This window comes from Arthrobacter antioxidans (genome assembly GCF_023100725.1).
Classification (GTDB): domain Bacteria; phylum Actinomycetota; class Actinomycetes; order Actinomycetales; family Micrococcaceae; genus Arthrobacter_D; species Arthrobacter_D antioxidans.
Genome location: NZ_CP095501.1, coordinates 1303277 through 1359480 on the forward strand (window position 1 = coordinate 1303277; position 56204 = coordinate 1359480).

General features: G+C 71.2%; 56 protein-coding genes and 1 pseudogene (2 of these 57 running past the window's edge). 46 read left to right on the forward strand and 11 right to left on the reverse strand.

Features of this window, described 5'->3' with window-relative positions; all coding sequences use genetic code 11:
- Together dapB and MWM45_RS06005 are read left to right on the forward strand one after the other, a co-directional pair.
- Window positions 1–396 carry the 3' portion of a 4-hydroxy-tetrahydrodipicolinate reductase gene (dapB, locus tag MWM45_RS06000; RefSeq protein WP_247828664.1) on the forward strand. 378 nt of this gene lie to the left of the window's left edge, so only the last 396 of its 774 coding nucleotides appear in the window; the start codon falls outside the window, past its left edge; the stop codon is at window positions 394–396.
- Window positions 393–890: a hypothetical protein gene (locus tag MWM45_RS06005; protein WP_247828665.1), complete on the forward strand. Its 498-nt coding sequence runs from the start codon at window positions 393–395 to the stop codon at window positions 888–890. Before dapB ends, MWM45_RS06005 begins: the two co-directional genes overlap by 4 nt.
- Window positions 891–914: 24 nt before the next feature.
- Here MWM45_RS06005 and MWM45_RS06010 read toward each other — a convergent pair whose 3' ends face one another.
- Window positions 915–2096, reverse strand: coding sequence for a heparan-alpha-glucosaminide N-acetyltransferase domain-containing protein (locus MWM45_RS06010; RefSeq protein ID WP_247828666.1), 1182 nt, complete (start codon window positions 2094–2096; stop codon window positions 915–917).
- A 102-nt stretch (window positions 2097–2198) separates the two neighbouring features.
- Here MWM45_RS06010 and dapA point away from each other — a divergent pair, with 102 nt between their 5' ends.
- The 6 genes from dapA to MWM45_RS06040 all read left to right on the forward strand — a co-directional run bounded on the left by dapA (window position 2199) and on the right by MWM45_RS06040 (window position 9463).
- Window positions 2199–3137 (forward strand): 4-hydroxy-tetrahydrodipicolinate synthase, encoded by a 939-nt coding sequence (gene dapA / locus MWM45_RS06015; RefSeq protein WP_247828667.1) that lies wholly within the window; start codon window positions 2199–2201, stop codon window positions 3135–3137.
- The gene (locus MWM45_RS06020; RefSeq protein ID WP_247828668.1) at window positions 3134–4834 is read left to right on the forward strand and encodes a ribonuclease J; all 1701 of its coding nucleotides are present in this window, start codon (window positions 3134–3136) and stop codon (window positions 4832–4834) included. Before dapA ends, MWM45_RS06020 begins: the two co-directional genes overlap by 4 nt.
- Before the next feature lie 76 nt (window positions 4835–4910).
- Window positions 4911–7808 carry an FtsK/SpoIIIE family DNA translocase gene (locus MWM45_RS06025; protein WP_247828669.1) on the forward strand — a complete coding sequence of 966 codons (2898 nt, stop codon included), beginning with the start codon at window positions 4911–4913 and terminating at the stop codon, window positions 7806–7808.
- Between the two features lie 9 nt (window positions 7809–7817).
- Window positions 7818–8405, forward strand: coding sequence for a CDP-diacylglycerol--glycerol-3-phosphate 3-phosphatidyltransferase (gene pgsA / locus MWM45_RS06030; protein WP_043447543.1), 588 nt, complete (start codon window positions 7818–7820; stop codon window positions 8403–8405).
- Complete coding sequence (locus MWM45_RS06035; RefSeq protein ID WP_247828670.1) at window positions 8402–8899, forward strand: CinA family protein; 498 nt, start codon at window positions 8402–8404, stop codon at window positions 8897–8899. The genes pgsA and MWM45_RS06035 overlap by 4 nt, the downstream gene beginning before the upstream one ends.
- 123 nt (window positions 8900–9022) lie before the next feature.
- Window positions 9023–9463: a helix-turn-helix domain-containing protein gene (locus MWM45_RS06040; protein ID WP_043447546.1), complete on the forward strand. Its 441-nt coding sequence runs from the start codon at window positions 9023–9025 to the stop codon at window positions 9461–9463.
- Between the two features lie 63 nt (window positions 9464–9526).
- Here MWM45_RS06040 and MWM45_RS06045 read toward each other — a convergent pair whose 3' ends face one another.
- Entirely contained in the window at window positions 9527–10036 is a 510-nt protein-coding gene (locus MWM45_RS06045; RefSeq protein WP_052274503.1) for a MarR family winged helix-turn-helix transcriptional regulator, read from the reverse strand.
- Between the two features lie 200 nt (window positions 10037–10236).
- Between MWM45_RS06045 and MWM45_RS06050 the strand changes: the two genes are divergently transcribed.
- The 6 genes from MWM45_RS06050 (at window position 10237) to dapF (ending at window position 16147) form a co-directional block, all read left to right on the forward strand.
- Window positions 10237–10455, forward strand: coding sequence for a DUF3046 domain-containing protein (locus MWM45_RS06050; protein WP_043447548.1), 219 nt, complete (start codon window positions 10237–10239; stop codon window positions 10453–10455).
- 203 nt (window positions 10456–10658) lie between these two features.
- Window positions 10659–11702, forward strand: a complete 1044-nt coding sequence (gene recA, locus MWM45_RS06055) for a recombinase RecA (protein WP_043447550.1) — start codon at window positions 10659–10661, stop codon at window positions 11700–11702.
- A gap of 5 nt (window positions 11703–11707) precedes the next feature.
- Window positions 11708–12661 (forward strand): regulatory protein RecX, encoded by a 954-nt coding sequence (locus MWM45_RS06060; protein ID WP_247828671.1) that lies wholly within the window; start codon window positions 11708–11710, stop codon window positions 12659–12661.
- 59 nt (window positions 12662–12720) lie between these two features.
- The gene (gene miaB, locus MWM45_RS06065; RefSeq protein WP_418909741.1) at window positions 12721–14283 is read left to right on the forward strand and encodes a tRNA (N6-isopentenyl adenosine(37)-C2)-methylthiotransferase MiaB; all 1563 of its coding nucleotides are present in this window, start codon (window positions 12721–12723) and stop codon (window positions 14281–14283) included.
- The gene (gene miaA, locus MWM45_RS06070) at window positions 14280–15200 is read left to right on the forward strand and encodes a tRNA (adenosine(37)-N6)-dimethylallyltransferase MiaA (RefSeq protein WP_247828672.1); all 921 of its coding nucleotides are present in this window, start codon (window positions 14280–14282) and stop codon (window positions 15198–15200) included. Before miaB ends, miaA begins: the two co-directional genes overlap by 4 nt.
- A complete protein-coding gene (gene dapF / locus MWM45_RS06075; RefSeq protein WP_247828673.1) occupies window positions 15197–16147 on the forward strand; it encodes a diaminopimelate epimerase in 951 nt (316 codons plus the stop codon). The genes miaA and dapF overlap by 4 nt, the downstream gene beginning before the upstream one ends.
- 23 nt (window positions 16148–16170) lie before the next feature.
- Here dapF and MWM45_RS06080 read toward each other — a convergent pair whose 3' ends face one another.
- Window positions 16171–16779: a class I SAM-dependent methyltransferase gene (locus MWM45_RS06080; protein WP_247828674.1), complete on the reverse strand. Its 609-nt coding sequence runs from the start codon at window positions 16777–16779 to the stop codon at window positions 16171–16173.
- Between the two features lie 122 nt (window positions 16780–16901).
- Here MWM45_RS06080 and hflX point away from each other — a divergent pair, with 122 nt between their 5' ends.
- Together hflX and MWM45_RS06090 are read left to right on the forward strand one after the other, a co-directional pair.
- The gene (gene hflX / locus MWM45_RS06085) at window positions 16902–18485 is read left to right on the forward strand and encodes a GTPase HflX (RefSeq protein WP_043447555.1); all 1584 of its coding nucleotides are present in this window, start codon (window positions 16902–16904) and stop codon (window positions 18483–18485) included.
- Window positions 18478–20550, forward strand: a complete 2073-nt coding sequence (locus tag MWM45_RS06090; RefSeq protein WP_272496060.1) for an ATP-dependent DNA helicase — start codon at window positions 18478–18480, stop codon at window positions 20548–20550. The genes hflX and MWM45_RS06090 overlap by 8 nt, the downstream gene beginning before the upstream one ends.
- A gap of 40 nt (window positions 20551–20590) precedes the next feature.
- Here MWM45_RS06090 and lexA read toward each other — a convergent pair whose 3' ends face one another.
- Complete coding sequence (gene lexA, locus MWM45_RS06095) at window positions 20591–21307, reverse strand: transcriptional repressor LexA (RefSeq protein WP_043447556.1); 717 nt, start codon at window positions 21305–21307, stop codon at window positions 20591–20593.
- A gap of 380 nt (window positions 21308–21687) precedes the next feature.
- Between lexA and MWM45_RS06100 the strand changes: the two genes are divergently transcribed.
- The 9 genes from MWM45_RS06100 to MWM45_RS06140 all read left to right on the forward strand — a co-directional run bounded on the left by MWM45_RS06100 (window position 21688) and on the right by MWM45_RS06140 (window position 28758).
- Window positions 21688–22209, forward strand: a complete 522-nt coding sequence (locus MWM45_RS06100) for a LysM peptidoglycan-binding domain-containing protein (RefSeq protein WP_247828675.1) — start codon at window positions 21688–21690, stop codon at window positions 22207–22209.
- A 105-nt stretch (window positions 22210–22314) separates the two neighbouring features.
- Window positions 22315–23409 carry a histidinol-phosphate transaminase gene (locus MWM45_RS06105; protein ID WP_247828676.1) on the forward strand — a complete coding sequence of 365 codons (1095 nt, stop codon included), beginning with the start codon at window positions 22315–22317 and terminating at the stop codon, window positions 23407–23409.
- A 107-nt stretch (window positions 23410–23516) separates the two neighbouring features.
- Complete coding sequence (locus tag MWM45_RS06110; RefSeq protein ID WP_247828677.1) at window positions 23517–24206, forward strand: DUF2461 family protein; 690 nt, start codon at window positions 23517–23519, stop codon at window positions 24204–24206.
- Window positions 24207–24324: 118 nt separating this feature from the next.
- The gene (gene hisB, locus MWM45_RS06115) at window positions 24325–24942 is read left to right on the forward strand and encodes an imidazoleglycerol-phosphate dehydratase HisB (RefSeq protein WP_247828678.1); all 618 of its coding nucleotides are present in this window, start codon (window positions 24325–24327) and stop codon (window positions 24940–24942) included.
- Complete coding sequence (gene hisH, locus MWM45_RS06120; RefSeq protein WP_043447561.1) at window positions 24939–25577, forward strand: imidazole glycerol phosphate synthase subunit HisH; 639 nt, start codon at window positions 24939–24941, stop codon at window positions 25575–25577. The genes hisB and hisH overlap by 4 nt, the downstream gene beginning before the upstream one ends.
- Window positions 25578–25592: 15 nt before the next feature.
- The gene (locus MWM45_RS06125) at window positions 25593–25751 is read left to right on the forward strand and encodes a hypothetical protein (protein WP_167398985.1); all 159 of its coding nucleotides are present in this window, start codon (window positions 25593–25595) and stop codon (window positions 25749–25751) included.
- 71 nt (window positions 25752–25822) lie between these two features.
- Window positions 25823–26581, forward strand: a complete 759-nt coding sequence (priA, locus tag MWM45_RS06130; protein WP_247828679.1) for a bifunctional 1-(5-phosphoribosyl)-5-((5-phosphoribosylamino)methylideneamino)imidazole-4-carboxamide isomerase/phosphoribosylanthranilate isomerase PriA — start codon at window positions 25823–25825, stop codon at window positions 26579–26581.
- A complete protein-coding gene (locus MWM45_RS06135) occupies window positions 26578–27432 on the forward strand; it encodes an SseB family protein (protein WP_247828680.1) in 855 nt (284 codons plus the stop codon). The genes priA and MWM45_RS06135 overlap by 4 nt, the downstream gene beginning before the upstream one ends.
- A gap of 27 nt (window positions 27433–27459) precedes the next feature.
- The gene (locus MWM45_RS06140) at window positions 27460–28758 is read left to right on the forward strand and encodes an MFS transporter (protein WP_247828681.1); all 1299 of its coding nucleotides are present in this window, start codon (window positions 27460–27462) and stop codon (window positions 28756–28758) included.
- Between the two features lie 100 nt (window positions 28759–28858).
- On the opposite strand, the gene MWM45_RS06145 is transcribed toward MWM45_RS06140, so the two are convergent.
- Window positions 28859–29311 (reverse strand): DUF1844 domain-containing protein, encoded by a 453-nt coding sequence (locus MWM45_RS06145; protein ID WP_247828682.1) that lies wholly within the window; start codon window positions 29309–29311, stop codon window positions 28859–28861.
- A 334-nt stretch (window positions 29312–29645) separates the two neighbouring features.
- On the opposite strand from MWM45_RS06145, the gene infC reads away from it, so the two are divergent.
- From infC to MWM45_RS06165, 4 genes are all read left to right on the forward strand, one after another.
- A complete protein-coding gene (gene infC / locus MWM45_RS17680) occupies window positions 29646–30734 on the forward strand; it encodes a translation initiation factor IF-3 (RefSeq protein WP_272496061.1) in 1089 nt (362 codons plus the stop codon).
- Between the two features lie 103 nt (window positions 30735–30837).
- A complete protein-coding gene (gene rpmI / locus MWM45_RS06155) occupies window positions 30838–31032 on the forward strand; it encodes a 50S ribosomal protein L35 (protein WP_043447572.1) in 195 nt (64 codons plus the stop codon).
- Between the two features lie 95 nt (window positions 31033–31127).
- A complete protein-coding gene (rplT, locus tag MWM45_RS06160; RefSeq protein WP_043447574.1) occupies window positions 31128–31517 on the forward strand; it encodes a 50S ribosomal protein L20 in 390 nt (129 codons plus the stop codon).
- A 45-nt stretch (window positions 31518–31562) separates the two neighbouring features.
- Entirely contained in the window at window positions 31563–32510 is a 948-nt protein-coding gene (locus tag MWM45_RS06165) for a TrmH family RNA methyltransferase (RefSeq protein ID WP_247828683.1), read from the forward strand.
- Here MWM45_RS06165 and MWM45_RS06170 read toward each other — a convergent pair.
- Entirely contained in the window at window positions 32484–33755 is a 1272-nt protein-coding gene (locus MWM45_RS06170; RefSeq protein WP_247828684.1) for an MFS transporter, read from the reverse strand. The two genes, MWM45_RS06165 and MWM45_RS06170, sit on opposite strands and share 27 nt — an antisense overlap.
- A gap of 244 nt (window positions 33756–33999) precedes the next feature.
- Between MWM45_RS06170 and MWM45_RS06175 the strand changes: the two genes are divergently transcribed.
- Together MWM45_RS06175 and MWM45_RS06180 are read left to right on the forward strand one after the other, a co-directional pair.
- Entirely contained in the window at window positions 34000–34245 is a 246-nt protein-coding gene (locus MWM45_RS06175) for a hypothetical protein (protein ID WP_247828685.1), read from the forward strand.
- A gap of 103 nt (window positions 34246–34348) precedes the next feature.
- Window positions 34349–34801 (forward strand): (deoxy)nucleoside triphosphate pyrophosphohydrolase, encoded by a 453-nt coding sequence (locus tag MWM45_RS06180; protein ID WP_247829156.1) that lies wholly within the window; start codon window positions 34349–34351, stop codon window positions 34799–34801.
- A 40-nt stretch (window positions 34802–34841) separates the two neighbouring features.
- On the opposite strand, the gene MWM45_RS06185 is transcribed toward MWM45_RS06180, so the two are convergent.
- Window positions 34842–35900, reverse strand: coding sequence for an Rv2578c family radical SAM protein (locus MWM45_RS06185; RefSeq protein ID WP_247828686.1), 1059 nt, complete (start codon window positions 35898–35900; stop codon window positions 34842–34844).
- Between the two features lie 67 nt (window positions 35901–35967).
- Here MWM45_RS06185 and pcp point away from each other — a divergent pair, with 67 nt between their 5' ends.
- Window positions 35968–36606, forward strand: coding sequence for a pyroglutamyl-peptidase I (pcp, locus tag MWM45_RS06190; RefSeq protein ID WP_247828687.1), 639 nt, complete (start codon window positions 35968–35970; stop codon window positions 36604–36606).
- Between the two features lie 6 nt (window positions 36607–36612).
- Here pcp and MWM45_RS06195 read toward each other — a convergent pair whose 3' ends face one another.
- Complete coding sequence (locus MWM45_RS06195) at window positions 36613–37095, reverse strand: eCIS core domain-containing protein (protein WP_247828688.1); 483 nt, start codon at window positions 37093–37095, stop codon at window positions 36613–36615.
- A gap of 219 nt (window positions 37096–37314) precedes the next feature.
- On the opposite strand from MWM45_RS06195, the gene pheS reads away from it, so the two are divergent.
- The 3 genes from pheS to MWM45_RS06210 all read left to right on the forward strand — a co-directional run bounded on the left by pheS (window position 37315) and on the right by MWM45_RS06210 (window position 43161).
- Window positions 37315–38397 (forward strand): phenylalanine--tRNA ligase subunit alpha, encoded by a 1083-nt coding sequence (pheS, locus tag MWM45_RS06200; protein ID WP_247828689.1) that lies wholly within the window; start codon window positions 37315–37317, stop codon window positions 38395–38397.
- Window positions 38398–40941: a phenylalanine--tRNA ligase subunit beta gene (gene pheT, locus MWM45_RS06205; protein WP_247828690.1), complete on the forward strand. Its 2544-nt coding sequence runs from the start codon at window positions 38398–38400 to the stop codon at window positions 40939–40941. It begins immediately after the preceding gene.
- Between the two features lie 807 nt (window positions 40942–41748).
- Window positions 41749–43161 carry an HNH endonuclease gene (locus MWM45_RS06210; protein WP_418909742.1) on the forward strand — a complete coding sequence of 471 codons (1413 nt, stop codon included), beginning with the start codon at window positions 41749–41751 and terminating at the stop codon, window positions 43159–43161.
- Between the two features lie 70 nt (window positions 43162–43231).
- On the opposite strand, the gene MWM45_RS06215 is transcribed toward MWM45_RS06210, so the two are convergent.
- Window positions 43232–44197, reverse strand: coding sequence for a quinone oxidoreductase family protein (locus MWM45_RS06215; RefSeq protein WP_247828692.1), 966 nt, complete (start codon window positions 44195–44197; stop codon window positions 43232–43234).
- 84 nt (window positions 44198–44281) lie between these two features.
- Between MWM45_RS06215 and MWM45_RS06220 the strand changes: the two genes are divergently transcribed.
- From MWM45_RS06220 to argH, 10 genes are all read left to right on the forward strand, one after another.
- A complete protein-coding gene (locus tag MWM45_RS06220; protein ID WP_247828693.1) occupies window positions 44282–44692 on the forward strand; it encodes a VOC family protein in 411 nt (136 codons plus the stop codon).
- A gap of 32 nt (window positions 44693–44724) precedes the next feature.
- The gene (locus MWM45_RS06225) at window positions 44725–45072 is read left to right on the forward strand and encodes a YciI family protein (protein ID WP_247828694.1); all 348 of its coding nucleotides are present in this window, start codon (window positions 44725–44727) and stop codon (window positions 45070–45072) included.
- Between the two features lie 76 nt (window positions 45073–45148).
- The gene (gene argC, locus MWM45_RS06230) at window positions 45149–46180 is read left to right on the forward strand and encodes an N-acetyl-gamma-glutamyl-phosphate reductase (RefSeq protein WP_247828695.1); all 1032 of its coding nucleotides are present in this window, start codon (window positions 45149–45151) and stop codon (window positions 46178–46180) included.
- A complete protein-coding gene (gene argJ / locus MWM45_RS06235; RefSeq protein ID WP_247828696.1) occupies window positions 46177–47346 on the forward strand; it encodes a bifunctional glutamate N-acetyltransferase/amino-acid acetyltransferase ArgJ in 1170 nt (389 codons plus the stop codon). Before argC ends, argJ begins: the two co-directional genes overlap by 4 nt.
- A gap of 11 nt (window positions 47347–47357) precedes the next feature.
- Complete coding sequence (argB, locus tag MWM45_RS06240; RefSeq protein ID WP_247828697.1) at window positions 47358–48356, forward strand: acetylglutamate kinase; 999 nt, start codon at window positions 47358–47360, stop codon at window positions 48354–48356.
- Window positions 48353–49621 carry an acetylornithine transaminase gene (locus MWM45_RS06245; protein ID WP_247828698.1) on the forward strand — a complete coding sequence of 423 codons (1269 nt, stop codon included), beginning with the start codon at window positions 48353–48355 and terminating at the stop codon, window positions 49619–49621. Before argB ends, MWM45_RS06245 begins: the two co-directional genes overlap by 4 nt.
- Complete coding sequence (gene argF, locus MWM45_RS06250; protein ID WP_247828699.1) at window positions 49618–50583, forward strand: ornithine carbamoyltransferase; 966 nt, start codon at window positions 49618–49620, stop codon at window positions 50581–50583. The genes MWM45_RS06245 and argF overlap by 4 nt, the downstream gene beginning before the upstream one ends.
- Window positions 50580–51119: an arginine repressor gene (locus tag MWM45_RS06255; RefSeq protein WP_043447603.1), complete on the forward strand. Its 540-nt coding sequence runs from the start codon at window positions 50580–50582 to the stop codon at window positions 51117–51119. The genes argF and MWM45_RS06255 overlap by 4 nt, the downstream gene beginning before the upstream one ends.
- A 100-nt stretch (window positions 51120–51219) precedes the next feature.
- A complete protein-coding gene (locus tag MWM45_RS06260) occupies window positions 51220–52422 on the forward strand; it encodes an argininosuccinate synthase (RefSeq protein WP_043447605.1) in 1203 nt (400 codons plus the stop codon).
- Window positions 52422–53915 carry an argininosuccinate lyase gene (gene argH / locus MWM45_RS06265; RefSeq protein WP_247828700.1) on the forward strand — a complete coding sequence of 498 codons (1494 nt, stop codon included), beginning with the start codon at window positions 52422–52424 and terminating at the stop codon, window positions 53913–53915. Before MWM45_RS06260 ends, argH begins: the two co-directional genes overlap by 1 nt.
- Before the next feature lie 58 nt (window positions 53916–53973).
- Here the strand turns inward: argH and MWM45_RS06270 are convergent, their stop codons facing one another.
- Entirely contained in the window at window positions 53974–54972 is a 999-nt protein-coding gene (locus MWM45_RS06270) for a zinc-binding dehydrogenase (protein ID WP_247828701.1), read from the reverse strand.
- 216 nt (window positions 54973–55188) lie between these two features.
- Between MWM45_RS06270 and MWM45_RS06275 the strand changes: the two genes are divergently transcribed.
- The gene (locus MWM45_RS06275) at window positions 55189–55866 is read left to right on the forward strand and encodes an NADPH-dependent F420 reductase (RefSeq protein ID WP_247828702.1); all 678 of its coding nucleotides are present in this window, start codon (window positions 55189–55191) and stop codon (window positions 55864–55866) included.
- Between the two features lie 31 nt (window positions 55867–55897).
- On the opposite strand, the pseudogene MWM45_RS06280 reads toward MWM45_RS06275, so the two are convergent.
- Window positions 55898–56204, reverse strand: a pseudogene (locus MWM45_RS06280) (phosphotransferase); its annotated part runs 269 nt beyond the window's last position; the annotation flags it as partial.

Below are 56204 nucleotides of genomic sequence, written 5' to 3' on the forward strand. Positions count from 1 at the left end.
TTCGAGTCCGTCGAGATCGTGGAGCTCCACCACCCCGACAAGGTCGACGCCCCCTCCGGCACCGCCGTGCGGACCGCCCAGCTCGTCGCCGCGGCGCGCGCCGCCGCGGGCGTACCCGACGCCCCGGACGCCACGCGGGACCAGCTCGACGGAGCGCGCGGCGCCCGCGTGGACGGCGTGCCCGTGCACTCCGTGCGGCTCCGCGGACTGACGGCCCACCAGGAGGTCCTGTTCGGGAGCGCGGGAGAGCAGCTGACCCTCCGCCATGACTCCTTCGACCGCGCCTCCTTCATGCCCGGCGTCCTCCTCGGGATCCGCTCGGTGGCCCGGCACCCCGGGCTGACCGTCGGACTGGACGGCTACCTGGACCTGCAGACCGGCGGGGCGGGGTCGTGAGCCCGCCGAACCCGGTCCTCGGCTTCTACCGGCAGCACAAGGTCAAGGCCGGTGTGCTGCTCATCACGGCGCTCCTCGTCTTCTGGCTCGTGGTCGCCATCCAGCGCAGCTTCCTGCTCCTCGGCGACCCCGACCCCGTGGCCAAGGCCCTGGGCGTCGGGTACCTCCTGCTGCCGTGCATCGGCGCGTGGGCCCTGGTCCGGGAGCTGCTCTTCGGCGCCCGGACGGAGCAGATGGCCCGCCGGCTCGACGCCGAGGGCGGCCTGCCCGTCGACGACCTCCCGAGGACTCCCGCCGGGCGGATCGTGCGGTCCGCGGCCGACGCCGCCTTCCCCGCCTTCCAGGCCGAGGTGGAGGCTGATCCCGGGAACTGGCGGAGCTGGTTCAGGCTCTCCTGCGCCTACGATGCCGCGGGCGACCGCAAGCGCGCCCGGCGCGCGATGCGGGACGCCGCGAAGCTGTACCGGCAGCACGGAGCGGGCGCCCCGCGCTAGCAGGGTGCACGCAGGCCGAGGGCGTCAGTGCCGGGCGTCGGCGCGTCCGTCCCGCGCCGCGTTCGCCGCACCGGAGGCGAGCAGTTCCAGGGGTCCGCGGGACCGTACGCGCTGGAACAGGATGCCGATGGCGATCGCGGCGGCCACCTGCAGCCAGAAGACCAGCAGCGGGTCCGGGAGCGGGACCAGCTTGTCCGCCCAGCTCATGACGCAGATGTGGAGGGCGTACAGGGTCAGCGTCATGGCCCCCGGTGCCGAGAGCGGCAGGAGCGCCTGGGGGAACCGGCGCGTGAGCAGGAGGCAGACCGCGACGACGGCCGCAGCGGAGCCCGCCACGTGCACCAGATCGAGCGTCGTCCCGGAGTGGGGTGCGCTGACCGCGAGCCACCACCACGAGCCGGACTGGTCCACGCCCGCGAGCCCGACGTCGAGCATCGCCTCCAGCGGGTAGCGGCTGCCGTCCGGCGTCGCCAGGAGGGCGGCGAGGCCGCCGCCGGGCCCGAGGAGCTGGGCACTGAGCAGCCTGGCCCCGGCCGCGGCGAGCACGCCCGCACCGAGGAGCCCCAGCTGCACGCCGAGCCGTGACAGGTCCAGCCGCCCGATCATCAGTCCCACGAGGATGAAGCCGAGCCACTGCAGCACGGGGTAGTACCCGGTCAGGAAGAGGTCCGCGGCGAGCGTCGTCGGCACGAGGAAGTGCTCGAAGACCGGGTTGCCGCCCACCGAGGGCGGGTCCACGGCCGCGGTCACCAGGGGCCGCAGCAGGTAGGCGACCACCGGGGCGACCAGCAGCCAGCCGGCCGTCCACGCCGCGAGCGCCCGCAGCCGCAGGCCCACGAACGGCAGTGCCAGGAGGAACAGCACACCGTAGTGGACGAGGATGATGGCGATGTTCGTCTCCACGCCGCCGAGGACGAGCCCGATGAGGGCGATCACGAGGGCGCGGACCGCGATGCCCGTGCGGTCGGCGGAGAGCGTCCGGTCGCGGTGGGGGACATGCCCTCCCGTCAGCAGGGCCAGCCCGATCCCCGCGACGACGGCGAAGAGGCCTGACGCCCGGCCCGAGAACAGCAGCGCGGTCCACGTGGCGTCCGTGGTGCCCGGCGCGTAGAGCGGCAGGATGTGGGTGCTCATCATGCCGAAGAGGGCCACGCCGCGCGCCGCGTCGATCCCGGTCAGGCGGCGGGGCGCGGACGTCGTGTGCATCCAGCCATGGTCCCACAGGCACCCTCCGCCCCGACGGCGCGGCGGCCCCGGACGCCGTGCCCGGGCACACCGGGTTCCGCCCGACCGGGTAACGTTTTACCCATGGCTGAAACCCCCTCCCGCATCCGCCCGTTCGGTTCGCTCGTGGCCGCCATGGTCACGCCTCTCACCGACGACGGCGGCGTCGACCTCGATGCCACCGCCGCCCTCGCCGCGAAGCTCGTCGACGACGGCTGTGACGGCCTGGTCGTCTCGGGCACCACGGGGGAGACCTCGACGCTCGAGGACTCCGAGAAGGAGGACCTCTACCGCGTGGTCGTGGAGGCGGTGGGGGACCGCGCGCGGGTCATCGCCGGCACCGGCACGAACCACACCTCGCACTCGGTGGAGATGGCCCGCCGCGCCGAGCGTGCCGGAGCCCACGCGCAGCTCGTCGTGACGCCCTACTACAACAAGCCCACCCAGTCCGGCGTGCTGGCCCACTTCACGGCCGTGTCCGAGGCAAGCGACCTGCCGATCATGATCTACGACATCCCGGGCCGATCGGCCATCCCCATCACCACGGACACGATGCTCCGGCTGGCGGAGAACCCCAGGATCGGCGCGTTGAAGGACGCGAAGGCGGACTTCGCCGCCGTCACGCGGGTCCTCGCCGCCACGGACCTGGACGTGTACGCGGGCGACGACGGCCTGACCCTGCCGTGGATGGCCGCCGGCGCCGTCGGGGTCGTGAGCGTCAGCGCGCAGGTCGCCACGGTCGCCTTCCGTGCGCTGGTCGACGCCGCGGCGGCGGGTGATTTCGCCGAGGCCCGCCGGATCCACTTCGACCTCGACCCCGTGGTGCGTGCCGTGATGACCCACATCCCGGGCGCCGTCTCCGCGAAGCAGATCCTGCGCCTGCAGGGCGTGCTCACCAACGCCGTCGTCCGGCTTCCCCTCGTCGACCCGGACGAGGCCGAGCTGGCACCGGTCCTCGCCGATCTGGCCGAGGCGGGCTGGAGCATCGGGTCCCCGGGGACGCACCGGGTCGCCCGGGCATGAGCGACGCGGCCGGCGTCGGTCCCGCCGCGAGGGCCCTGCCCCCGGCGCTGGAGCAGGGCACGCTGCGGATCGTGCCGCTCGGCGGCCTGGGGGAGATCGGCCGCAACATGGCGGTGTTCGAGATCAGCGGCAAGCTCCTGATCGTCGACTGCGGCGTGCTCTTCCCCGAGGAGACGCAGCCCGGCGTGGACCTGATCCTGCCGGACTTCTCCTTCATCGAGGACCGGCTCGACGACGTCGTCGGCCTGGTGCTCACCCACGGCCACGAGGACCATATCGGGGCGGTGCCCTATCTCCTGCGCCTGAAGGCCGACATCCCCCTCGTCGGCTCGCAGCTGACCCTCGCCCTCGTCGAGGCGAAGCTGCAGGAACACCGGATCCGCCCCTACACCCTCACCGTGTCCGAGGGGCAGATCGAGCAGCTCGGCCCGTTCGAGTGCGAGTTCGTCGCCGTCAACCATTCGATCCCGGACGCCCTCGCGGTGTTCATCCGGACCGCGGCCGGCAACGTCCTGCACACGGGCGACTTCAAGATGGACCAGCTGCCGCTCGACGGGCGGATCACCGACCTGCGGGCGTTCGCGCGCCTCGGCGAGGAGGGCGTGGACCTCCTCATGGTCGACTCCACGAACGCCGACGTCCCGGGCTTCACGACGGCGGAGCGGGAGATCGGCCCGGTGCTCGAGAACCTCTTCGGGCAGGTCCGGAAGCGCATCATCGTCGCCTCCTTCTCCTCCCATGTGCACCGGGTCCAGCAGGTCCTCGACGCCGCCCACGCCCACGGCCGGTTCGTCTGCTTCGCGGGCCGGTCGATGGTGCGCAACATGGCGATCGCCGCGAGGCTCGGCTACCTGAAGGTGCCGGACGGCATCCTGGTGGACATCAAGAACGTCGACGACCTGCCGGACGACCGCGTGGTCCTCATGTCCACCGGCTCGCAGGGCGAACCCATGGCGGCGCTGTCCCGCATGGCCAACGGCGACCACCGCATCACCGTGGGCAAGGGCGACACGGTGATCCTGGCGTCCTCGCTCATCCCCGGCAACGAGAACGCCGTGTACCGCGTGATCAACGGGCTCCTGAAGCTCGGCGCCGACGTGATCCACAAGGGCAACGCGAAGGTGCACGTGTCCGGCCACGCCGCGGCCGGCGAGCTCCTCTACTGCTACAACATCCTCAGGCCGCGGAACGTCATGCCCGTGCACGGCGAGACCCGGCACCTCATCGCCAACGGGAAGCTGGCGCAGCAGACGGGCGTCCCGGCGTCGAACGTCCTGCTCACCGAGGACGGCTCGGTCATCGACCTCGTGGACGGCAGGGCCCGCGTGGTGGGAGCCGTCGAGTGCGGCTACGTGTACGTGGACGGCTCCAGCGTGGGCGGGATCACCGACGCCGACCTCAAGGACCGACGGACCCTCGGCGAGGAGGGGTTCATCTCGATCATCACCGTGGTGAACCGCAGCACCGGCACGATCGTGTCCGGACCGGACATCCACGCGCGCGGGTTCGCCGAGGACGACGCCGTGTTCGACGAGATCAGGCCGAAGATCGCCCGGGCCCTCGAGGAGGCCGTGACGAACACGCCGGACCACACGACGTACCAGCTGCAGCAGGTCGTCCGGCGCATCGTCGGCACCTGGGTCAACCGGGGCTACCGACGGCGCCCGATGATCATCCCGGTGGTCCTGGAGGCCTGAGGGCGGCAGGTCCCGGGAGCCCGCCAGCGCGCGGGAATTCGACGGATCAGGGGAGTGGTCCGGTACCGTGATGGGCATGGCCACTCGAACGTCCCCTGCCCCGCGGGGCCAGCACCAGACCCGCAGCAAGGGAGCGTCCGCCGTCGCGGGGTCCCCCCGGACCAAGGCGCCGGCCAAGCCGCCCGGCAAGGGGACCGGCCGCGCCCCGGCCAAGGCCCGGCAGGCCCCGGTGACGCCCGACCCCCGGGACGAGGACCAGCTCGCCCTCCCGCTGCGGGCCGTCCGGGCGGTCTGGATGGGCACCGCCCGCGTCATCGGCTCGGGCGTCCGCACCTTCGGCCACGACGTCAACCCGGACCGTGAGCTCCGCCGGGACGGCTCCGGCTTCTTCCTCCTCCTGCTGGCCCTCGCCGTCGCCGCCGTCGAATGGTGGGCCCTCGGCGGCACCGCCGCCGACATCGTGCACGCGGCCGCCGGCGGCACCTTCGGCTGGATGGCCCTGCTCGTCCCCTTTCTGCTCGGCATCGGCGCCGTCCGCCTGTTCCGGTACCCCGAGCGGCACCGGGCCAACAACCGCATCGCCATCGGCCAGCTCGTCATCCTCTTCGCCGGCTCCGGCATCGCCCACCTCGTCGGTGGCCGGCCCGGCCTCTCCGACGGCCTCGACGCCCTCTGGCGCGCCGGCGGTGTCGCAGGGTTCCTCGTCGCAGGGCCGCTCAGCAGCGTCCTCACGGCCTGGCCCGTGGGCATCCTGCTCGCGGCGGCGATCTTCCTCGGCCTGCTGATCGTCACGGCCACGCCCTTCCGCCACATCCCCGCCCGGCTACGCACCCTGTACGAGCACCTGATGGGCCAGGACCCCGACGCCGCCGCCCGGCGCGACGACGGCCACGACCAGAGCTACCTCTACGAGACCCACGGCGCCACCGCGAAGCCCGAGCCGAAGCGCCGCAAGCGCCTGTTCGGCAAGGACACGTCCGAGGCGTCCGGGAACGACCACGACCAGCACGACGACGGCGAGGGCTACGTCGGCGACGAGGCGTTCGAGCGTGCCGTCATCGAGGACGAGGAGCGCCGCGCCCGCGAGGCCGAGGCCGCCGTCCCGCCCGGCGTCCGCCGCCCCACGCGGCAGGAACTCGCCGCGGAGGAGCTCAAGCGGTCGCAGGGTATCGGCACGACGGAGCCCGCGCCCGGGCGTGAACCGGAGGGTGCCACCGAGGCCATCGACGTCGTCCCCGCCGCGAAGGCGCTGATCGTCCCGTCGACACCGGTCCAGCCGCAGGTCCCGCCCACGCCCATCCCGCAGCGCACCGAGCAGCTGCAGCTCGCCGGCGACGTCGCCTACACCCTGCCGCCGTCGGACTACCTGCCGGCCGGCACACCGCCGAAGGAGCGCTCGGAAGCCAACGACGCCGTCGTCGCCGCCCTGACCCACACCATGGACCAGTTCAACGTGGACGCGAAGGTGACCGGGTTCTCCCGCGGCCCGACCGTGACGCGCTACGAGATCGAGCTGGCGCCGGGGACCAAGGTGGAGCGGGTGACCGCGCTGTCGAAGAACATCTCCTACGCCGTCGCCAGCTCGGACGTGCGCATCCTCTCGCCCATCCCCGGCAAGTCGGCCATCGGCATCGAGATCCCGAACACGGACCGCGAGACGGTCTCCCTCGGGGACGTGCTGCGCTCCGGCAACGCCCGCAAGACGGACCACCCCATGGTGATGGGCGTGGGCAAGGACGTCGAGGGCGGGTTCGTCGTCGCCAACCTCGCGAAGATGCCCCACCTGCTCGTGGCCGGAGCCACGGGCGCGGGCAAGTCCTCGTTCGTGAACTCCATGATCACCTCGATCCTCATGCGCTCCACGCCGGACGAGGTGCGCATGGTCATGGTGGACCCGAAGCGCGTGGAGCTCACGGCGTACGAGGGCGTGCCCCACCTCATCACGCCGATCATCACGAGTCCCAAGAAGGCCGCCGAGGCGCTGCAGTGGGTGGTCCGCGAGATGGACACGCGCTACGACGACCTGGCGAACTACGGCTACAAGCACATCGACGACTTCAACAAGGCCGTCCGGAACGGGAAGGTCGTGCCCCCCGAGGGGTCCAAGCGCGTGGTACGCCCCTACCCGTACCTGCTGGTCATCGTGGACGAGCTCGCCGACCTGATGATGGTCGCCCCGCGCGACGTCGAGGACTCGATCGTCCGCATCACCCAGCTGGCGCGCGCCGCCGGCATCCACCTCGTCCTCGCCACGCAGCGGCCGTCGGTCGACGTCGTCACCGGCCTGATCAAGGCGAACGTCCCGTCCCGCATGGCCTTCGCCACCTCCTCGGTCACCGACTCGCGCGTGGTGCTGGACCAGCCGGGCGCCGAGAAGCTGATCGGCCAGGGCGACGCGCTGTTCCTGCCCATGGGAGCGTCCAAGCCCATGCGCGTGCAGGGCGCCTGGGTGACCGAGTCGGAGATCCACCGCGTCGTCGAGCACGTGAAGGGACAGCTGCAGGCCGTCTACCGCGAGGACGTCGCGGTAGACGCGCCCAAGAAGCAGATCGACGACGACATCGGGGACGACCTCGAGGTCCTGCTCCAGGCCACCGAACTCGTGGTCACCACACAGTTCGGGTCCACGTCGATGCTGCAGCGCAAGCTCCGTGTCGGGTTCGCGAAGGCGGGTCGCCTCATGGACCTCCTCGAGTCGCGCGGGGTGGTGGGGCCGTCCGAGGGATCGAAGGCCCGCGACGTGCTGGTCAAGCCCGACGACCTCGCGCCCGTGCTGGCCGCCATGCGCGGCGACGAGCCCTCCGGCCCGACACCGCCCCAGCCGCGGGCCCAGGCGCCGATCGACCTCGTCGCGGACGATCTCGCCGCCCGGGCGCAGGCCGTCGACTACCACGACGGCGCGGACGCGCCGGGGGGCTCCGGTGACGGCGACGACGGCGAGGACACCGACGCCTGGAACCTCACCGGCAGGTAGCCTGAGAGTGTGACTAGCTCCCCGAGCCCGGCCGTGCCGGTCCTGAACATCGCGAACGTCCTCACGGTCGTCCGCATCCTCATGGTGCCGTTCTTCGTCTGGTTCCTCCTGCTCGACGACGGCCGCGACGGGCTGTTCCGCTGGCTCGCCGTCCTGGTCTTCGCGGTGGCGATCTACACCGACAAGCTCGACGGCGACCTCGCCCGCAGCCGGGGCCTCATCACGGACTTCGGCAAGATCGCCGACCCGATCGCCGACAAGCTGCTCATCGGCTCGGCCCTCGTGATGCTGTCCGTCCTGGGCGAACTCTGGTGGTGGGTCACCATCGTCATCCTGGTCCGCGAGATCGGGATCACGCTCCTGCGGTTCGCGGTGATCCGGTACGGGGTCATGCCGGCCTCGCGCGGGGGCAAGCTGAAGACCGTCGTCCAGACCGTCGCCATCCTGCTGTTCCTCATCCCGCTGCAGTCCATCGCCGGCGACTGGGCCTGGTGGCCCGCCGCCGCGGTCATGGCGGCCGCCGTCGTGATCACGGTGGTGACCGGCGTCGACTACGTGGTCCAGGCCATCCGGCTCCGGGCCGCCGCCCGCTCGTGACCGGCACGGGACCGGCCGCCGACGTCGTCGACCAGGCCACGCGCCGCGGCCTCACGGTGGCCACGGCCGAGTCCCTGACGGCCGGCATGGTCGCCGCCTCGCTCGCCGACGTCCCGGGTGCCTCCGCGGTGCTGCAGGGCGGGGTAATCGCCTATCAGAACTCTGTCAAGCAGAACCTTCTGGACGTCGACGCCGGACTTCTTTCGAGCGCGGGGGCCGTCGACCCGCGCGTCGCAGCGGCGATGGCCGACGGCGCGAGGGCCGCGTTCTCCGCGGACATCGGGGTCGCCACGACCGGCGTCGCGGGACCCTCGGCGCACGACGGGAAGCCCGTGGGGACCGTGTTCACGGCGATCTCCACCCCGTCGGGCACGGCGACGTTCGAGCATCACTTCGTCGGAGACCGCGACGCGATCAGGTCCGCTTCCCGTGACGCGGTGCTCGTCGAGCTCCTCGAGGCCCTGATCGGGGGAACAAACAATCGCCGGGGGTAGTTATAAACCATGTCGGCCGTTGATAAGGTTGGCGACTCAGGCTCAAGCAGAACGGGCAGGTCATCATCACGGGGCGGACGTCCATCGGGCGCCGCCGCATTATGAGGGAGCAAGGCGATCCAGATGGTAAAGCAGCCCGTATCCGTAAACGGCGTGGTCCGTTGGCGTGATGTGGGGTTGGCGGATGATGCACAACGCAGGCCCAAGGAGCGCAAACTGGTGGTTCTCCGCCATGAGATCGGCGACGTCCTGCGCGACGTCCGCCAGCGCCAAGGCCGCACCCTGCGCGAGGTGTCGCACAGTGCGAGGGTCTCCCTCGGATACCTCAGCGAGGTCGAGCGTGGACAGAAGGAAGCATCGTCCGAACTCCTCTCATCAATCTGCAGTGCACTCGAGGTGCCGCTCTCCTCGATGCTGCGGGAAGTCAGCGACCGCCTGGCAGAAGCAGAAGGCGTGTCCATCCCGGACACCATCCCCCAGGAGTTCTCCCGCGAGTTCGGGGACGACCTCACGGACGAACTGAACGACGACTTCCGTCGGGGACTGGCGGCCACGAACCGCTAGCCGGCCGACAAGAGGAAGGCCCGTCCCCGGCACGACCGAGGGGACGGGCCTTCCTGCTGTCTGCTACCAGTTGTCCCGGGTGTAGGTGTTGTTCAACTGGGCGATGAGCGTGCCCAGCCGCGTGAGGTCCTCCACGTCCCAGTCCTCCATGAGCTGGTGGAAGGCCTGCTTGCGGGCCGTCTGCGCCGCCACGAGCTGCCGCGTGCCGGCGTCCGTCAGCGAGATCGACTGCGCCCGGCCGTCGAGCGGATCCGCTTCCTTCCTGACCAGGCCCAGCTGCTCCAGCATCGCGATCTGCCGACTGACGGAGGGCTTGCCCACTCCCACGCTCGCAGCGATGTCGGTGAGACGCATGGAGCCCTCGCGCTGCAGGATCACGAGGAGTCCGTACGCCGCCGGTTCCATGTCGGGGTGCACCCGACGCGCCACCTTGTAGGAGTTCGAGCGGGCGCGCCGCCACAGCATGCTCAGCTGCTGCTCCAGGGCTTCGATCGCCGCGTCGGTGTCGGCATCCTCCCCGGGGTAGCCCGTACGGCCTGCGCCGGGGTCGGTGATGCTCGGCTTCGCGTTCATGGGGCCATTCTAGGGCGCACCGGCGGAATCACCATGCCCTGCCGCCTGTTTCCTCGCTCGGGCAGCGAATTCCGCCCGCGGGTCATCCACTCGAGGTGATTCCGACCCCGGCAGTGGGTGCCGACCTCCGCGCCGAGGACCCAGAATGGTAGGAGAGGTGGAATGGCTGATCGGCCCACGACGAGAACAAGGGACAGTGCATGCGGTTGAGCGACTTCTGGCGGTTGATGGACGACGAGTTCGGGGAGCGGTACTCGCGGACCCTCGCTCGGGACCTCGTCGTGGACCAGCTGGGTGACAGGACGGCGTCCGAGGCGCTGGGCGCGGGAGCCGATCCGAAGACGGTCTGGGAAGCCGTGTGCCGGGCGCAGGACGTGCCGAGGAGCCGTTGGCTCGGCCGCGACGTCAGGCCGCGCTGACGCCGGCGGCCGGCGCCAAGGGAGACACTCGGAGGAACGACGGATAATCGAATATCTGTTCGGACGGGGATATGATGGTGGAACGGCCCGAGCGCTGTTATGCACATGGCGACGGCCCCGCCCCGAACTGTCGGTGGGAGCCCTTACAGTCGAATCGAACACGTACACACAGGCCAGTTGGCCATGAACAACCGAGGTGAAGAATGGCCGCTCCAGACCGCGAGAAAGCCCTAGAAGCAGCTCTCGCCCAGATCGACAAGCAGTACGGCAAGGGTTCGATCATGCGTCTCGGCGACGAGACCAGGGCACCCATCGAGACCATCTCCACGAGCTCCATCGCTCTGGATGCGGCCCTCGGCATCGGCGGCCTGCCGCGTGGCAGGGTCGTGGAGATCTACGGTCCCGAGTCGTCGGGTAAGACCACCGTCGCCCTCCACGCCGTGGCCAGCGCCCAGCGCAACGGAGGGATCGCGGCGTTCATCGATGCCGAGCACGCCCTGGATCCCGAGTACGCGAAGAGGCTGGGCGTCGACACGGACGCGCTCCTCGTCTCACAGCCGGACACCGGCGAGCAGGCGCTCGAGATCATGGACATGCTCATCGGGTCCGGCTCGATCGACATCGTCGTCATCGACTCCGTCGCCGCACTCGTGCCCCGCGCCGAGATCGAGGGCGAGATGGGCGACAGCCACGTCGGCCTGCAGGCCCGGCTGATGAGCCAGGCCCTCCGGAAGATCACCGGACGGCTCGCCCAGACCAAGACCACGGCCATCTTCATCAACCAGCTCCGCGAGAAGATCGGTGTGTTCTTCGGAAGCCCCGAGACCACCACGGGCGGCAAGGCGCTGAAGTTCTACGCGTCGGTCCGGATCGACGTGCGACGCATCGAGACGCTGAAGGAAGGCGTCAACCCGGTCGGCAACAGGACGCGCGCCAAGATCGTCAAGAACAAGATGGCCCCGCCCTTCAAGCAGGCAGAGTTCGACATCCTGTACGGCTACGGCATCTCCCGCGAGGGTGGACTCATCGATGTCGGTGTGGAGAACGGGCTGGTCAAGAAGTCCGGCGCCTGGTTCACCTACGACGGCGACCAGCTGGGGCAGGGCAAGGAGAACGCCCGGAAGTTCCTGAAGGACAACCCGGGCCTGGCTGACGAGCTCGAGCAGAAGATCAGGGTCAAGCTGGGCATCGGAGTGCAGCCGGAGGAGACGGACGTACCGAAGCTCAAGGCCGTCAGCAGCGAGTAGGCGCAGTGGCATCGGGGACCGGGCCGGAAGCGGCCGGATGGGGGATCTCCTACGGCCTGTTCGGCTCGGACAGTGCAGCTGACCCGGACGAGTCCGAGCCGCCTCCCCGGTCCCGCTCCACGCGCCAGAAGCCGTCGCGGTCGGCGTCCTCCTCCTTCGGCAGGGCGACATCGACGCAGGGGAGGGGAGCGCCGCGTGCCCGGAGCCGCCGGGGCTCGGCAGGCCGGGCGTCCTTCGACGATCCGTTCGCGCCGGTCGTCGGCGCCTCGGCCGATGCCGACGAGGTTTCCGAGGCCGCGGAGGCCCCCGGGACGGGCGGCGGAGACGGCAGTCGTCGGGGGGCGCGCGGCGGTGACCGGTCCCCGTCCGCGGGAGCGCGGGGCGGGAACCGTGCTGCGGCGGCAGGTCGGACCGGCGGCACCACCGGTGATACGGGTGATACCGCTCCTGACGGGGATGACGCTCCCGTCAGGAGCGACGAGCAGTGGACGTCGCTGGCCCGCTCCGTCCTGCTCCGCCAACTGTCGCTGGGCGCGCGGAGCCGTCATCAGCTCGACCGCAAGCTCGCCGAGCGGGAGGTGCCGCCGCCGATCGCCGCAGCCCTCCTCGACCGGTTCGAGGAGGTGCAGCTCATCGATGACGCCGAGTTCGCCCGGATGTGGGTGCGGACCCGCACCGCCGCCAAGTCGCTCTCCCGGTCCTCGCTGCGGCGCGAGCTCGCGGACAAGGGCATCGACGCCGAGCTGGCGGAGGACGCCCTGCTGCAGCTCTCCGACGAGGACGAGGACGGGCAGGCCCGCGAGGTGGTGCGGCGCAAGCTCCGCCGCAGCGCCGATCTCTCGGATCGTGCCGTGCGGGAGAAGGAGGTGCGGCGCCTCGTCGGGGTGCTGGCCCGCAAGGGGTACAGCCCCGGGACGGCGTTCTCGATCGTGAAGGGCGTCATCGCCGAGGCGGAGTGATCGCACCGGCGGACACGGCGATTGTGGGGGCCCAGCATGCCAGCCGTACGCTTGAGGACGTGAGTACGACACTTCCCGTTCCCCTCGACGAGACCCCCCACGGCATCCCGGCCGGTACGCCCGGGCAGCGCACCTACGAGGTGCGGACGTTCGGCTGCCAGATGAACGTGCATGATTCCGAGCGGATCTCCGGGCTGCTCGAGGGCGCGGGGCTCTCCCGCGTGGAGGGCGGCCAGGCGGATGTCGTCGTCTTCAACACCTGCGCCGTCCGCGAGAACGCCGATAACAAGCTGTACGGCAACCTGGGGATCCTCAAGGCGGTCAAGGAGGCCCGGCCGGACCTGCAGATCGCCGTCGGCGGGTGCCTCGCCCAGAAGGACAGAGAGACCATCCTCACGAAGGCACCGTGGGTGGACGCCGTCTTCGGGACGCACAACATCGGCGCGCTACCCGCCCTGCTCGAGCGGGCCCGCCACAACCAGGACGCCCAGCTGGAGATCCTCGAATCCCTCGATGTCTTCCCCTCGACCCTGCCGACGCGGCGCGAGTCGGTCTACGCGGGCTGGGTGTCGATCTCCGTCGGCTGCAACAACACCTGCACCTTCTGCATCGTGCCGTCCCTGCGGGGCAAGGAGCGCGACCGCCGGCCGGGGGAGATCCTCGCCGAGATCGAAGCGCTCGTGGCGGACGGCGCCGTCGAGGTCACGCTCCTCGGCCAGAACGTGAACTCCTACGGCGTCGAATTCGGAGACCGGGGCGCCTTCGCGAAGCTGCTGCGCGCCTGCGGATCGATCGAGGGCCTCGAGCGGGTCCGGTTCACGAGCCCCCACCCGGCAGCGTTCACCGACGACGTGATCGACGCGATGGCCGAGACGCCCAACGTGATGCCGCAGCTGCACATGCCCCTGCAGTCGGGCTCGGACCGCATCCTCAAGGCGATGCGCCGGTCCTACCGGTCCAGCCGCTTCCTCGGCATCCTCGACCGGGTCCGCGACCGGATGCCCCACGCCGCCATCTCCACGGACATCATCGTGGGCTTCCCCGGCGAGACGGAGGAGGACTTCCAGGCCACCCTCGACGTCGTCGAGCAGTCGCGCTTCGCCACGGCCTTCACCTTCCAGTACTCGAAGCGTCCCGGCACGCCCGCGGCGGACCTGCCCGACCAGCTGCCCAAGGCCGTGGTGCAGGAGCGGTTCGAACGGCTGACCGCGCTGCAGGACCGCATCGCCCGCGAGGAGAACGCCCGGCAGGTCGGGGCGGTCGTCGAGGTGCTCGTCACCGACCAGCAGGGCCGCAAGGGCGGCGAGACGCACCGGCTCACCGGGCGGGCACGGGACCAGCGGCTCGTCCACTTCTCGGTCCCCGACGGCGCGGCCGTGCCCCGACCGGGCGACGTCGTGACCCTGCCCGTCACCGAGGCGGCGTCGTTCCACCTGCTGTCCGACCCTGCCCCGGGACAGTACGCGGTGCGCCGCTCCCGCGCGGGCGACGCGTGGGACAGGAGCCAGGCCGACTCCTGCGGCGCTCCTGCCCCGTCCGACGGCACGGCCGGTCCCGACGGTGCCCCGCGGCCGGTCTCGCTGGGCATGCCGTCCCTGCCGGTCCGCGGAGGGCGTTCTTGACCCTTCCCGTGGTCGCGGTCGTCGGCCCCACGGGGTCCGGCAAGTCCGAGCTCGGCATCGCCCTGGCCCGGCGCCTCGACGGCGAGATCGTCAACGCCGACGCCCTCCAGTTCTACCGCGGCATGGACATCGGCACGGCCAAGCTGCTCCCGGCGGAGCGGCAGGGCATCGAGCACCACCTCCTCGATGTCCTCGACGTCACGCAGGAGGCGAGCGTCGCCGCCTACCAGGAGGATGCCCGCCACGTCATCGGGGACATCCGTGCCCGCGGGCGGGTGCCCATCCTCGTCGGCGGATCCGGCCTGTACCTCCGTGCCGCCCTCGACCGGCTCGAGTTCCCGCCGACCGACGCCGGCGTCCGGGCCCGGCTCGAGGCGGAGCTCGCCGCCACCGGGAGCACGGCGTTCCGCGAGCGGCTCCGGGCGGTCGACCCGGCGTCCGCCGAACGCATCGACGACGACCGCCGCCTCGTCCGCGCCCTCGAGGTGCACGAGATCAGCGGGCGGCCCTTCAGCGCCTTCATGCCGCGCCGGGAGTACCACCAGCCCGCCGTGCAGATCGGCCTCGCCGTCGACCGGGACGTCCTGCGCGCCCGGCTCGCCGACCGGGTGCACGCGATGGTGCGCAGCGGACTGGCCCGCGAGGTGGAGCGCCTCGCCGCCGCCGGGCTCCGGGACGGGCGGACGGCGTCGCGCGCCCTCGGGTACGGGCAGTTCCTCCGCGTACTGGACGGTGCCATGACGGAGCAGGACGCCATCGAGGACACCATCGCCGCGACCCGCCGGTTCGCCCGGCGCCAGCTCACCTGGTTCCGGGGGGATCCGCGCGTGGCCTGGACGGACTGGCAGGCGCCCGGCCTCGTCGACCGCGCGGTCGGGCTCGTGCGGGCGCACGGGGACCTATCCTTAGGACTGTGACCGACTACCGCGCCCTCGCCGCCGATCCCGGACAGCCCGCCGGCCTCTCCTTCACCAAGGGCCACGGGACCGGCAACGACTTCGTCCTGACGCTCGATCCCGACGCGTCGGCGCCGGACGACGCCGCCTTCGTCGCCTCGCTCTGCGACCGCCACCGGGGCATCGGCGCCGACGGATACATCAGGGCGGTGCGGTCGTCCGCCCTGCCCGAGGGGCGGGCGCTCCTGCAGACGGACCCCGACGCCGAATGGTTCATGGACTACCGCAACGCCGACGGCTCGGTGTCCGAGATGTGCGGCAACGGCGTGCGCGTCTTCGCACACTTCCTGCTCGCATCCTCGGTGGCCGAGCTGCCCGAGGGCGGCGAGCTCGCCATCGCCACCCGCGCGGGCGTCAAACGCGTGACCCGCTCGCACGACGGCTACGCGGTGGACATGGGTCCGTGGGAATTCATCCATCCCGAGGCGGCCGTGGCCCGCGGCATGGACTCCCTCGTGGAGATCGGCGGACTGGACGTCGACCGCCCGGCGCTGTCGGTCAGCATGGGTAATCCGCACACCGTCGTCGCGCTGGCGGAATCCGCCGAACTCCAGCAGACCGAACTGCATCGGGCTCCGGGGGTCCAGCCCGTCCCGCCGGAGGGGACCAACGTGGAACTCGTGGTGCCCTCGGATCCGCTGGTGGGGGACGACGGCGTCGGCAGGCTCAGCATGCGCGTCCACGAGCGCGGCGTCGGCGAGACCCAGTCCTGCGGCACCGGTGCGTGCGCCGCCGCGGCAGCCACACGATTCTGGGCCGGCCAGGGTGCGCCGGCACGATGGCAGGTGACCGTCCCGGGCGGCGTCGTCGGGGTGACCTTCTTCGACGGCCCCGGCGGTCGCGAGCACGTGCTGCTCAGCGGCCCGGCCGTCCTCGTGGCGGAGGGCGTGCTCCTTCCCGCCGCCTGAGCGGGATGAGCCGGTCGGGACGTTCAGGCGGCCCGGTGCACCTCGATGATGCGGAAGGACTTGGACGTCTCCGCGCGCCGGACCGTGAAGCCGCCGGGCAGTTCCTCGGCCAGCCAGCGCTGCAGTGAGTCCGCGCCGAGGTTCTTCTGCACCACCAGCCAGGCGCGGCCGTCCGGAGCGAGGCGCGGGAGCCAGTGCAGCAGCAGGGCATGCAGTTCCTGCTTCCCGATGCGGATGGGCGGATTGGACCAGATGGTGTCGAACACGAGCGACCCGTCCACGGCGTCGGGGGTGCCGGCCGCTACATTGCCGAGTCCGAGGCGGGCGGCGTTCTCCGCGGTCAGTGCGACGCACCGCTCGTTGACGTCGACCGCGTAGACCTCCGCGTCGGGCGCCTTCAGGGCCATGGTGAGGGCGATCGGTCCCCACCCGCAGCCGATGTCCAGCAGGCGGCGCCCCTGCGGGTCCGGGACGGCGTCGAGCAGGATCGCGGTGCCCTTGTCGACGCCGTCGGGGCTGAACAGGCCCGACGACGTCACGAGGTCCCGGCGCGCGCCGGCCAGGACGACGGAGAGCGGTCGGCGCGTGTCCGGTCCCGCCGGCTGGGCGCTGAAATAGTGCTGAGACTCCATGGACAGAAGCCTAGTGGCACGCCGGCGGCCCGTCCGCGCGGTCGGGTTTCGCGCTGGGAGAATTCGCTGGAGCACGCCGGGGCGTCAGCCGTAGGATTGTAGGACATTCATCTAGGGAGACTATGACCGAGAACAACGGACATTCCACCGGCGCCGACATGGGCCCGGAGGAGATCCAAGCCGTCATCGACCGGATCCTCGCCAGCGACGAAGCTGCGGCGGCCAAGGCGACGAAGGGGACATCAGGGCCGGGGGAGAGCTCCGCGCCGATCGAGAAGACCTGGCGATCACGGGCACAGGCCCTCTCCCAGGACGAGGAGCCGTCGGACGCCGACGGTGACCAGCAGGACCTCGCCGAGCGCCGCGCGCTCCGACGCGTCGCGGGACTGTCCACCGAACTCGAGGACGTCACCGAGGTCGAATACCGGCAGCTCAGGCTGGAGCGGGTGGTCCTCGCCGGCCTATGGAGCGAAGGGACGGCGCAGGACGCCGAGAACTCGCTTCAGGAGCTCGCGGCACTGGCGGAGACTGCGGGCTCCGAGGTGCTCGACGGCATCGTGCAGCGACGCCTCAAGCCGGACCCCGGAACGTTCCTCGGGTCGGGCAAGGCCCAGGAGCTGAAGGGGATCGTCCAGGCCACCGGGGCGGACACCGTGATCGTCGACAGCGAACTCTCGCCGTCGCAGCGTCGCGGTCTGGAGGACATCGTGAAGGTCAAGGTGATCGACCGGACCGCCCTGATCCTCGACATCTTCGCGCAGCACGCCAAGAGCCGTGAGGGCAAGGCCCAGGTGGAACTCGCGCAGCTCGAGTACCTGCTCCCGCGCCTCCGCGGCTGGGGTGAATCGATGTCCCGCCAGGCCGGCGGCCAGGTCGGCAGCGCAGGCTCCGGCATGGGCTCGCGTGGCCCGGGCGAGACGAAGATCGAACTCGACCGGCGCAAGATCCGCACCCGCATGGCGAAGCTCCGCCGCGAGATCGCCGGGATGAAGCCCGCGCGGGAGACCAAGCGTTCCAACCGCCGTCGGAACCAGGTGCCCTCCGTCGCCATCGCCGGCTACACGAATGCCGGCAAGTCGTCCCTGCTGAACCGGCTCACCGACGCCGGCGTCCTCGTCGAGAACGCGCTGTTCGCCACACTGGATCCGACGGTGCGCAAGGCGGAGACGCCGGACGGCATCGGCTACACCCTGGCCGATACGGTCGGGTTCGTCCGCTCGCTGCCCACCCAGCTCATCGAGGCGTTCCGCTCCACCCTGGAGGAGGTCGCCGACTCCGACCTCATCCTGCATGTCGTCGACGCGTCCCACCCCGACCCGGAGGGGCAGATCGCCGCGGTCCGTACCGTGCTGACGGAGGTCGACGCCCGCAAGGTGCCCGAGATCATCGTGCTGAACAAGGCCGACGCCGCCGATCCGTTCGTCATCGAGCGGCTGCGGCAGCGCGAACCGCGGTCCGTCGTCGTCTCGGCGCGGACAGGCGCGGGGCTCACGGAGCTGCGCCAGCTCATCAGCACGAACATCCCCCGCCCCGGCGTGAAGCTCGACCTGATGGTGCCGTACGAGCGTGGGGAGATCCTCAGCCGCCTCCACGAGGAGGACGTCGAGATCCTCGGTCTGGAGCACGTCGGTGAGGGGACCCGCCTCGAGGTGATGGTCCGGGAAGGCCTGGCCGCCGAGCTGGAGGCGTACGTCCGGCATGAGTGAGAGCACGCGGTCCGGCGCCGTGGCGGCGCCGGACGCGGCTCCCCACTCGGACGAAGCACGGCAGGCCCTCGAACTGCTCGACGCCGCGGTGGGCGCCATGGGCGGGGAGATGCGCTCCGGCCAGCACGAGATGGTCCGGCAGGTCAGTGAGTCCATCCGCTCCGGCGAGCACCTGCTCGTCCAGGCCGGCACCGGCACCGGGAAGTCGCTCGCGTACCTGGTCCCGCTGATCGCCCACGCGATGGACAGCGACAAGCCCTCGATCGTCTCCACGGCCACGCTCGCCCTCCAGGCGCAGATCGTGGGAAGGGACCTCCCGCGACTCCTGGACGCCGTGCGGCCCGCGCTCACGCGCCCCGTCGACGTCGCCCTGCTCAAGGGCCGCTCCAACTACGTCTGCCTCCACAAGACCGGCGGCGGCTTCCCGGAGGAGGACGCGCCCGCCGCCCTCTTCAGCCTCGGCGAGGATGCCGCGCCGCACCCGGCCCCGGCGACCGACGGCCCGTCCTCCGCGCTCGGGAGGGACGTGGTGCGGTTGCGTGAGTGGGCCGAGGAGACCGCGACCGGCGACCGCGACGACCTCGTACCCGGCGTGAGCGACCGCGCCTGGCGCCAGGTGTCCGTCTCCAGCATGGAGTGCATCGGTGCCGCCCGCTGTCCGATGGCCCAGGAGTGCTTCAGCGAGAAGGCGCGCGCCGCAGCAGCCGACGCCGACATCATCATCACCAACCACGCCATGCTCGCGATCAGCGCCTTCGAAGGGCTTGCCGTCCTGCCCGAGTACGACGTCGTCGTCATCGACGAGGCACACGAACTCCACGACCGCGTCACCGGAGCCGTCTCGGGCCAGCTCTCCGCCTCCATGGTGACCGCTGCAGCCGCGGCGCTCCGGCGCCACGCCTCCATCACCACGGGCGCCCTCGACACGGCCGCCGACGCCTTCGAGGCGGCCGCCGAGCTCGTTCCCTCGGGCCTCCTGCCGGGGGGCCTCCCGGAGGATCTCGAGCAGGCCCTCGCCCAGGTCCGCGACGCGTCGCGTGCCGCGCTGTCGGACACCAAGACGGACGGCAAGTCCGAAGCCGACGTCGACGGCGGCCGGCAGGTCGCACGTTCCCGCACCACGCTGGTCTTCGAGCTCGCCGAGCGGATCCTCGCGGCGTCCGAGCTCAACGAGGTGGTCTGGGCGTCGCGTCCCAGCACCTTCACGCCTGGCTCGGGCTACGTGCAGCCCGACGAGAGTGCACCCGCGACGCTGAACGTCGCGCCGCTGTCCGTCGCCGGGCGGCTGCGGGAGGGACTGTTCGAGGACCACACCGTGATCCTGACCTCCGCGACCCTCGCGATCGGATCCGAGTTCGGTCCCGTCGCGGGCTCGCTGGGCCTCAGCGGCCCCGGTGCGCCCGCCTGGACCGGCGTCGACGTCGGAAGCCCCTTCGACTACCCGCGGCAGGGCGTGCTCTACGTGGCGAAGGACCTGCCGAAGCCCGAGCGAGGCACCTCCGACGCGCAGCTCGAGGAGCTCCTGGGGCTGCTCACGGCATCGCGGGGAGGTGCGCTGGGACTGTTCTCGTCCAAGCGCGCCGCCGAGGAGGCCGCGGAGGCCCTGCGTCCGAAGGTCGACTTCGAGATCCTGTGCCAGGGGGAGTCCTCGCTCAACGCACTGGTCACGCAGTTCGCGGACGAACCGGATACCTGCCTGTTCGGCACCATGTCCCTGTGGCAGGGCGTCGATGTGCCGGGGGCCTCGTGCCGACTGGTCGTGATCGACCGCATCCCCTTCCCGCGACCGGACGATCCGCTCATGACCGCCCGCACCCGGGCGGTGGCCCGGAACGGGGGCAACGGCTTCATGAGCGTGTCCGCCACGCACGCGGCGGTCCGGCTCGCGCAGGGCGCCGGGCGCCTGATCAGGGCGACAGGGGACCGGGGCGTCGTCGCCGTCCTGGACAGCCGGCTCGCCAACGCCCGGTACGGCGGCTTCCTTCGGGCCGCCCTCCCGCCCTTCTGGGCGACGACCGACCGCGCCACCGTCACGGGCATCCTGGAGCGGCTCTCGGGGCGCTGACGCGCCCCGCCGGCCGCAGCACACCGGCTGCGGCGCGTGGCTACAGCGCGCGCATCACCGAGACGACCTTGCCCATGATGCTGGCGTGGTCGCCGAGGATGGGCTCGTAGCGCGTGTTCTGCGGCAGCAGCCACGTATGGCCGTCCCGCTGCCGGAAGGTCTTCACGGTGGCCTCCTCGTCGAGCAGTGCCGCCACGATGTCGCCGTTCTGGGCGCTCTGCTGCCGGCGGACCACCACCCAGTCGCCGTCACAGATGGCGGCATCCACCATGGAGTCCCCCGAGACCCTGAGCATGAAGAGATCCCCGTGGCCGACGAGCTGGCGGGGCAGGGGCATGACGTCCTCGACGACCTGGTCCGCGAGGATCGGTCCGCCGGCGGCGATGCGCCCCACGAGCGGTACCAGGGCGGTGTCGACGGCGATCCGGTGCTCGGCGGCGGGCTTCCCGTCCGCGGACGGACCGGTCTGGGCGCCCGAGGTGTCCGGAGCCAGGGTCAGGGGGAGCAGGACCTCCATGGCGCGGGGTCGCTTCGGATCCCTGCGCACGTAGCCGAGCCGCTCGAGCTGCGCCAGCTGGTGGGTCACGCTGGACAGGCTCGCGAGGCCCACGGTGTCGCCGATCTCCCGCATGGACGGGGGGTACCCCTTGTCGGCGATCGACCGCTGGATCGTCTCGAGGATGGTCAGCTGCCGGGCGGTCAGCCCCTTGGACACGGAGCGGCCGCGCGGCCTGCCCCGGCCCGCGGAGATGGGCACGGCGTCTGCCTGGACGTCGGCGGTGTTCGATTCCTGCCGGGCCGCCGCTGATGATTCCGCCACTGTTGCGCCTTTCGCCTGGGATCGCTGATCCCGCTGTCGCCGCCGGACCGCTTCCGTGGGCCGGAAGCCGTTTTGTCAGAGGCGGCTGGTTGTGTGAGATGCATCGACCCCGGGACCGCCCTCGGAGGGCAGCATCCGTCGACGATGTTGTGATCTCTTCACGCTAGGACAGACGGGATCACTTTTCAAACATATGTTCGACCGAGTCTCGACACGGGTCGATCGTAGATGCTAGAAATAGGCAGATGCGTATTAGAACGTTTGTTCGAACCGGGCGGTCTGCCCGGCCACGGCATTCGAAGGAAAGAGGAACGGCAATGGTTACACCCGTACTGCATGGCAGCTCGCTGTGGACGCCCGCTCGCCCCGAGAACCACCTCAGGCTCGTCTCCATGCTTGACCCGTCCTCGTCGACCATCGCCCCGATGCCCCCGACCTTCGCAGCCCCCTCCCGGCCTGACGGGACCCGTTCCTCCCCGGAGCCCGCTACCTCCATGCCGTCCCGTACCTCCACGCAGCGGAGTGCGGACCGTCCCCTGACGCTCACGCGGCGAGGGCGCCTGCTGCTGGTCGGCCTGCCGATCGCCCTGGGCGTCGCGGCCCTGATCCTCCTCGCGGCATTCCTGACCTCCCAGGCGCAGGCGGGGGAGTCGGCGCCGACCTCCACGGCCACCGTCGAGGTGAGTGTGGTCACCGGAGAGACCCTGTGGGATCTCGCCGTGCGCTACGCGCCGGAGCGCGATCCCCGGGACGTCGTCGCCGAGATCGTCGAGCTCAACGACCTGCCGACCTCCGTGGTGCAGGCAGGACAGAGCATCGCAGTACCCGCCGCGGACTGACCGGGACCCGCCGCGGACTGACCGTGACCCGCACCGAGTGACGGTCACCGGGACCGTGCGCCGGACCATTCGTCCGTGGAAGACGGCATCCCTTAAACTCGAAGAGTGCCCTCCTCCGTTGAAGCCCTAGCAAACCTCCCCCTGCGTGACGACCTCGTCGGGCTGCACCCGTACGGCGCTCCGCAGCTGGACGTCCCGATCCTGCTCAACGTCAACGAGAACACCTACGGCGTGCCGGAGGACGTCCACGCGGCCATCGTGGAGGCCGTCGCGGAAGCGACGCGGGGCCTCAATCGTTACCCGGACCGCGAATTCACCGAGCTGCGGAAGAATCTCGCCGACTATCTGGGGCACGGTCTGACGCCCGATCAGCTGTGGGCCGCCAACGGCTCCAACGAGGTGCTGCAGCAGGTCCTCCAGGCGTTCGGCGGACCCGGACGCACCGCCATCGGCTTCCCGCCCACCTACTCGATGTACCCGCTGCTCGCGAGCGGTACCGGGACGCGCTACGTCACCGCCGCCCGCGGTGCCGCCTACGCCATGACGCCGGAGGACACCGCCCGGGCGGTCCGCGCATCAGGGGCGAATATCGTCTTCCTCTGCTCGCCGAACAATCCCACCGGCACGGCGCTCGGCCTGGACGTCGTCGAGGCCGCCTACGAGGCCGGCGAGGACGCGCGTGCCATCATCATCGTTGATGAGGCCTACGGCGAATTCGCGCAGGAGGGGACCGAGAGCGCCCTGACCCTTCTGCCCGGACGCCCGCGGTTGCTCGTCTCCCGGACCATGAGCAAGGCCTTCGCCCTCGCCGGTGCCCGGATCGGCTACCTCGCGGCGGCGCCGGAGATCGCCGATGCGCTGCGGCTCGTCCGGTTGCCCTACCACCTCTCGGCCATCACCCAGGCGGCCGCGAACGCCGCCCTCACCCACGCGGACACGCTGCTGGCGAACGTCGAGGCGATCAAGCTGCAGCGGGACCGCATCGTGCGAGAGCTCGCGGGACTCGGGCTCACGCCGGCCCCGTCGGATGCGAACTTCGTCTTCTTCTCGGGCCTCGAGGACCCGCACCGTGTCTGGCAGGGCCTCCTGGAGGCAGGGGTCCTCATCCGTGATGTCGGCATCCCGGGATCCCTGCGCGTCACCGCGGGCACGGAGGAGGAGACGACGGCGTTCCTGACGGCGCTGGCGACGCTGCTCTGACGCTCGGGCCGCTGCTCCGACGCTCGGGTCGGGCACGGCCCGGGGTCCGCAGGGGCCATCCGCTGCGGGCGATGCGCCGCCCGGGTGCAGCGCCCATCATGTGTCGCATGGATCGTCCGATCTTCGAGGAGGCGCAGTCGTTCTTCGCGCGGATGGAGGCGGACAACACGCGCGAGTTCTGGGCTCGCCAGCGCAGGCTGTACGACGAAGGGATCCGGCCGGTCTTCACCGCGGTGTGTGTGGCCCTGACGTCGTTCTCCGGCTGGCGGATCTACCGCCCGCACAACGACCTCAGGTTCCGGCCGGACAGCCCGCCGTACAAGACCTTCATCGGGGCTGTCGCCGAGCGGCCCGACGGGGTGGGTGCGTTCATCCGCGTGAGCAGCATCGGCCTCCTGGTGGCCACCGGCCTGCCGTTCCCCGCCGCTGATCAGCTGGCCGGCTTCCGGGCCGCGGTGGCCGGCGACGTCTCGGGCCCGGAGCTGGTCGCCGCGATCGGTGCGGTCACCGGGCAGGGCATGATGATCCGTCCCGGACGGGCTCAACCGCTGACACGCGTCCCCCGGGGCTTCCCGGCCGATCATCCCAGGGCGGATCTGCTGCGGTGGAAGGGCATCGAGGTCAACCATCGCGTGCGCCGACCCGCATGGGTGGACGTGGCCTCCGCCTCGGCGGGCATCGACGAGCTCCTGTGCGAACCCGCCGCGCTGCACGAGTGGCTGGCCCGCTACGTGGGAGCATCCACCCTCACCGCGGAGCAGCGGTTCGGCCCGCGCCGCGGCACCGGGGCCCCGTGACCGGTGTGCCCGGCGGGAACACCTAGAATTGAAGGGCAGGACCGCCGGGAGGTTCGCGCCGCCCGCCCTGCTCCCACGTCGATCCGCGCCAGAATGACGCGCACAGAAGGAAGATGCTATGACAGTTGATGCCGCCCGCGGCCGTACGGCCCGTATCGAGCGCGTCACGAGCGAGTCCGATGTCCTCGTCGAAATCGACCTCGACGGTACCGGGGCGTCGTCGATCGACACCACGGTGCCGTTCTTCGACCACATGCTCACCGCCCTGTCGAAGCACTCCCTCATCGACATGACCATCAGGTCCTCCGGGGACACGCACATCGACGTCCACCACACGGTGGAGGACACGGCCATCGCGATCGGCGAGGCCCTGCGCATCGCCCTCGGCACGAAGGCCGGCATCCGGCGCTTCGGCGAGGCCACCGTCCCGCTCGACGAGGCACTCGCCAACGCCGTCGTCGACATCTCGGGGCGTCCGTTCCTCGTGCACGGCGGGGAGCCGGCGGGCCAGGAGTACCACCTCATCGGCGGGCACTTCACGGGTTCCCTGACGCGCCACGTGTTCGAGGCGCTCGCCCTGCACGCCCAGATCTGCCTGCACATCACCGTCATCGGCGGCCGCGACCCCCACCACATCGTCGAGGCCCAGTTCAAGGCCCTCGCCCGGGCGCTCCGCGCGGCGGTCGAACCGGACCCGCGGGTCGAGGGAATCCCCTCCACGAAGGGAGCGCTATGAGCGCGCGCACCGTCACCGTCCTCGACTACGGATCCGGCAACGTCCGGTCCGTGGTGCGTGCCCTCGAACACGTGGGTGCCGACGTCGTCCTCAGTGCCAAGCCCGACGACGTCCTGAACGCCGACGGCCTGCTCGTCCCCGGCGTCGGTGCTTTCGCCGCCGTCATGCAGGGCCTCAAGGACGTCGATGCCCTGCGGATGATCGGGCGCCGCGTCGCCGGCGGCCGCCCCGTACTGGGGATCTGCGTGGGCCTGCAGGTGCTCTTCGACGAGGGCGTGGAGCACGGCGTGCGCACGCCCGGCATGGGTGAGTGGCCCGGCACCGTCGAACGGCTCAAGGCCGACGTCGTGCCCCACATGGGCTGGAACACCGTGGAACCGCCGGAGGACACCGTCCTGTTCGAGGGCCTCGGCGACGAGCGGTTCTACTTCGTGCACTCCTACGGCGTGCAGGACTGGTCCTTCGACGTCACCCAGCCCGCCATGAAGCCGCCGCAGGTCACCTGGTCCGACCACGGCGGCCGGTTCATCGCCGCCGTCGAGAACGGTCCGCTCAGCGCCACCCAGTTCCACCCCGAGAAGTCCGGTGACGCGGGAGCCCAGCTCCTGCGCAACTGGATCGACGGCCTGCGCTGATCCGGTGGTGAACCGATGCTGAGCCTCGTGCTCATGGGGGTCGCCGGACTCCTCATCGGCGGCGCCTTCTCCCTGCGCGGACAGGAGTTCCCGCGCTGGGTGTGGATCGCCTTCCTCGCCCTCGCCGGTCTGGCGCTCCTGGCCGCCTACCTGTTCACGCTGCCCGGCGACTAGCCCGCCCCGCACTGCCACACCCCGCTCCTCCACCGCGGCCCCGCCGCCCGAACGAAAGCAGTCAGCCGACCATGAGCCCCCTCACCGAAACGCCCACCCTCGAGCTCCTCCCCGCCGTCGACGTCGCCGACGGCCAGGCCGTGCGCCTGGTGCAGGGCGAGGCCGGCAGCGAGACCAGCTACGGGGACCCGGTGGACGCGGCCCGCGCGTGGCAGGACGCCGGCGCCGAGTGGGTGCACCTCGTGGACCTCGACGCCGCCTTCGGCCGCGGGTCCAACAAGGACCTGCTCGAGCGTGTCGTCCAGCAGCTCGACATCAAGGTCGAGCTCTCCGGGGGCATCCGCGACGACGCGTCGCTGGAGGCGGCCCTGGAACTGGGAGCGACGCGCGTCAACCTGGGCACCGCGGCGCTCGAGAACCCCGAGTGGACGGAGCGGGTGATCGCCCGGTACGGGGACGCCGTCGCCGTCGGGCTCGATGTCCGCGGGACCACGCTCGCGGCGCGCGGCTGGACCCAGGAGGGCGGCGACCTGTGGGAGGTCCTGCAGCGCCTCGAGGACGCCGGCTGCGCGCGCTACGTCGTGACCGACGTGACGAAGGACGGCACGCTCAAGGGGCCGAACCTGGCCCTCCTGCGGGAGGTCCTCGCGAAGACCACACGTCCCGTCGTCGCCTCGGGCGGGATCTCCAGCCTCGACGACATCGTTGCCCTCCGCGACCTCGTGCCCCTCGGGCTCGAGGGCGCGATCGTCGGCAAGGCCCTCTACGCCGGGGCCTTCACCCTGCCGCAGGCCCTGGACGTGGCAGGGCTGCCCGCCTCGGACGCGTGAGCGGCCGGCAACTCCCCGCCCACATCGCCGCGGCCCTCGCGGGCAACACGGCGGACTCCGCCGGGCAGCCGTGGGCGGGCCGCGACCTGTCCGGTCCGGAGAACCCGCTGCACGCCTTCGACGACGACGACGGCGCGGCCGACGCGGGGCTCGCCGCGGCGCTGAGCGGGCTCCTGCGGCCCGCGGACAGTCCCGGCGACGCCGAGCGGGCCGTGTTCGGGGCGCTCACCACGGCCAGGGTGTTCATCCCGATCGTCGCCCGGCTCAGCGACCAGGCGGAGGCCGCCACCGGGCTGCACGCCGACAAGGAGGCCGAGATGGCGCTCGTCACGCTGACGGCGCCCGACGGCCGGAAGGCCCTGCCGGTCTTCTCCTCGACCGGGGCCCTGGGCCGGTGGCACCCGGACGCGCGGCCCGTCGCGGCGTACGCGTCACGTGCCGCCCTCGCAGCGGCCGCCGAGGACGCGCAGCTCATGGTGCTGGACCCCGGGGCCGATCTCACGTTCGTGCTCCGGCGTCCCGCCGTCTGGGCCCTGGCCCAGCAGGTCCCCTGGACGCCGTCGTACGAGGACCCGGCCCTGGCGTCGCTCGTCGAGGAAGCGGCCGGTCAGGAGGAGGACATCCTCGCGGTGGGCCTGCGGCCGGCGGGCGGAGTGCTGACGCGCACGACCGGCGGTAGCATTGCCTCCGGTGGGGGGCCGGGCCCCGAACTCCGGATGGATGTCCAGCTCCGCCCGGGCCTGTCCGCCGACGGGGTGCGCGACGCCGTCGCCTCCTTCCGTGGGAAGCTCCTGGGCCTCACCGGCTTCGTGGACCGCGTCGACTCGCTCGACATCAAACTCACCCGCTGACGGGGTCGTCGGCCAGAAAGACGAAAAGTGAACTTCGCCGTATACCGGGACCTGCTGCGCATCCGCTCCGTCCGGAGGCTGCTCCTCGTCGGGATGATCGCCCGCTTCCCGCACTCGGCCGCCGGGGTGCTGCTCACACTGCACGTCGTCCAGACCCTCGACCGCGGCTACGCGGAAGCGGGCGCCGTCGCCGCCGTCGTCACCATCGGTATCGCCGTCGGTGCGCCATGGCGCGGCCGGCGGATCGACAGCGCGGGACTGCGCCGCGCGCTCATCCCGTCCGTCGTCGCGGAAGCGGCCATCTGGTCGGTGGCGCCGCACCTGTCCTACCAGTGGCTGCTCGTCGCGGCACTCGTCGGCGGACTGTTCACCCTGCCCGCCTTCTCCGTGATCCGCCAGGCGCTCGGCGTCCTCGTGGACGGCGACCGGCGGCGCACGGCCTTCACGCTCGACGCCATCTCCACCGAGGTCATCTTCATGGCCGGGCCCGCGGTGGGTGTGGTCCTGGCCACCCAGGTGTCCACGGTGCTCGGGCTGACGCTGGTGGGGATCGCCACCGCCTCGGCCGGCCTCTTCCTCATGTGGTTCAACCCGCCCACGCGGTCCGACCAGCTGCCCGACGCCGTCACGGTCGCGGCCTCCGCGCCGGCCGGGATCAACGAGGCCGCAGCGGACCTCATCGGCGCCGGGAACGCCGACCCGCAGGAGCCGCGCTCGGCCTCGATGCTGCGCAGGGGAGTGCGGAGGGTGCTGCCCTGGATCACCGTGCCCCTGGTCATGGTGATGATCACCGCCGCCGGTGCCGGGCTCCTCCTCTCGGGATCCGAGGTGGGTATCGTCGCCGCGCTCGAGCAGACCGGGAACGAGAGCCAGCTCGGCCTCGTCTTCGTGGCATGGTGCGCCGCGTCGGTGGTCGGGGGCCTCGTCTACGGCGCCCTCCACCGGCCCATCCCCCCGTCGCTCCTCCTGCTGGGCATGGCACTGCTGACCCTCCCCATGGGCTTCGCCGAGACCACGCTGTCGCTGGCCCTGTTGTCGATCCCGGCCGGCCTGCTCTGCGCACCCGTCCTCTCGGCCGCCTCCGAGAAGGTCGCCGACCTCGTGGCGGAGGACCGGCGGGGCGAGGCGATGGGCTGGTACGGCTCAGCACTGACCTCCGGCGTCGCGCTCGGAGCGCCGGTCGCGGGGCTCCTCATCGATGCCGTCGGTCCGTGGGGCGGGTTCACCGCGGTGAGCGTCGTCGGGGCGCTCATCGGGGTCGCCGGGTTCCTGGCGCGTGACCTGGGCAGCCGGACGACGGCGGTGGCCGCCGGCGCCTCCCGCTAGGCAGGTCCGCCGGCGGTTGTGCACCATCCCGTCACACGCGAACGGCCCGCACCCTCCGGGGCGCGGGCCGTTCCGTTCCCGGCGGCGGGGGGCGGCGGGGTCAGTTGACGGGACCCGTGTACTTCTCGCCGGGGCCCTGGCCGGGCGCATCCGGGATGATCGAGGCCTCGCGGAACGCGAGCTGCAGGGACCGGAGTCCGTCACGCAACGGTCCTGCGTGCTGGGACCCGATCTCGGGGGCGGCCGCCGTCACGAAGCCGGCCAGCGCGGTGATCAGCTTCCTGGCCTCGTCGAGGTCCTTGAGCTGCTCGGCGTTCTCCTCGTGGCCGAGGCCGCACTTGACGGCGGCGGCGCTCATGAGGTGGACCGCCGAGGTCACGATGACTTCCACGGCTGCCACCTCGGAGATGTCACGCATCTGCTGCCGGACGCCCTGCTCGGCCTCGTCCGACGCGCTGTGGCCGTGGTCCTGCTCCTCGGAGAAGCTGCGGCGGGAGGTGGCAGCCGGTCCTTCGGAGGGGGAGTGCTGCGGGTTGTCGTGTGGCGTGTTCATACTGGTAAGCTTGGCATAGACCAACCGGTCGCTGTTAGCCGCTGTGCTCTTCGAGCAGGCTTCGGCGCCGGTCTGCAAGCGGAGTCCTCTCCCACCCGCGTTTGCCTGGTGCGACCTCAGGTCGCATTGCAGGTAGCCGGGTTCATGGTCGGTCCTGCCAACGATCGTGCAGGAAGCCCAGGCTTCCACCGATCGCCGACGACCGGTCAACGAGGCCTCCGATTGCGCATGCAATGGGAGGCCTTCTTTCGTCTGCAGGCGGTTTCAGCTCGAGAATTCACAGGAGTCACACATTAGCGAGCCAAGAATCAATGATCGTATCCGCGTTCCCGAGGTGCGGTTGGTCGGGCCTGCCGGCGAACAGGTAGGAATCGTCCGTATCGAGGACGCGCTCCGACTTGCCGCCGAGTCCGACCTGGATCTTGTCGAGGTAGCACCGCAGGCGAAGCCTCCGGTAGCCAAGCTCATGGATTTTGGTAAGTACAAGTACGAAGCGGCCGTCAAGGCCCGCGAGGCGCGGAAGAACCAGACCAACACGGTCCTGAAGGAGATCCGCTTCCGCCTCAAGATCGATACGCACGACTACGAGACCAAGCGCGGGCATGCCATGCGCTTCCTCGGCGCCGGCGACAAGGTCAAGGCCATGATCCAGTTCCGCGGACGTGAGCAGCAGCGGCCCGAGATGGGTATCCGCCTGCTGCAGAAGTTCGCGGACGACGTCGCCGAGGTCGGGGTCGTCGAGTCGACGCCGCGCATCGACGGACGCAACATGGTCATGGTGATCGGTCCCACGAAGAACAAGGCCGAGGCGAAGGCGGAGGCACGCCGGGAGACCCAGCGTGCCGAGGCGAAGGCTGCCAACGAGGTCGCGAAGTCGGGTGGCGAGCCCAAGCGGGTCGACACCTCCGGGCCCAGTGGTGCGCCGCTGACGCAGTCCCTTGCGGACCTGCTGCCCGAGGGCTATGAGATCAGGAGCGAGCCCGAGGCTCCGAAGGCTCCCGTCGAGGAAGCTCCTGCGCAGGAGACTTCGGCGGCACCGGTGGAGCAGGCACCCGAGGCTGCTCCGGCGGCCACCGAGGCTCCTGCAGCTGCCGAGGCCGCACCGGCCGCGCCCGTCCGACAGGCGGCACCGGCTCGCCAGGCCCCGGCCCGGACGTCGTCGGCCCCGCGGTCGACGTCGTCGAGGCCTGCGGCCGAGCGGCCCGCGCCGTCCCGTTCCTCCGCCCCCGCGGCGAAGACGGCGGAGACCGCCCCGGCATCCACGCCGGACGCGGCCCCTGCGCCGAAGCCGGCCGTGGCTGCCAAGCCCATGGCCATGCCGAAGCCGGGAGCGCCGAGGCCGCCCGCGACACCCAAGCCTGCTGGACGAACGGCTCCCACCAAGAGCCCGACCAGCCGCCCCAAGCCCGGAAGCACGGACTAGGGCTCCGGCCCTGTCCCACCGGGCTCGAACGAAACCAGCAGGCACCTCCGGGTGCCGAACTCCGGGTGCATCCGCCCCGGCTATCCAAAGGAGATCGGTTCCCATGCCGAAGATGAAGACCCACAGTGGTGCCAAGAAGCGCTTCAAGCTCACCGGTAGCGGCAAGCTCAAGCGCCAGCAGGCCAACCGCCGCCACTACCTCGAGCACAAGTCCTCGACCGTGACCCGCCGTCTCGCCGGCGACAAGATCGTCTCGAAGGCCGACACCAAGGTCATCAAGAAGATGCTGGGCGTCTAACCACCAATCCACCCCCTCCCGGGAAAGCGCGCGCACCCACGGTGCGGCGCTCACGGCTCCAGCCGTGACCGGAGAAGAACTGAAGGAGTACGCACGTGGCACGTGTGAAGAGGGCAGTCAATGCCCACAAGAAGCGTCGGGTCATCCTCGAACGCGCCAAGGGTTACCGCGGCCAGCGTTCGCGCCTGTACCGCAAGGCGAAGGAGCAGCTGCTCCACTCGTTCGTCTACAGCTACGGCGACCGTCGCAAGCGCAAGGGTGACTTCCGTCGCCTGTGGATCCAGCGCATCAACGCTGCGTCCCGCGCCAACGGCCTGACCTATAACCGCCTGATCCAGGGCCTCAAGGCCGCCGAGATCCAGGTCGACCGCCGTATGCTCGCGGACCTCGCCGTCACCGACGGTGCAGCCTTCGCGGCCCTCGTGCAGATCGCCAAGGACGCCCTGCCGGCGGACACCTCGGCGCCGCTCAAGGCCTCGGCCTAGGCGCATCGGCTGCTGCGGGCCTCCGAGCCCGCACACCGGACCACGATGACTGTGAACGGACGCCCCCAGGCGCCACTGATGACCAACACCCACGCAGACCGGGTGAAGGAGGTGGCACGTCTGGCCGGGCGTCCGTCGCGTTTAAGGCGGCGGGAGTTCCTGGCCGAAGGTCCCCAGGCGGTCCGGGAGGCACTGCGCCTGCACCTCACCCGCCACGAGGCAGGGCAGGACGGCGTCGTGGTCGACGTGTACGCGACGGCCGATGCGCTCGAGCGCCACGCCGACATCGCGGACCTCGCCGGGCAGGACGGCGCCCCGGCCGTGCGGCTCGTCACCGCCGACGTCCTCGCCGCCATGTCGTCCACCGTCACCCCGCAGGGCTTCGTCGCGGTGTGCCGGTTCGTCGACGTCCCGCTCGACGCCGTGCTCGCGGCCGCGCCGCGCCTCGTCGCGGTCCTCGTGGAGGTGCGCGACCCGGGCAATGCGGGCACCATCATCCGGGCCGCGGATTCAGCGGGAGCCGACGCCGTGATCCTGACCGGCGCGAGCGTGGATCCCTACAACCCGAAGACCGTGCGGTCCACCGTGGGCTCGCTCTTCCACCTGCCGCTCGTCCTCGGCGTCGAACTGGAGGGCCTCATGGACGGCCTGCGTCGTGCGGGTATCACCGTCCTCGCGGCCGACGGCTACGGCAGCACCAGCCTCGACGACCTGCAGGACGCTAGCGCGCAGCGAAGGTTCGCCACGCTGCGCACGCCGCAGGAGGGCGAGGAGGGAGCCCCGGCCGGTGCCGGCGACGCCGGCGCGGTGCGCCTCGAGGACGCCGGCGCCTGGCTGTTCGGCAACGAGGCGCAGGGTCTGCCGGCCGACGTCACCGCGGCGGCCGACGCGCGCGTGGCCGTGCCCATCTACGGCAGTGCGGAGTCCCTCAACGTCGGGACCGCCGCCACCGTCTGCCTGTACGCCTCAGCCCGCGCGCAGCGCCTCCGCTGACCCTGTCGGCCCGGCCGGTCCGGCGTCGCCGCTCGGGCGGTTGTCGGCGCGGCCGCGCCGGTCCATCCTGCCGCTGAGCAGGGCGACGCCGAGCCCCAGGACCGCGAGCACCGCGCCGACCAGGGCGGGTGCGGTGAAGCCCCATCCGGCCGTGATGACGGCGCCGCCCAGCGCCGCACCGAGCGCGTTCGCGGTGTTCAGCGACGAGTGGTTCATCGAGGACGCGAGCGACGGCGCTCCCGGCGAGACGTCCAGCAGGCGGGCCTGCAGTGGCGGGATGAGCGCTGATCCGCTCGTGCCGACCAGGAAGACGAAGAAGCAGGCGGTCCAGGGGTTGGTCGCCGCGAGGGGGAACACCAGCAGTACCGCCGCGATGGCCACCATGACGCCGTAGATGCTGCCCATGATGGACCTGTCCGCGAGGCGCCCGCCCAGGATGTTGCCGACCACCATGCCCACGCCGTAGAGGGCGACGACGAGGGGCAGCAGCGACGCGCTGAGGCCCGCCACCTCGGTCATGGTCGGCGAGATGTACGAGTAGACGGCGAAGAATCCGCCGAAGCCGACGATGCCGACGAGCAGGGTCATCCAGAGCTGTGGACGGCGCAGGGCCCCCAGCTCCTTGCGGATGCTCGCACCGGGCCGGACGGGGACATTCGGGACGAAGGCGCGGATCAGCACGAGCGTCGCCGTCCCGATCACCCCGACGAGCAGGAACATGGAGCGCCAGCCGTACTGCTGACCGAGCCAGGTCGCGAACGGGACACCCACCACGTTGGCGATGCTGAGTCCCAGCATCACCATGGCGATGGCGCGGCCCCGCCGTGCGGGATCCGCAAGGGACGCGGCGATGACGGCGGCGACGCCGAAGTAGGCCCCGTGCGGAAGACCCGAGAGGAACCGTGAGGCCAGCATCCAGCCGAACCCCGATGCGAAGTAGGAGGACAGGTTGGCGACCGTGATGAGGACCATGAGCGCCAGGGCGACGGCACGCTGCGGTTTCTTCGCTCCGAGGGTGGCGAGGATCGGCGCGCCCACCACGACACCGAGGGCGTAGGCCGAGATGACATGCCCACCCTGCGCGTAGTCGACGCCGAGATCCGCCCGCATCTCCTCCAGCAGGCCCATGATGGTGAACTCGGTGGTGCCGATCGCGAAGCCGCCCACCGCGAGCGCGCCGATGGCGAGCAGGAGTGGACGGCCGGTCAGGCGGTTCGACGTCGGCGGGGGAGCGGAGGCGGTCATGGAAGTCCTTGCGGCTGGATCTCGGGGGCGGGGATCGGCCGCCGGACCCTCCATGGACTACGGGGTGGACGGCGACACGGACGCCGTCGTCCCTTCCAGCCTAGGTGACGACACCGCGCCGCCCCGAAACGCAACCACGGAGACCGGCGGGACGGAATGTGTGGTGCGATCGTCGACGGGTTCATGGTGATGAAACGATCTGCAGGTCGAACGACGACTGAACCAGGACTGACAGGAGCGAATCGTGGGTTGGACACCGAACGCCGATCACGTGCCGCAGAGTGAGCACCTGCGGGCGGACATCAACCTGCCGCAGGAGCCTGACGGCGGAAGCGCAGCGGAGTTCTCCGAGGAGACCTGTACATCCACCGACCTCAATGCGGGTCAGCAGGTCCCCGGCCTGGGTCCGCACGGCGAGTATCGGCGCGGCGACGATCCCGAGCACCAGACGGAGCCGGGAGGCGGGCTCGCATCTGCCGAGGAGAGCTGAGCCGGGCGCCCTGTCTCCTGGGGCTCCGACAGCGGTCGCGGGGCATGCGTCCGGGCGCCCGCCGTCGTCCGCCCTGCGTCGTCGTCGATAGACTCGGCGGGTGATGCAACCACCCTCGGACCAGCTCCTCCAGATCGTCGGGGCGGCCGTCGTCGACTCCCTCGCGCAACCGACCCGCCTGCTCGTCGCCCGGCGGTCCGCGCCGCCGCAGTTCGCCGGGATGTGGGAATTCCCCGGCGGGAAGGTGGAGGCGGGGGAGGACTGCGAAGCCGCCCTGCTGCGCGAGCTCAAGGAGGAACTCGGCGTCACCGCACGGCTCGGCAGCGAGATCATCGGGCCCGGACCGCAGGGGTGGCCGCTCAACGAGCGGGCGGCCATGCGGGTCTGGTTGGCGGAGGTCACGGCCGGGGAGGCGATGCCGCTGCAGGACCACGACGACCTGCGCTGGCTGCCCCTGCACCCCGGTGGGGAGCTCGAGGCGCTGCCGTGGATCCCCGCCGACCGGCCCATCCTCGCTGCGCTGCACCTGGCCACAGCCCACCGCGCCGCCCTCTGACGCGCACGCTCCGTGAGGACTCCGCCCGGCGCCCGACGCTTCAGAACAGTGCGGCCTGCACCGGCTCCGGCGTAGGGGCGGTGGGCGGAACGGCCGCGGTCGGTCCTGGCTGTGCATCGGCCGACAGGTTGCGGAAGAAACCGGCGCCCGCCACGAGGCCGTGCTTCCCGCGGAAGATCCTGATCCTCCCGGAGAGCCAGTCCCGGTAGTCCTTCGACGCATAGCTCCCGCCACGATAGAGCTCCTCGTACCGCGGGACGAGCCGTGGGTGGTGCGCAGCGAGCCACTGCATGAACCACTCACGGGAGCCGGGCCGCAGGTGCAGGGGGCCGGCTGTCACGCCCGTGGCCCCGGCGCCGGCCAGGGCGCCGAACAGCTGGTCCAGCGATTCGTCGCCGTCGGTGAGCCAGGGAAGGATCGGCATGGCCATGACCCCGCACGGCAGGCCTGCCTCGCGGAGCCGGGAGACGAGCGCGAGCCGTGCCTTCGGCGCGGGCGTACCGGGTTCGATGGACTCGGCGAGGACCGGGTCCACCAGCGCCAGGGAGATGCCCATGCCCACGCCCACGGAGCGCGACGCCGCCTTCAGGAGGGGGATGTCGCGGGCGAGCAGTGTTCCCTTGGTCAGGATGGAGAAGGGGGTCCCCGAGTCCGCGAGGGCGGAGATGATGCCGGGCATGAGCCGGTACCGGCCCTCGGCCCGCTGGTAGGGGTCCGTGTTGGTGCCCAGGGCCACGTGCTCGCGGGACCAGGAGGGCCTGCCCAGTTCACGGGCAAGGACCTCGGCCGCATTGATCTTGACGACGAGCTGCGCGTCGAAGTCCAGGCCCGTGTCGAGGTTCAGATAGCTGTGGGTCTTCCGGGCGAAGCAGTACACGCAGGCGTGGGAGCAGCCGCGGAACGGGTTGATGGTCCAGGAGAACGGCATCGACGACGTGGGCGGGACCCTGTTGAGGACCGACTTCGCGGCGACCTCGTGGAAGGTGATACCGGCGAAATCGGGCGTCCGCACGGTCCTGACGAGCCCTGCGAGCGGCAGCAGCGCCGGGGCCGCCGGCGCCTCGTCGTCGTCCGTGATCTTCTGCCCTTCCCATCGCATGGACCTATTAGAACACGTGTACTAATTGTCCGTCACTCCCGATCCGCCGGGCGTCTAGGGTGGGAGCATGATCCTGCTGACAGGCTTCGAACCCTTCGGGGGAGAGTCCACCAATCCGTCCTGGCAGGCCGCACAGCGTGCGGCGGAGCTGCTGCGCGCGCAGGGCCGGGAGGCGGTTGCCGTCGAGGTACCGTGCGTCTTCGGGCGGAGCATCGAGGTGCTGGGGGGTGCCCTCGCGCGGTTCGAGCCCGAGATCGTCCTCTGCGTGGGGCAGGCCGGCGGGCGCGAGCGGATCTCGCTGGAGCGCGTGGCCATCAACGTCGACGACGCCCGCATCCCCGACAACGCCGGGTGCCGGCCCGTCGACGAACCCGTGGTCGCGGGCGGCCCCGCAGCATATTTCAGCACCCTGCCGATCAAGGCGTGCCGCGAGACCGTGGCCGGGCTGGGCATCCCGGTCGAGGTCTCCCAGACCGCCGGCACCTATGTGTGCAACCACCTCTTCTACGGGCTGATGGACCTGCTGGAGGGCCGGCAGGGGACCCGGGGCGGATTCGTCCACGTGCCCTTCTCCGCCGAGCAGGGAGCCGCCCACGGGCAGCCGGGCATCGCCGTCGACGCGATGGCCGCGGGCCTCGCAGCGATCGCGACGACGGCGGCGGACACCGCCGTCGACGCGCGGATCACCGCAGGTGCGGAGCACTGACCGGCGTCACCGGCTGCCGGATCGAGGACCGACCGAAGCGAGCGCGGCCCTGGCCGACGCCGCGAGCGTTGCCCCGAGCGGACGCGACGGCCGCTCCCGGTAGCCGCCGTCGGACAGTCCTGCCGCGCGTTCGAAGAGATTGCGCGACGCCGGGTCCCCGGTCCGCAGGAGCGAGTAGCCCGCCGCCACGAGGTACGCCGGGAGGAAGGGCAGGCCGAGGCACGCCGCGTACTGGCGGGCATGGCGCGCCTCGTGTTCGAGGAGCCGGAGGAACGCCGGCGGGGCGCTGCGGGGCGCGCTGCCGCGCAGCAGCACCACGCTGCCCACCGTGAAGGCACGGGCCTTCGGCCGGCGACGGCGGTAACCCTCCGCGAGCAGGATGCCGTACGGTCCGGGTGAGATGCGGCAGCCGGACAGGGCGGCGACCGCGAGGCCGCACGGCGTCGACAGGTTGATCCAGTTGAGGAACGGCACGAGCCTCCGGTTCATGCCGCCATCGTACGGCGATGCCGCACCACCCCGTCAGCGGCGTCGGTCGCCGGTCGCGCCGCCGCACCACACGGTGCCCGTCCGGCAGTTGTCACGGCGGTCGCCTAGACTTGGGACGCCGGTGCGCCCCGCTGCGTCCCGGCGTTTTCCTGTCCACGGCATGGCCCGCCCCAGCGAACGGCCCGCCGCACGTTTCGAGAGTGCAAGGTACGCAACCCCATGGCCGAAACCACAGAGCACGCCGGGCCCGCCGGTCGCGATGCCCAGGTCCCCGATCCGCTGGACGCCGCGTCGGTCGCCGCCGCCGTCGACGCCGCGCTGGCCGACATCGCGGCAGCGGCCGACCTCGACGGGCTGAAAGCGGTCCGGATCGCGCACACCGGCGAGAAGTCGCCGCTGAGCCTCGCCAACCGGGGCATCGGCGCCCTGCCGAGGGAGCAGAAGTCGGCGGCGGGCAAGAACATCGGCCCCGCCCGCGGACGGATCAACCAGGCGCTGGCCGCCCGCACGGTGGAGCTCGAGGCCGAGCGCGACGCGCGGATCCTCGTCGAGGAGGCCGTGGACGTCACCGCCGCCCCGCGCCGCCGTCGGACCGGTGCCCGGCATCCGCTGTCCACGTTGCAGGAGCGGGTCAGCGACGTCTTCGTGGGCATGGGCTGGGAGATCGCGGAAGGACCCGAGCTGGAGTCCGAGTGGTTCAATTTCGACGCCCTGAACTTCAAGCCGGACCACCCGGCACGGGAGATGCAGGACACGTTCTTCGTCGACCCGCCCGAGGCCCACCTCGTGCTGCGCACCCACACCTCGCCGGTCCAGGCCCGCTCCATGCTGGAGCGCGACCTGCCCATCTACGTCCTGTGCCCGGGCAAGGTGTTCCGCACGGACGAGCTCGACGCCACCCACACACCGGTCTTCCACCAGTTCGAGGGCCTCGCCATCGACAAGGGGCTCACCATGGCGGATCTCGTGGGCACGCTCGAGCACTTCACGCAGCAGCTCTTCGGCGACGACGCCAAGGTGCGCCTGCGCCCCAACTTCTTCCCCTTCACGGAGCCGAGCGCCGAGCTCGACATCTGGCACCCGGGCGCCAAGGGGGGCCCCCGCTGGATCGAATGGGGTGGCTGCGGCATGGTCAACCCCAATGTGCTGCGCGCCACCGGCATCGACCCGGAGGTCTACTCCGGGTTCGCCTTCGGCATGGGGATCGAGCGGGCACTCATGTTCCGCAACGAGGTCATCGACATGCGGGACATGATCGAGGGCGACGTACGTTTCAGCGAACACTTCGGGATGGAGATCTAGGTGAGAATCCCACTGTCCTGGCTGCGCGAGTACGCAGCCGTGCCTGCGGACGCGACCGCGGAAGACGTGATGGCCGAATTGGTCAAGGTAGGCCTGGAGGAAGAGGACGTCCACCGTCCCACCGACGAGCTGACCGGACCGGTCGTGGTGGGCCAGGTGCTCAGCATCGTCAAGGAACCGCAGACCAACGGCAAGACCATCAACTGGTGCGAGGTCCGCGTGGTGCCCGAGGGCGCCGAGCAGACCCTCACCGGGGAGGGCATCGACCCCTCCGGCGTGCAGGGGATCGTGTGCGGCGCCCACAACTTCGTGGAGGGCGACAAGGTGGTGGTCACCCTGCCCGGCGCGGTACTGCCGGGTGACTTCCGCATCAGCCCCCGCAAGACCTACGGCCACGTGTCCGCCGGCATGATCGCCTCGGTCCGCGAACTCGGCATCGGTGACGACCACGACGGCATCCTCGTGCTGTCGACGCTGGGGCTCGACCCCGAGGTCGGCGCCGACGCCCTCGAACTCCTCGGCCTGTACGACGAGGCCGCGGAGATCAACGTGACGCCCGACCGTGGGTACTGCTTCTCCATCCGCGGCGCAGCCCGCGAGTACGCGCACGCCACCGGGACGGCCTTCGCCGACCCCGCCGCCGCCGTCGTCGTCCCGCCGGCAGCGCCCGGGGGATACCCGGTGCGGCTGGAGGACTCCTCTCCCGTCTACGGCACGCCCGGCTGCGACCGGTTCGTGGCGCGGACGGTCCGCGGCGTCGACCCCACGCGCCCCACGCCGCCGTGGATGTCCGCGCGGCTGCGCCTCGCCGGGATCCGCTCCATCTCGGTCGTCGTCGACATCTCCAACTACGTGATGCTCGAGCTCGGCCAGCCGCTGCACTTCTACGACCTCGACAAGCTCTCGGGTGACATCGTGGTGCGCCGCGCCGCCGCGGGAGAGACGCTGCGGACCCTCGACGACAGGGAGCGCACACTCGACGCCGAGGACCTCCTCATCACCGACGCCTCGGGCCCCATCGGCATCGCCGGCGTCATGGGCGGTGCCTCCACCGAGGTCTCGGCGGGCACGGACAAGGTGCTCATCGAGTCCGCCCACTTCGACGCCGTCAGCATCGGCCGCTCGCGGCGCCGCCACCGGCTGCCGTCCGAGGCCTCCAAGCGCTTCGAGCGCGGCGTGGACTGGAACGTGGCGGACATCGCCGCGCAGCGCGCCGTCGACCTCCTCCTCGAGCTCGCCGGCGGCACCGTCGACGACGCCGCCACCGACGTCGGCCAGGCACCGGAACCGCGGGTCATCGACCTGCCCGCCGACTTCCCGGCCCGCCTGATCGGACGCGACTTCAGCGACGAGCAGATCCGGGGCACCCTCACGGACCTCGGGGCGGCGGTCGAGGAGGCCGACGGCGGCTATCGCGTCACCGCCCCCAGCTGGCGCAGCGACCTCGAGACCCGCGAGGACCTGACCGAGGAGATCATCCGGCTCGTCGGCTACGACACGATCCCTTCGTCGTTGCCGGTCGCACCGCCCGGCCGCGGCCTGACGCGCGTGCAGCAGCAGCGCCGCCGGCTCCTGAACGCGCTCGCGGCGGCAGGGCTCACCGAGGTGCTCTCCTACCCGTTCGTCAGCGAGGCATCGAATGCCGTGTTCGGCACCCCCGACGAGGGCTCGGCACAGGCCTCGGTGAAGCTCGCGAATCCCCTGAGCGCCGAATTGGGCTTCCTCCGCCGGTCGATCCTGCCCGGCCTCGTGGAGCTGGCGAAGCGGAACCACTCACGCGGGTTCCGCGACCTGGCCCTGTTCGAGGCGGGGTCGGTCTTCCTGCCCGACGGCACCCTCGGCTCCGAGTCCATCCCGCCGCTGGGCATCAGGCCCGACGACGCAATCCTCGACGGACTGCACTTCGGGATCCCGGACCAGCCGCTGGTCGTGGCCGCGCTGTTCACGGGCCATGAGACGGCGCCGTCGGCGGGCGTCACCCCGCGCGCCTGGGACTGGGCGGACGCCGTCGACGTCGTGCACCTCATGGCGCAGGTCACCGGTGTCGACGTGGTGGTCCGACAGGGCGCCCACCAGGCGTTCCACCCCGGCCGCACGGCGGAGTTCTCGCTGCGCAGCGGCGAGGTGCTGGGCTACGCGGGAGAGCTGCACCCGAAGCTGATCGCCGCACAGGACCTCCCCGCCCGTACGGTCGCCCTCGAGATCACTGCGGACCTCCTCTTCGATGCCGCCGCCGACGTGATCGTCGCGCGGTCGCTGTCCACCTACCCACCGGCCACGCAGGACGTCGCGCTCGTCGTCGACTCCTCGGTGGTCGCCGGGGATGTGCTCGAGACCCTACGGGAAGGGGCGGGTGAGCTCCTCGAGGACGTCAGCCTCTTCGACGTCTACACGGGACAGGGCATCCCCGAGGGGCGGAAGTCCCTCGCGTTCGCCCTGCGGTTCCGCGCGCCGGATCGCACACTGACGGCGGACGAGGCCAGCGGTGCACGCGACACCGCCGTGGCCCTCGCGGCCGAGCGGTACGGCGCCGTGCAGCGCTGATTCCTGCAGCACGTCGAAAGGCCCGCCCCCTCGCGGGGGCGGGCCTTTCGTGTGGGTGGGCGTGGTTGTGCTGCCGATTCGGGAATCTCGGCGTGTTGTGGCGTGCTGCGGTGACCCTTCCCGACACCTGGCGGGTCGTCGTCCCACCGAGGATTCGAGACCGCGAACCCCCTGGTCATTGATAATTTCTGCTTCCCGTGTCGGCCCGTAGCGACCCCATAATGTCGGTGCGGGTTGGGAGAATTGGGTATGGACAGCAACCCGATCGCTCCGCTCGAAGCCACCGATCTCGGTGGTGCTTCGCTACGGGACGTTGTTCCTTCCGCGGCGATTCCGTCGGTTGTTGTCCCCTCCGTCGAGGTTCCTGCGGACTCTGTGCAGGATCTGATCGATCTGATGGCGTCCCTTCCGGTAGGCTCCGGGAACGCCGAACTCGTTCACCAGCTGCGCGAGTTGATCCGTCAGTTCAAGGCCACCGTGTCCGGTGGTGTTGCGCACGAGGGTGCCGCAGGGTCTGCTGTCGTCCTCCCGGCTCCTGCACTCCCGGCCCCTGTCTCGCCTGGTGTTTTTCGGCCGGCTTCTGTCTCACCGGATGCTGTCCCGCTGGCGACGTTCCCGGCGGGCTCCGTCCCGTCCACGCGAGTACCGGGTGCTGTGCCGCCGGCTCCTGTCCTGCAGGCCTCGGTTTCGCCGGGTGCTATCTTGCCCGGCGCCGAACCGGGTGCTGTGCCGCCGGACGGCGTCGGGCCTGCCGCTGTCCCTGCTGGTTTCGTGCGGGTGGGGTGTGTGCGGGATCTGATGGATGTGATGACCTCGCTTCCCATGCCGGCGGATGGTCCGGGGCTCATCGATGAGGTCCGTGATCTGGAGGACTTCAAATCCGCGATCGCCGCCCGGCAGGCCCGGACCGCGGTCGCGTTCGACCTGGATGAGCGCCAAGCCCAGGCGGCGGCTCGTGTGCCGGTGGCGGAGCAGGGTCGGGGTGTGGCCGCGCAGATCGCCCTGGCCCGGCGTGAGTCCCCCGCCCGGGGCGGGCGGCTGCTCGGAATGGCCAGAGCTTTGGTGACGGAGATGCCGCATACGATGGCGGCTCTGGAGGCCGGGTTGGTGAACGAGTGGCGGGCGACCCTCCTGGTCCGGGAGACCGCGTGCCTGTCGGCTGCGGACCGGTGCGCGGTCGATGAGGAGCTCAGCCCCGACACGGGTGCCTTCGAGGGGGCCGGGGACCGGCAGATCGTCGCCGCGGCCCGGGCGGCGGCGTACCGCAGGGATCCGCGGTCGGTCACCCAGCGGGCCAGCCGTGCCGCGGCGGAGCGGCATGTGGGTCTGCGGCCGGCACCGGACACCATGACGTACCTGACCGCCCTGCTGCCGGTCGCCCAGGGGGTCGCGGTGCATGCGGAGCTGACCCGGCACGCCGACGCCTGCCGGGCAGAGGGCGATGAACGCAGCCGGGGCCAGTTGATGGCGGATGCGCTGGTGGAGCGGACCACGGGCACCCCGGGCGGGTTCTCCCGGGTCGAGGTGCAGCTGATCATGACGGACCGGACCCTGCTCCAGGGCGACAGCGAACCGGCCCGCCTGCCGGGCTACGGGATCGTCCCCGCCGGGTGGGCCCGGAACCTCCTCACCACCGGACGAACCCCCGAGCAGGCTTTCGGGCAGCCCGCCAAGCAGCACTGCGGGCCGTCATCAGGTAGCGCGCAGGGCTTCGAAGTCTGGCTCCGGCGGCTCTATACCGCCCCAGGAAGTGGTGAGCTGGTGGCCGCCGACTCCCGGGCGCGACTCTTCACCACCAACCAGCGGCGGTTCATCCAGGCCCGCGACCATCTCTGCCGGACCCCTTACTGCGATGCGCCGATCCGCCACTACGACCACATCATCCCCTGGCGTGACGACAAACCCACGAGCCTCGCCAATGGTGCCGGACTCTGTGAGGCTTGCAACCACACCAAGGAACTCCCCGGCTGGAAAGCCAGACCGCACCCGGATTCCAGGACCAGCCACGGCCGCCATGTCCTCGAGGTCAGCACGCCCACCGGCCACACCTACCGCTCCACCGCGCCACCCCTGCCCGGCAGCGATCAGGAGAGCCGGGAACGGCGAGGCACGAGGGCCGTTCGCCTTCCGGGGTCGACGGGCCACGGATCGGATCATCGGGGCCCGCCGACACAACAGCACGCCCGCTCCTTCCGACGGGTCGACCTGGTTTTCGCCTGACCCCTCGTGGAGGTTGTCCTACCCACGGGTGCATGACGAAGGCCCGGGAGGCATCGACCGGATGAGGCGCTCAGGGAATGAGCAGCACCTTGCCCGTGGTGCGCCGCGCCTGCAGATCCTCATGCGCGCGGGCCGCGTCGGCGAGCGCGTACCGCGCACCGATGCGCACGTCGAGCTGGCCCGCGGCAACCGCGCCGAAGAGTTCCTCCGAACGCCACCGGCGCTCCTCGGAGGAAAGCAGGTGATGCGCGAGGGTGGGCCGGGTGACGAAGAGCGAGCCGCCGCTGTTGAGGCGCTGCAGCTCCAGCGGGGGCACTGCCCCGGAGGCCGCCCCGAAGAGCACGAGGGTGCCGCGGATCCGCAGCGAGCGCAGCGAGTCGTCGAACGTCGCCCGGCCCACGCCGTCGAACACGACGTCCACCCCGACCCCCTCCGTCAGGGTCCTCACGGCGTCGGCGAATCCCTCGTAGCGCAGCACCTCGTCGGCGCCGGCGGCGCGCGCGAGGTCCTCCTTCTCCGGCGTCGAGACCGTGGTGATCACGCGGGCGCCCTTGGCCTTGAGCAGCTGGATCAATAGCAGGCCCACTCCGCCCGCGCCGGCGTGGACGAGCACCGTCTGGTCGGGCTGGACGGGGAAAGTGGAGTTGATCAGGTAGTGGGCAGTCATGCCCTGCAAGGGGAGGGCGGCCGCGGTCTCCAGGTCCACACCCTCCGGCACCGGAAGCGCCCGGTCCGCGTCCACGAGGGCGTATTCCGCGTAGGTGCCTGTCCCCTCGGCGAACGCGACGCGATCTCCGGTGGAGAAGTCCGTGACACCCTCGCCGAGCGTCTCCACGGTCCCGGCGGCCTCGGCTCCGGGCGTGAAGGGGAGGTCAACGGCGTAGGCGCCGCTGCGCTGGTACGTCTCGATGAAGTTCACCCCGGCGGCGGCGACCCTCACCAGCAGCTGGCCCGGGCCGGGGGCGGGGCGGTCGACGGTCGCGAGCGTGAGGACGTCCGGACCGCCCGGTGCGGTGACGACGATGGCTGACGGCATGGTGGTTCCTTTCGGTGGCGTTCCCTCATGCTATTCCCGCAGCGGTCCCTGTCAGTCCGGGCCGGGGTGTGGCAGGCTGACGTGATGCCCGCCACACCTGCGCCCCTCGTCTACCTCAGCTTCCCCGGAACCGCGCGGGAGGCGCTGGGTTTCTACGCCGAGGTCTTCGGCGGTGAACTGACCCTGCATTCGTATGAGGACTTCGGGAGGACGGACGGCCCGCCGGAGGCCGTGGCCCATGGTGTGCTCGACGGCGTCGTCGCCCTCGCAGGATCGGATGCGGCAGCAGGAGAGCAGACCGTGCGGTGCGAGGGCCTCATGCTGTCCTTGTTGGGGACCGCGGAGCCGGCGATCCTCCACTCGTGGTTCGACAGGCTGTCCGTCGGAGGGTCGGGAATCGACCCGCTGGCCCCCAAACCGTGGGGCGCGTCGGACGGTCAGGTCACCGACCGGCACGGCCTGCGCTGGCTGATCGGGTACGAGCCCCAGGCATGACCGCCCGTCCGCGCCCGACCGAAGGACCATCCATGTCGCAGTTCGCCGTCCTCATCTATGCCGACGAGTCCCTCCACGCAGCCGACGCAGCAGCGGCCGACCTCGAAGAGAACGATCTGCACGCCCGGGACCTCTCGTCTTCCGGCACGATGTCTCTGGCCTACGCCCTGACGCCCCGGGCCCAGGCGGTGTCCATCCGACGGGATGGCACCCGGGCAGGGCCTTTCGTGCAGTCCGACCAGTTCGTCGCGGGCTTCTACGTCGTCGAAGCTCCCGATCTCGAGGCTGCGATCGCGATTGCCCGCCGGAACCCGGCGGTCCGCACCGGCACGGGCGGTGTCGAGGTCCGCCCCGTCCACAGCGGGGGCATCACCGCCTGATTCCTCGAGACCCTGATGACGGAGCTGAATGCATAACTATGTACAGCTATGCATGATGTTGTTGTAGGCTGAGGCCATGACGTTCACCGCAGCCGTGTCCGGCGCCAGTGGCTATGCCGGGGGAGAGATCCTGCGCCTCCTCGCCAACCACCCCGACGTCGAGGTCGGGGCGATCACGGCGCACAGCAATGCTGGCACGCGCCTGGGCGACATCCAGCCCCACCTGCATTCCCTCGCCGATCGGGTGCTGCAGGAGACGACCCCCGAGGTCCTGACCGGGCACGATGTCGTCTTCCTCGCACTGCCGCACGGCGCCAGCGCCGAGGTCGCGGCCCGGCTGCCGGCGGACACGCTCGTGATCGACGCCGGTGCCGACCACCGCCTGCAGGACCCCGCCGCGTGGACGAAGTTCTACGGCTCGGCCCACGCAGGCACCTGGCCCTACGGATTGCCTGAACTGCCCGGCCACCGTGCCGGACTCGCCGGAGCCCGCCGGATCGCCGTGCCGGGCTGCTACCCCACGAGCGTCCTCCTCGCACTCACCCCGGGCTTCGCCGCGGGACTCCTCGAGCCCGACGACGTCGTCGTCGTCTCCGCATCCGGCACCTCCGGGGCGGGCAAGACCGTCAAGCCGAACCTCCTCGGCTCCGAGGTCATGGGCGGCATGAGCCCCTACGGCGTCGGCGGCGGGCACCGCCACACCCCCGAGATGGAGCAGGGTCTGAGCCGCGCGGCCGGCGAGCGCGTGTCCCTCTCCTTCACGCCCACGCTCGCGCCCATGGCCCGCGGGATCCTGACCACGGCGACCGCCCGCGTGAAGCCCGGCGTCGAGTACGCGCAGCTGCGGCAGGCATGGGAGGACGCCTATGCGGCCGAGCCTTTCGTGCGGGTGCTGCCCGAGGGCCAGTGGCCCACCACCAAGGCGGTCCTCGGCTCCAACTACGCCAACCTCCAGCTCGCCGTCGACGACCACGCGGGCCGCGTGATCGTCAGCTGCGTCATCGACAATCTGACCAAGGGGACCGCCGGCGGCGCCGTGCAGTCCATGAATATCGCCCTCGGACTCGACGAGACCGCGGGCCTGACCATCCAGGGGATCGCACCGTGAGCATCACGTATCCGGGCGGGTTCCGCGCTGCGGGCGTCCCCGCCGGCCTCAAGAGCACCGGCAAGCCCGACGTCGCCCTCGTCGCCAATGACGGACCGCTGCACAACGCGGCCGCCGTGTTCACCTCCAACCGGGTGGCGGCAGCACCCGTACTCTGGTCCCGGCAGGTCGTCTCGGACGGGCGCGTCGACGCCGTCGTCCTGAACTCCGGCGGCGCCAACGCCTGCACCGGTCCGGAGGGTTTCCAGAACACCCACCGGACCGCGGAGGTCACCGCGGAACTCCTCGGAGTCTCCGCGACCGACGTCTTCGTCTGCTCCACCGGCCTGATCGGTGAGCAGCTTCCGATGGACCGGCTGCTCGCCGGGGTCACGGACGCTGCCGGATCACTGGGCAGGGGCGGCGGGCCCACTGCCGCCGAGGCGATCATGACCACGGACACGGTGTCGAAGGAGGCCCGCTACCCGGCGACGGCCGACGCCGCGAGCGAGGGCTACGCGATCGGCGGGATGGCCAAGGGAGCCGGCATGCTCGCGCCGGGCCTGGCCACGATGCTCGTGGTCCTCACCACCGACGCCGCCCTCGACGCCGCGACCCTCGACGCCGCCCTGCGGGAGGCGACCCGCGTGAGCTTCGACCGCACCGACGCCGACGGCTGCATGTCCACCAACGACACCGTGGTCCTCCTCGCCTCCGGGGCGGCCGGCGTCACGCCGGACGCGGCGCAGTTCACCGCGGCCCTCACGCAGGTCTGCCTCGACCTCGCCGCGCAGCTCATCCACGACGCCGAGGGCGCGAGCCACACCATCGCCGTCACCACCGCGAACGCCGCCTCCGAACGCGACGCCGAGGTGGTCAGCCGCGCCGTCGCCCGGTCCAACCTGTTCAAGACCGCCATCTTCGGCAACGACCCCAACTGGGGCCGCGTCCTCGCGGCCGTCGGCACCACGGACGCCGCCTTCGAACCGGACGAGCTGAACGTCTCGATGAACGGCGTGCAGATCTGCCGGAACGGCGGGATCGGGGAGTCCCGCGACCTCGTGGACCTCACCGGTCGGGACGTGACCGTCGAGATCGACCTCGCCGCCGGGACGGCGAGCGCCACGATCTGGACCAACGACCTCACGCACGAGTACGTGCACGAGAACTCCGCCTACTCGAGCTGACGGGAGACCCCATGACGAGCAGCGACACGAACACCGGGACGGGCGCCGCCACCACCCCGACGGCGACGCCGTCCGCCTCGACCCTGAAGGCCCAGGACAAGGCCGCCACACTGGTGGAGGCGCTGCCGTGGATCCAGCGCTTCGCCGGAACCACGATGGTCATCAAGTACGGCGGCAACGCCATGGTGAACGAGGAGATGCGCCGGGCCTTCGCCGAGGACGTCGTCTTCCTGCACCACGTCGGCATCCGGCCCGTCGTGGTGCACGGCGGCGGCCCCCAGATCAACGCGATGCTCCAGAAACTGGGCATCGAGTCGGAGTTCAGGGGCGGCCTGCGCGTGACGACCCCCGAAGCCATGGACGTGGTCCGCATGGTCCTCACCGGCCAGGTGGGCCGTGAGCTCGTGGGCCTCATCAACTCCCACGGCCCCTACGCCGTCGGACTGTCGGGCGAGGACGGCGGGCTGCTCCGTGCGGTGCGCACCGGGACCGTCGTCGACGGCGAGACCGTGGACCTCGGGCTCGTCGGGGACGTGACCGCGGTGCATCCGGGTGCCATCCTCGACATCCTCCAGGCCGGGCGCATCCCCGTGATCTCCACCGTCGCCCCGGAGTACGACACCGACGGCGAGGCCGTGCAGCAGGTGCTCAATGTGAACGCCGACTCCGCCGCCGCGGCGCTGGCCGCCGCACTCGGGGCCTCGAAGCTCGTGATCCTCACCGACGTCGAAGGGCTCTACGCGGCCTGGCCGGACCGGAGCTCCCTCATCTCCTCCCTGACCGTCAGCGAGCTCCGCGAGCTCCTGCCCGGCCTCGAATCCGGGATGATCCCGAAGATGACGGCGTGCCTGCAGGCCGTCGAGGCCGGCGTGGAACGCGCCCATATCGTCGACGGGCGGCTGGCCCACTCGATGCTGCTCGAGACGTTCACCACCGCGGGCATCGGCACGCAGGTGGTCCCCGACGAAGCGATCACGACGCAGCCCACGACTCCGGGAGGGGCAGCATGAGCCACACGACCATGAACGAGACCGCGGACCTGCTCACGGGCGGGGCGTCCGGCGCGGACTGGCTCGCCCGCTACAGCTCCTCGCTGATGGGTGTCTTCGGGACGCCGCAGCGCGTGCTGGTGCGCGGGTCCGGCTGCTTCGTATGGGATGCCGACGGCGCACAGTACCTCGACCTCCTCGGCGGTATCGCGGTCAACGCCCTCGGCCACGCGCACCCCTTCGTCACCTCCGTCGTCTCCAGCCAGCTCGCGACCCTCGGCCACATCTCCAACTTCTTCACGAGCCCCACCCAGGTGGCACTCGCCGAGAAGCTCCTGGACCTCGCGGGGGCGCCCACCGGGTCCCGCGTGTTCTTCACCAACTCCGGCGCCGAAGCCCTCGAGGCCGCGGTCAAGCTCGCGCGCCGCAACAGCACCCCGCAACGGCAGCGCATCCTCGCCCTCGACGGCGCCTTCCACGGACGCACCATGGGGGCACTCGCCCTGACGTCCAAGAAGGCCTACCGCGAACCCTTCGAGCCCCTGCCCGGCGGCGTGGAGCACATCCCCTTCGACGACATCGAGGCCCTCCGGTCCGCGATGGACTCCTCCGTGGCAGCACTGGTCATCGAACCCATCCAGGGCGAGGCCGGCGTCCGGCCGCTCTCTCCCGAGTACCTGCGCGCCGCACGGGAGCTGACCCGCGAACACGGGGCGCTGCTCATCCTCGACGAGGTCCAGTCCGGCGTCGGGCGGACGGGCCGCTGGTTCGCCCACCAGTGGGTCGACGGCGTGGCCCCCGACGCCATGACGCTCGCCAAGGGCCTCGGCGGCGGGTTCCCGATCGGCGCGCTCGTCACGTTCGGCGAGGACGTCTCCTCGCTGATCGGTGCGGGCCAGCACGGCACCACCTTCGGGGGCAATCCCGTGGCCACCGCGGCGGGTCTCGCCACGCTGCACGTCCTCGAGACGACGGGCGCCCTGCAGCACGCGTCCGACGTCGGCGCCCTCCTCGCCTCGCGGCTCGCAGCCACCGACGGGGTCACCGCGGTGCGAGGGCAGGGCCTGCTCATCGGGTTCGACGTCGACGGCGAGTACGCGCCGGCGGCGGTCCAGTCGGCGCTCACGGCAGGGTTCATCATCAACGCGACAGGGCCCTCGACCCTCCGGCTCGCGCCGCCGCTCATCCTCACCCCCGAGCAGGCGGCCACGTTCCTGGATGCCCTGCCCGCCATCCTCACCACTGCCCGCACCGCCCACGCCGCTGCCCGGGAGGCAACCCCATGACGCGCCACTTCCTCGTCGACACGGATCTCTCACCCGCCGAGCAGGCCGAGGTCCTCGACCTCGCCGTCGAACTCAAGGCGAAGCCCTACGCCCATGCGCCGTTCGCGGGGGAGGGCGCGGGCCGCAGGACGGTCGCCGTGATCTTCGACAAGACCTCCACCCGCACCCGCGTGTCCTTCGCCGCCGGTGTCGCGGACCTCGGCGGGGTGCCGCTGATCATCGGCGCGGGGGACTCCCAGCTCGGGCACAAGGAGTCCATCACCGACACCGCCAGGGTCCTCGACCGGATGGTCGCGACGATCGTTTGGCGCACCTACGCCCAGGCCGGGCTCGAGGAGATGGCCGCGGCGTCCAGCGTCCCCGTCATCAACGCCCTCTCCGACGATTACCACCCGTGCCAGCTGCTCGCGGACCTGCTCACCATCCGCGAGCACAAGGGCACGCTCGCGGGGCTCACCATGACGTACCTGGGGGACAGCGCCAACAACATGGCCAACTCCTACCTCCTCGCCGGGGCCACCGCAGGCATGCACGTCCGGGTCGCCGGGCCCGAGGGCTACCTCCCCGACCCGGCGGTCGTGGCCGCCGCCGAGGAGCGGGCCGCCGAGACCGGCGGGTCCGTCCTCGTCACCACGGACGCGGCCGTCGCGCTCGCCGGAGCCGACGTCGTCGCCACCGACACCTGGGTGTCCATGGGCCAGGAGGACGAGAAGGCGGCACGGCAGGAGCTGTTCCGCTCCTACGCCGTCGACGCCGAAGCCATGGCGCAGGCCGCGCCGGACGCCGTCGTACTCCACTGCCTGCCCGCCTACCGCGGCTACGAGATCGCCGCCGACGTCATCGACGGCCCGCAGTCGCTCGTCTGGGACGAGGCAGAGAACCGGCTGCACGCCCAGAAGGCCCTCATGACGTGGCTCGTGCAGCAGTCCGCCCGGCCGGACGGGCAGGGGAGCGGGTCATGACCGTGCAGCGCGATTCCGCCCGCCTCACCACGAAGACGGCCCGGCACGCCCTCATCACGGACCTCCTGACCGCGCGGTCCGTGCGCTCGCAGGTGGAGCTGGCCACCCTGCTCGCCGCCGACGGCGTGCAGGTCAACCAGGGGACGCTGTCGCGGGACCTCGTGGAGCTCGGCGTCGTCCGCGTCCGCGGAGCCGAGGGCGCGCTGATCTATGCGGTGCCCGTGGAGGGCGGCGGCCGGCACGCGCGCAGCGGTGTGTCCCAGGAGATCCTCGACGCCCGGCTCGCGAAGCTGTGCAACGAACTGCTGGTGACGGCGGAGGCCTCGGGGAACATCGTCATCCTGCGGACGCCGCCGGGGGCTGCGAACTTCCTCGCCCTGGCCATCGACCACTCGGTGATGCCCTCGATCCTCGGCACCATCGCCGGCGACGACACCGTGATGCTCGTCAGCCGCGACCCCGACGGCGGCGCGGCCGTCGCCGACCGATTCCTCGGACTCGCGCAGGAACCGCAAGGGCCCGCGGAGCCGTCCTGACCCCGTCGCTGCGGCCGGCCCTGTGCCTGCCGCGGCATGACACCCTGAACATCTACACACCCACGGGCGCACCGCCCGGACAATCAAAGGAGCACCTCCCGTGACTGAACGCATCGTCCTCGCCTACTCCGGCGGACTCGACACCTCCGTGGCCATCGGCTGGATCGCCGAAGCCACCGGGGCCGAGGTGATCGCCGTGGCCGTCGACGTCGGACAGGGCGGCGAGTCCCTCGAGACCATCCGCCAGCGCGCGCTCGGCTGCGGCGCCGTCGAAGCCTACGTGGCCGACGCCCGCGAGGAGTTCGCGACCGACTACTGCATGCCCGCCCTGAAGACGAACGCGCTCTACATGGACGCCTACCCCCTCGTCTCCGCGCTGTCCCGTCCCGTGATCGTCAAGCACCTCGTCGCCGCCGCGCGTCAGTTCGGCGCCACGACCGTGTCCCACGGCTGCACCGGCAAGGGCAACGACCAGGTGCGCTTCGAGGTGGGCATCCAGACCCTCGGCCCGGACCTGAAGTGCATCGCCCCGGTCCGCGACCTCGCCCTCACGCGTGACAAGGCCATCGCCTTCGCCGAGGAGAAGGGCCTGCCGATCGAGACCACCAAGAAGAACCCGTTCTCCATCGACCAGAACGTCTGGGGTCGCGCCGTCGAGACCGGGTTCCTCGAGGACATCTGGAACGGCCCCACCAAGGACGTCTACGACTACACCGAGTCGCCCGAGTTCCCGCCCGCCGTCGACGAGGTGATCATCTCCTTCAAGGAGGGCATCCCCGTGGCGATCGACGGCAACACGGTCACGCCGCTGCAGGCCATCGAGGAGCTCAACCGCCGGGCCGGCGCCCAGGGGATCGGCCGCATCGACATCGTCGAGGACCGCCTCGTCGGCATCAAGAGCCGCGAGATCTACGAGGCCCCCGGCGCGATGGCCCTCATCGCCGCGCACCGCGAACTCGAGAACGTCACCATCGAGCGCGAGCAGGCCCGCTTCAAGAAGACCGTCGACCAGCGCTGGACCGAGCTGGTGTACGACGGCCAGTGGTTCTCGCCGCTGAAGCGCTCGCTGGACACGTTCGTGGACGACACGCAGAAGTACGTCACCGGCGACATCCGCATGAACCTCCATGGTGGCCGCGCGACCGTCACCGGCCGTCGTTCCGACGTCGCGCTCTACGACTTCAACCTCGCGACCTACGATTCCGGGGACACCTTCGACCAGTCGATGGCCCGCGGCTTCATCGAGATCTTCGGCCTGTCCTCCAAGGTGGCCTCGAGCCGGGACCAGCGGGCAGGCGCCTGATGGCTCCAGAGCACCAGGGGCGTTCGGTGGGCCCACGAGCGCAGGGGTCCCCGGCCGAGCGACGCGAGGTCGGGGCGCGCTCGGGGACGAACGAGGGCTCGCTGTGGGGCGGCCGGTTCGCCGGCGGCCCCGCGGACGCCCTCGCCGCACTCAGCAAGTCGACGCACTTCGACTGGCGGCTGGCGGTCTACGACATCGAGGGCTCCCGCGCTCACGCCCGCGTGCTCCACAGGGCGCGCCTGCTCGACGACGGCGAGCTCGCCGGGATGATCGATGCCCTCGACCGCCTCGACGCGGACGTGCGGTCCGGAGCCTACGCGCCGGCGCAGAGCGACGAGGACGTCCACGGGTCGCTCGAGCGCGGCCTCATCGAGCGTGCCGGACCGGCGCTCGGCGGCAAGCTGCGCGCGGGCCGGTCCCGCAACGATCAGGTGGCGACGCTCGGGCGCATGTACCTCCGGGATCACGCCCGGATCATCGCCCGAGGCGTCCTCGCGACGATCGGCGCCCTGGTGGACCAGGCCGAGGCACACCTCGAGGTGCCCATGCCGGGGCGCACGCATCTGCAGCACGCGCAGCCGGTGCTGCTCAGCCACCACCTGCTGGCCCACGCTTGGGCCCTGCTGCGGGACGTGCAGCGCCTGCAGGACTGGGATCGCCGCGCCGGGATCTCACCGTACGGATCGGGTGCCCTCGCCGGGTCCTCGCTGGGCCTGGACCCGGAGTCCGTCGCCGCGGACCTCGGGTTCTTCTCCGCGACGCACAACTCGATCGACGGGACGGCGTCGCGGGACGTCTACGCGGAGTTCGCCTGGGTCGCCGCGATGATCGGGGTGGATCTCTCCCGCGTGAGCGAGGAGATCATCATCTGGGCCACCAAGGAGTTCTCCTTCGTCACCCTCGACGACGCCTTCTCGACCGGCTCGTCGATCATGCCGCAGAAGAAGAACCCCGACGTCGCCGAGCTCGCCCGCGGCAAGGCCGGGCGCTTGATCGGTGACCTGACGGGGCTGCTCGCCACCCTCAAGGGATTGCCCCTGGCATACAACCGCGATCTGCAGGAGGACAAGGAGCCGGTGTTCGACGCCGTCGACACCCTCGAGGTCCTGCTGCCCGCGGTCTCGGGCATGATCGCGACCCTCGTCTTCGACACGGAGCGCCTGGCCTCCCTCGCACCGCAGGGATTCGCCCTCGCGACCGACATCGCCGAGTGGCTCGTCCGGCAGGGGGTGCCCTTCCGCGAGGCGCACGAGCTCTCGGGTGCCGCCGTCCGCATCGCCGAGCAGCGCGGCGTGGAACTGTGGGACCTGACGGACGAGGAGTTCGCGGGGATCTCCGCGCACCTGACGCCCGCGGTCCGCGAGGTGCTCACGGTCGAAGGATCACTGGCCAGCCGCGACGCGCAGGGCGGTACGGCCCCGGCCGCCGTCCGACGCCAGCTCACCGCGCTGCGCGCCGAGCTCGACGGCGTCGAGGCCTACGCCGCAGCCTGACGGTCGACTCCTGGTTATCGATCGCGGCGCGGCCCCATCGGGGCCGCGCCGCTGTCGGTCATGCCGGTGACGGCTCCTCCAGCCGCACCACGATCTTCCCCCGCACATGACGCCCGGCCAGGCGTTCGAGGGCGTCGGGCGCGTCCGCCAGCCGCACGGTCTCGATCGGCAGGGGAGTCAGCGCGCCCTCGTCGACGAGCCGCAGCAACTCCGTGAGCATGACCGCCAGATCGGCCCGGCTGCCGACGTCCCCGTGCGTGTACGCCGCCCCCAGAGCGATCTCGTGCAGGCTCGGGGCGATGCCGAACGGCTCCACGATGTCCAGGGACGGCCGCCCCGCAACCGCTGCCAGACCGCCCGCGTGGCGCAGCAGGCGCAGCCCCTGTGCCGCGGACGCCGGCGAGACCGTGTCCACCACCGCGTCGAACCCACGCCCCTCCGTAGCGGCCCGCAGAACCGCTCCCAGGTCGTCCCGACGGTAATCGAGCACCGCGTCGGCGCTGAGGCCGCGCACGTAGGCGTGGTTGGACGGGGAAGCGGTAGCTATCACTGTGGCTCCGGCTGCTGCCAGTAGCTGTACCGCGAATCCACCGACGCCACCCGAGGCGCCCTGGACCAGCGCGTACTGGCCCCGTGTCGCCCGGAGCCGGCGCACGACGGCCTGGTAGGCCGTCATGCCGGCGCACGGCAGGCTGGCGGCGGCAGCCATGCCGACCCCTGGCGGCACGACGGCCAGGACATCGGTCGGAGCCGTGGCGTAGGCGGCCAGGCCGCCAGGGCGCCGTAGGTCCTGGTGCCACACCACCCGGGTGCCCGTGGGCACGCGAGGTTCCGGGCCGGGCCCGGCGTCCTCGACCACACCGGCGATGTCCAGGCCGGGAATGTGCGGGTATGTCCAGAGCGGGTGCCCGCCGGACGCCAGCTGGTAATCGACCGGGTTGAGGCCGACCGCGTCAACCCGTACGAGGACCTCGCCGACGCCGGGAGCGGGCCGGGGCGCCTCGCCGACGCAGGACGACGGCGGTCCGGGCCGGTCCAGCAGGAGTGCTCGCATCATTCAACCAACCCTCGGTGTGCGGCGTTCGACAGGATGTCCGGTGCTGCCCAGCGTACGACGGCGGTAGGGCGGCCGAAAGGAGCTCCGGATGTCCCACTTGCTGCCTAGCCGCCACCGGCTCGACAGACGGGTCGATCCGTCACAAACTGTCGAGAAGGACCCGTCACATCGGGTCTGGTTCCCACCGCAGAAGAACCCTTGTGAGGAGATCAAGCCATGAAGATCGCCATCCTCGGAACCGGCTCAGTAGGGCGTACTCTTGCCGCGCGTCTCGCCGAACTGGGACACGACGTCACCATCGGTACCCGCGACGCCGAGGCCACACTGACCCGCACGGGGGCAGATCCGACGGGCAACACGCCCTTCGCCGGCTGGGCCGCCGACAACCCCACCATTGCCGTGACCGACTTCGCCGACGCCGCCGCGGGGGCGGAGCTCGTCGTCAACGCCACGAACGGCGCCGCGTCCCTGGACGTCCTGGCGCAGGTCGGGGAGCGTGGCCTCGACGGCAAGATCATTTTGGACGTCGCCAACCCCCTCGACTTCAGCCGCGGCATGCCGCCGACCCTGCTCGTCAAGGACACCGACTCACTCGGGGAGCAGATCCAGCGCGCCTTCCCCGCTGCCCGGGTCGTGAAGTCCCTCAACACCCTGACCGCAGGCCTGATGGCCTATCCGGGGAGCCTGCCCGAAGCCGGAACCGTCTTCGTCTCCGGGAACGACGCCGACGCCAAGCACACGATCACGGCGCTCCTGACGGAGTTCGGCCACCGGGACGTCATCGATCTCGGCGACATCACCACCGCGCGCGGCGCCGAGATGCTCCTGCCGGTCTGGCTCCGCCTCTGGAGTGCCCTCGGCACACCCACCTTCAACTTCAAGGTGGTCCGCTGAGTTCTGGACCTCGCGGTGGTCGAAGGCTGCTTCATCTCCTCCACTCCACGATGCGAGACAGGGTCGTCCGCCCAAGGGCACTCACCCCGGGATTGGTATCCCGGTAGTACCAGACCAACCCCATGGCTTGCTGGAATGCCCAGGCGGCTCCACGCCTCCATTCATGCTCGTCACTCGCCAGTTCGATGCGCAGGACTTCGCGCGGCTGGTGATCGAGCATGTGCCAGGCGGCGACGAGATCGAGTGCAGGATCAGCGGGGGCGAATGCTCCGCCGTCGAGAACGCCGACCAGCCGCTCCCCGTCGATGAGCACATTGCCGGGAATCAGGTCCCCGTGA

Coding starts and splice junctions, on each gene's coding strand:
- MWM45_RS06010 (WP_247828666.1), bottom strand. CDS start 2,096: ATGCACACGACGTCCGCGCCCCGCCGCCTGACCGGGATCGACGCGGCG.
- dapA (WP_247828667.1), top strand. CDS start 2,199: ATGGCTGAAACCCCCTCCCGCATCCGCCCGTTCGGTTCGCTCGTGGCC.
- MWM45_RS06020 (WP_247828668.1), top strand. CDS start 3,134: ATGAGCGACGCGGCCGGCGTCGGTCCCGCCGCGAGGGCCCTGCCCCCG.
- MWM45_RS06025 (WP_247828669.1), top strand. CDS start 4,911: ATGGCCACTCGAACGTCCCCTGCCCCGCGGGGCCAGCACCAGACCCGC.
- MWM45_RS06040 (WP_043447546.1), top strand. CDS start 9,023: ATGGTAAAGCAGCCCGTATCCGTAAACGGCGTGGTCCGTTGGCGTGAT.
- MWM45_RS06045 (WP_052274503.1), bottom strand. CDS start 10,036: ATGAACGCGAAGCCGAGCATCACCGACCCCGGCGCAGGCCGTACGGGC.
- MWM45_RS06050 (WP_043447548.1), top strand. CDS start 10,237: ATGCGGTTGAGCGACTTCTGGCGGTTGATGGACGACGAGTTCGGGGAG.
- recA (WP_043447550.1), top strand. CDS start 10,659: ATGGCCGCTCCAGACCGCGAGAAAGCCCTAGAAGCAGCTCTCGCCCAG.
- MWM45_RS06080 (WP_247828674.1), bottom strand. CDS start 16,779: ATGGAGTCTCAGCACTATTTCAGCGCCCAGCCGGCGGGACCGGACACG.
- hflX (WP_043447555.1), top strand. CDS start 16,902: ATGACCGAGAACAACGGACATTCCACCGGCGCCGACATGGGCCCGGAG.
- MWM45_RS06090 (WP_272496060.1), top strand. CDS start 18,478: ATGAGTGAGAGCACGCGGTCCGGCGCCGTGGCGGCGCCGGACGCGGCT.
- MWM45_RS06100 (WP_247828675.1), top strand. CDS start 21,688: ATGGTTACACCCGTACTGCATGGCAGCTCGCTGTGGACGCCCGCTCGC.
- MWM45_RS06110 (WP_247828677.1), top strand. CDS start 23,517: ATGGATCGTCCGATCTTCGAGGAGGCGCAGTCGTTCTTCGCGCGGATG.
- hisB (WP_247828678.1), top strand. CDS start 24,325: ATGACAGTTGATGCCGCCCGCGGCCGTACGGCCCGTATCGAGCGCGTC.
- hisH (WP_043447561.1), top strand. CDS start 24,939: ATGAGCGCGCGCACCGTCACCGTCCTCGACTACGGATCCGGCAACGTC.
- MWM45_RS06125 (WP_167398985.1), top strand. CDS start 25,593: ATGCTGAGCCTCGTGCTCATGGGGGTCGCCGGACTCCTCATCGGCGGC.
- priA (WP_247828679.1), top strand. CDS start 25,823: ATGAGCCCCCTCACCGAAACGCCCACCCTCGAGCTCCTCCCCGCCGTC.
- MWM45_RS06145 (WP_247828682.1), bottom strand. CDS start 29,311: ATGAACACGCCACACGACAACCCGCAGCACTCCCCCTCCGAAGGACCG.
- rpmI (WP_043447572.1), top strand. CDS start 30,838: ATGCCGAAGATGAAGACCCACAGTGGTGCCAAGAAGCGCTTCAAGCTC.
- MWM45_RS06165 (WP_247828683.1), top strand. CDS start 31,563: ATGACTGTGAACGGACGCCCCCAGGCGCCACTGATGACCAACACCCAC.
- MWM45_RS06170 (WP_247828684.1), bottom strand. CDS start 33,755: ATGACCGCCTCCGCTCCCCCGCCGACGTCGAACCGCCTGACCGGCCGT.
- MWM45_RS06180 (WP_247829156.1), top strand. CDS start 34,349: ATGCAACCACCCTCGGACCAGCTCCTCCAGATCGTCGGGGCGGCCGTC.
- MWM45_RS06185 (WP_247828686.1), bottom strand. CDS start 35,900: ATGCGATGGGAAGGGCAGAAGATCACGGACGACGACGAGGCGCCGGCG.
- pcp (WP_247828687.1), top strand. CDS start 35,968: ATGATCCTGCTGACAGGCTTCGAACCCTTCGGGGGAGAGTCCACCAAT.
- MWM45_RS06195 (WP_247828688.1), bottom strand. CDS start 37,095: ATGAACCGGAGGCTCGTGCCGTTCCTCAACTGGATCAACCTGTCGACG.
- pheS (WP_247828689.1), top strand. CDS start 37,315: ATGGCCGAAACCACAGAGCACGCCGGGCCCGCCGGTCGCGATGCCCAG.
- MWM45_RS06210 (WP_418909742.1), top strand. CDS start 41,749: ATGACCTCGCTTCCCATGCCGGCGGATGGTCCGGGGCTCATCGATGAG.
- MWM45_RS06215 (WP_247828692.1), bottom strand. CDS start 44,197: ATGCCGTCAGCCATCGTCGTCACCGCACCGGGCGGTCCGGACGTCCTC.
- MWM45_RS06220 (WP_247828693.1), top strand. CDS start 44,282: ATGCCCGCCACACCTGCGCCCCTCGTCTACCTCAGCTTCCCCGGAACC.
- MWM45_RS06225 (WP_247828694.1), top strand. CDS start 44,725: ATGTCGCAGTTCGCCGTCCTCATCTATGCCGACGAGTCCCTCCACGCA.
- argC (WP_247828695.1), top strand. CDS start 45,149: ATGACGTTCACCGCAGCCGTGTCCGGCGCCAGTGGCTATGCCGGGGGA.
- argB (WP_247828697.1), top strand. CDS start 47,358: ATGACGAGCAGCGACACGAACACCGGGACGGGCGCCGCCACCACCCCG.
- MWM45_RS06245 (WP_247828698.1), top strand. CDS start 48,353: ATGAGCCACACGACCATGAACGAGACCGCGGACCTGCTCACGGGCGGG.
- argF (WP_247828699.1), top strand. CDS start 49,618: ATGACGCGCCACTTCCTCGTCGACACGGATCTCTCACCCGCCGAGCAG.
- MWM45_RS06255 (WP_043447603.1), top strand. CDS start 50,580: ATGACCGTGCAGCGCGATTCCGCCCGCCTCACCACGAAGACGGCCCGG.
- argH (WP_247828700.1), top strand. CDS start 52,422: ATGGCTCCAGAGCACCAGGGGCGTTCGGTGGGCCCACGAGCGCAGGGG.
- MWM45_RS06270 (WP_247828701.1), bottom strand. CDS start 54,972: ATGATGCGAGCACTCCTGCTGGACCGGCCCGGACCGCCGTCGTCCTGC.
- MWM45_RS06275 (WP_247828702.1), top strand. CDS start 55,189: ATGAAGATCGCCATCCTCGGAACCGGCTCAGTAGGGCGTACTCTTGCC.